Origin of the sequence: Paraburkholderia sp. BL21I4N1, assembly GCF_002973525.1 — a bacterium.
Classification (GTDB): Bacteria; Pseudomonadota; Gammaproteobacteria; order Burkholderiales; family Burkholderiaceae; genus Paraburkholderia.
The window spans coordinates 1-57,671 of the sequence record NZ_PVEN01000010.1 but is presented as its reverse complement, the minus strand read 5'-3'; the positions used below and the strand labels follow the sequence as shown (position 1 = coordinate 57,671).

At 62.7% G+C, this 57,671-nt stretch carries 47 protein-coding genes (1 of these 47 running past the window's edge); 19 read left to right on the top strand and 28 right to left on the bottom strand.

Going from position 1 to position 57,671, the window contains the following annotated elements:
- Positions 1–1,066 carry the 5' portion of an MFS transporter gene (locus B0G83_RS23675; protein WP_105509839.1) on the bottom strand. 158 nt of this gene lie to the left of the window's left edge, so the window shows 1,066 of its 1,224 coding nt (coding positions 1–1,066); the start codon lies at positions 1,064–1,066; the stop codon falls past the left edge of the window.
- A gap of 354 nt (positions 1,067–1,420) precedes the next feature.
- Between B0G83_RS23675 and B0G83_RS23670 the strand changes: the two genes are divergently transcribed.
- The 3 genes from B0G83_RS23670 (at position 1,421) to B0G83_RS23660 (ending at position 6,614) form a co-directional block, all read left to right on the top strand.
- Positions 1,421–2,719, top strand: a complete 1,299-nt coding sequence (locus B0G83_RS23670; protein WP_105509838.1) for a D-amino acid dehydrogenase — start codon at positions 1,421–1,423, stop codon at positions 2,717–2,719.
- 52 nt (positions 2,720–2,771) lie between these two features.
- The gene (locus B0G83_RS23665; protein ID WP_105509837.1) at positions 2,772–4,205 is read left to right on the top strand and encodes an amidohydrolase family protein; all 1,434 of its coding nucleotides are present in this window, start codon (positions 2,772–2,774) and stop codon (positions 4,203–4,205) included.
- A 204-nt stretch (positions 4,206–4,409) separates the two neighbouring features.
- Positions 4,410–6,614 (top strand): OsmC domain/YcaO domain-containing protein, encoded by a 2,205-nt coding sequence (locus B0G83_RS23660; protein ID WP_105509836.1) that lies wholly within the window; start codon positions 4,410–4,412, stop codon positions 6,612–6,614.
- A 237-nt stretch (positions 6,615–6,851) separates the two neighbouring features.
- Here B0G83_RS23660 and B0G83_RS23655 read toward each other — a convergent pair whose 3' ends face one another.
- From B0G83_RS23655 to B0G83_RS23635, 5 genes are all read right to left on the bottom strand, one after another.
- Positions 6,852–7,367 (bottom strand): SRPBCC family protein, encoded by a 516-nt coding sequence (locus B0G83_RS23655; protein WP_258168163.1) that lies wholly within the window; start codon positions 7,365–7,367, stop codon positions 6,852–6,854.
- Positions 7,330–8,223: a hypothetical protein gene (locus B0G83_RS23650; protein ID WP_105509834.1), complete on the bottom strand. Its 894-nt coding sequence runs from the start codon at positions 8,221–8,223 to the stop codon at positions 7,330–7,332. Before B0G83_RS23650 ends, B0G83_RS23655 begins: the two co-directional genes overlap by 38 nt.
- Positions 8,224–8,278: 55 nt before the next feature.
- On the bottom strand, positions 8,279–9,436 hold the full coding sequence (locus B0G83_RS23645) for a DUF2515 family protein (protein ID WP_105509833.1): 1,158 nt from the start codon (positions 9,434–9,436) through the stop codon (positions 8,279–8,281).
- Between the two features lie 19 nt (positions 9,437–9,455).
- Positions 9,456–12,155 carry a type VI secretion system Vgr family protein gene (locus tag B0G83_RS23640; protein WP_105509832.1) on the bottom strand — a complete coding sequence of 900 codons (2,700 nt, stop codon included), beginning with the start codon at positions 12,153–12,155 and terminating at the stop codon, positions 9,456–9,458.
- Between the two features lie 251 nt (positions 12,156–12,406).
- Entirely contained in the window at positions 12,407–13,633 is a 1,227-nt protein-coding gene (locus B0G83_RS23635; protein ID WP_374954936.1) for an alpha/beta fold hydrolase, read from the bottom strand.
- A 486-nt stretch (positions 13,634–14,119) separates the two neighbouring features.
- On the opposite strand from B0G83_RS23635, the gene glgC reads away from it, so the two are divergent.
- The 5 genes from glgC (at position 14,120) to B0G83_RS23610 (ending at position 20,244) form a co-directional block, all read left to right on the top strand.
- Positions 14,120–15,385, top strand: a complete 1,266-nt coding sequence (gene glgC / locus B0G83_RS23630) for a glucose-1-phosphate adenylyltransferase (protein WP_105509830.1) — start codon at positions 14,120–14,122, stop codon at positions 15,383–15,385.
- A 93-nt stretch (positions 15,386–15,478) separates the two neighbouring features.
- On the top strand, positions 15,479–16,939 hold the full coding sequence (gene glgA, locus B0G83_RS23625) for a glycogen synthase GlgA (RefSeq protein ID WP_105509829.1): 1,461 nt from the start codon (positions 15,479–15,481) through the stop codon (positions 16,937–16,939).
- Positions 16,940–17,236: 297 nt separating this feature from the next.
- Positions 17,237–18,103 (top strand): pyridoxal kinase PdxY, encoded by an 867-nt coding sequence (pdxY, locus tag B0G83_RS23620; RefSeq protein ID WP_035561912.1) that lies wholly within the window; start codon positions 17,237–17,239, stop codon positions 18,101–18,103.
- 124 nt (positions 18,104–18,227) lie between these two features.
- Entirely contained in the window at positions 18,228–18,689 is a 462-nt protein-coding gene (locus B0G83_RS23615; RefSeq protein WP_105509828.1) for a hypothetical protein, read from the top strand.
- 406 nt (positions 18,690–19,095) lie between these two features.
- Complete coding sequence (locus B0G83_RS23610) at positions 19,096–20,244, top strand: branched-chain amino acid ABC transporter substrate-binding protein (protein WP_105509827.1); 1,149 nt, start codon at positions 19,096–19,098, stop codon at positions 20,242–20,244.
- Between the two features lie 81 nt (positions 20,245–20,325).
- Here B0G83_RS23610 and B0G83_RS23605 read toward each other — a convergent pair whose 3' ends face one another.
- Both B0G83_RS23605 and B0G83_RS23600 read right to left on the bottom strand, forming a co-directional pair.
- Positions 20,326–22,176: a DUF3857 and transglutaminase domain-containing protein gene (locus B0G83_RS23605; RefSeq protein ID WP_105509826.1), complete on the bottom strand. Its 1,851-nt coding sequence runs from the start codon at positions 22,174–22,176 to the stop codon at positions 20,326–20,328.
- Between the two features lie 122 nt (positions 22,177–22,298).
- Positions 22,299–22,964: a hypothetical protein gene (locus B0G83_RS23600; RefSeq protein WP_105509825.1), complete on the bottom strand. Its 666-nt coding sequence runs from the start codon at positions 22,962–22,964 to the stop codon at positions 22,299–22,301.
- Between the two features lie 327 nt (positions 22,965–23,291).
- Between B0G83_RS23600 and B0G83_RS38710 the strand changes: the two genes are divergently transcribed.
- Positions 23,292–23,429 (top strand): hypothetical protein, encoded by a 138-nt coding sequence (locus B0G83_RS38710; RefSeq protein WP_176057942.1) that lies wholly within the window; start codon positions 23,292–23,294, stop codon positions 23,427–23,429.
- A gap of 303 nt (positions 23,430–23,732) precedes the next feature.
- Here B0G83_RS38710 and hutG read toward each other — a convergent pair whose 3' ends face one another.
- The 8 genes from hutG to B0G83_RS23560 form a co-directional block, all read right to left on the bottom strand.
- On the bottom strand, positions 23,733–24,545 hold the full coding sequence (gene hutG, locus B0G83_RS23595; RefSeq protein WP_105509824.1) for an N-formylglutamate deformylase: 813 nt from the start codon (positions 24,543–24,545) through the stop codon (positions 23,733–23,735).
- An 81-nt stretch (positions 24,546–24,626) separates the two neighbouring features.
- Complete coding sequence (locus B0G83_RS23590) at positions 24,627–26,012, bottom strand: formimidoylglutamate deiminase (protein ID WP_105509823.1); 1,386 nt, start codon at positions 26,010–26,012, stop codon at positions 24,627–24,629.
- Positions 26,013–26,022: 10 nt separating this feature from the next.
- On the bottom strand, positions 26,023–27,243 hold the full coding sequence (gene hutI, locus B0G83_RS23585) for an imidazolonepropionase (protein ID WP_105509822.1): 1,221 nt from the start codon (positions 27,241–27,243) through the stop codon (positions 26,023–26,025).
- Positions 27,244–27,328: 85 nt separating this feature from the next.
- Positions 27,329–27,976 carry a HutD family protein gene (locus tag B0G83_RS23580; protein ID WP_105509821.1) on the bottom strand — a complete coding sequence of 216 codons (648 nt, stop codon included), beginning with the start codon at positions 27,974–27,976 and terminating at the stop codon, positions 27,329–27,331.
- A gap of 2 nt (positions 27,977–27,978) precedes the next feature.
- Positions 27,979–29,667 carry a urocanate hydratase gene (gene hutU, locus B0G83_RS23575; RefSeq protein WP_105509820.1) on the bottom strand — a complete coding sequence of 563 codons (1,689 nt, stop codon included), beginning with the start codon at positions 29,665–29,667 and terminating at the stop codon, positions 27,979–27,981.
- 66 nt (positions 29,668–29,733) lie between these two features.
- Entirely contained in the window at positions 29,734–30,429 is a 696-nt protein-coding gene (gene hutC, locus B0G83_RS23570; RefSeq protein ID WP_105509819.1) for a histidine utilization repressor, read from the bottom strand.
- 45 nt (positions 30,430–30,474) lie between these two features.
- Positions 30,475–31,998, bottom strand: coding sequence for a histidine ammonia-lyase (hutH, locus tag B0G83_RS23565; RefSeq protein ID WP_105509818.1), 1,524 nt, complete (start codon positions 31,996–31,998; stop codon positions 30,475–30,477).
- Positions 31,999–32,323: 325 nt separating this feature from the next.
- Positions 32,324–33,220 carry a LysR family transcriptional regulator gene (locus B0G83_RS23560; RefSeq protein ID WP_105509817.1) on the bottom strand — a complete coding sequence of 299 codons (897 nt, stop codon included), beginning with the start codon at positions 33,218–33,220 and terminating at the stop codon, positions 32,324–32,326.
- Between the two features lie 105 nt (positions 33,221–33,325).
- Here B0G83_RS23560 and B0G83_RS23555 point away from each other — a divergent pair, with 105 nt between their 5' ends.
- A complete protein-coding gene (locus tag B0G83_RS23555) occupies positions 33,326–34,222 on the top strand; it encodes an NAD-dependent epimerase/dehydratase family protein (RefSeq protein ID WP_105509816.1) in 897 nt (298 codons plus the stop codon).
- Positions 34,223–34,378: 156 nt separating this feature from the next.
- Positions 34,379–34,561 carry a hypothetical protein gene (locus tag B0G83_RS23550; protein WP_035551199.1) on the top strand — a complete coding sequence of 61 codons (183 nt, stop codon included), beginning with the start codon at positions 34,379–34,381 and terminating at the stop codon, positions 34,559–34,561.
- Positions 34,562–34,659: 98 nt separating this feature from the next.
- On the opposite strand, the gene B0G83_RS23545 is transcribed toward B0G83_RS23550, so the two are convergent.
- Entirely contained in the window at positions 34,660–36,015 is a 1,356-nt protein-coding gene (locus B0G83_RS23545; RefSeq protein ID WP_105509815.1) for an APC family permease, read from the bottom strand.
- Positions 36,016–36,156: 141 nt separating this feature from the next.
- Entirely contained in the window at positions 36,157–36,993 is an 837-nt protein-coding gene (locus B0G83_RS23540) for a carbon-nitrogen hydrolase family protein (RefSeq protein ID WP_105509814.1), read from the bottom strand.
- A gap of 187 nt (positions 36,994–37,180) precedes the next feature.
- Here B0G83_RS23540 and B0G83_RS23535 point away from each other — a divergent pair, with 187 nt between their 5' ends.
- Positions 37,181–38,044 carry a helix-turn-helix transcriptional regulator gene (locus tag B0G83_RS23535; RefSeq protein ID WP_105509813.1) on the top strand — a complete coding sequence of 288 codons (864 nt, stop codon included), beginning with the start codon at positions 37,181–37,183 and terminating at the stop codon, positions 38,042–38,044.
- Positions 38,045–38,078: 34 nt separating this feature from the next.
- Here B0G83_RS23535 and B0G83_RS23530 read toward each other — a convergent pair whose 3' ends face one another.
- The 4 genes from B0G83_RS23530 to B0G83_RS23515 all read right to left on the bottom strand — a co-directional run bounded on the left by B0G83_RS23530 (position 38,079) and on the right by B0G83_RS23515 (position 41,293).
- Positions 38,079–38,819 (bottom strand): thioredoxin family protein, encoded by a 741-nt coding sequence (locus B0G83_RS23530; protein ID WP_105509812.1) that lies wholly within the window; start codon positions 38,817–38,819, stop codon positions 38,079–38,081.
- 62 nt (positions 38,820–38,881) lie between these two features.
- Entirely contained in the window at positions 38,882–39,310 is a 429-nt protein-coding gene (locus tag B0G83_RS23525; protein ID WP_105509811.1) for an SRPBCC domain-containing protein, read from the bottom strand.
- Positions 39,220–39,642, bottom strand: a complete 423-nt coding sequence (locus tag B0G83_RS23520) for a helix-turn-helix transcriptional regulator (protein ID WP_105509810.1) — start codon at positions 39,640–39,642, stop codon at positions 39,220–39,222. The genes B0G83_RS23525 and B0G83_RS23520 overlap by 91 nt, the downstream gene beginning before the upstream one ends.
- 268 nt (positions 39,643–39,910) lie before the next feature.
- A complete protein-coding gene (locus tag B0G83_RS23515) occupies positions 39,911–41,293 on the bottom strand; it encodes an NCS2 family permease (protein WP_105509809.1) in 1,383 nt (460 codons plus the stop codon).
- Between the two features lie 469 nt (positions 41,294–41,762).
- Between B0G83_RS23515 and B0G83_RS23510 the strand changes: the two genes are divergently transcribed.
- On the top strand, positions 41,763–42,719 hold the full coding sequence (locus tag B0G83_RS23510; RefSeq protein ID WP_105509989.1) for a PRC-barrel domain-containing protein: 957 nt from the start codon (positions 41,763–41,765) through the stop codon (positions 42,717–42,719).
- Positions 42,716–43,966, top strand: coding sequence for an MFS transporter (locus tag B0G83_RS23505; RefSeq protein ID WP_105509808.1), 1,251 nt, complete (start codon positions 42,716–42,718; stop codon positions 43,964–43,966). Before B0G83_RS23510 ends, B0G83_RS23505 begins: the two co-directional genes overlap by 4 nt.
- Before the next feature lie 689 nt (positions 43,967–44,655).
- Here B0G83_RS23505 and B0G83_RS23500 read toward each other — a convergent pair.
- Entirely contained in the window at positions 44,656–46,017 is a 1,362-nt protein-coding gene (locus B0G83_RS23500) for an MFS transporter (protein ID WP_105509807.1), read from the bottom strand.
- A gap of 85 nt (positions 46,018–46,102) precedes the next feature.
- Positions 46,103–47,275: a M20 aminoacylase family protein gene (locus B0G83_RS23495; RefSeq protein WP_105509806.1), complete on the bottom strand. Its 1,173-nt coding sequence runs from the start codon at positions 47,273–47,275 to the stop codon at positions 46,103–46,105.
- Between the two features lie 117 nt (positions 47,276–47,392).
- On the opposite strand from B0G83_RS23495, the gene B0G83_RS23490 reads away from it, so the two are divergent.
- Positions 47,393–48,343, top strand: a complete 951-nt coding sequence (locus tag B0G83_RS23490; protein WP_105509805.1) for a LysR family transcriptional regulator — start codon at positions 47,393–47,395, stop codon at positions 48,341–48,343.
- A 64-nt stretch (positions 48,344–48,407) separates the two neighbouring features.
- Here the strand turns inward: B0G83_RS23490 and B0G83_RS23485 are convergent, their stop codons facing one another.
- Positions 48,408–49,844, bottom strand: a complete 1,437-nt coding sequence (locus tag B0G83_RS23485) for an aldehyde dehydrogenase family protein (RefSeq protein ID WP_105509804.1) — start codon at positions 49,842–49,844, stop codon at positions 48,408–48,410.
- Between the two features lie 232 nt (positions 49,845–50,076).
- Between B0G83_RS23485 and B0G83_RS23480 the strand changes: the two genes are divergently transcribed.
- Positions 50,077–50,448, top strand: coding sequence for a cupin domain-containing protein (locus B0G83_RS23480; RefSeq protein WP_035551235.1), 372 nt, complete (start codon positions 50,077–50,079; stop codon positions 50,446–50,448).
- 120 nt (positions 50,449–50,568) lie between these two features.
- On the opposite strand, the gene B0G83_RS23475 is transcribed toward B0G83_RS23480, so the two are convergent.
- Both B0G83_RS23475 and B0G83_RS23470 read right to left on the bottom strand, forming a co-directional pair.
- On the bottom strand, positions 50,569–51,960 hold the full coding sequence (locus B0G83_RS23475; protein WP_105509803.1) for an FAD-binding oxidoreductase: 1,392 nt from the start codon (positions 51,958–51,960) through the stop codon (positions 50,569–50,571).
- Positions 51,961–52,031: 71 nt separating this feature from the next.
- Positions 52,032–53,672 carry a cytosine permease gene (locus B0G83_RS23470; RefSeq protein WP_258168158.1) on the bottom strand — a complete coding sequence of 547 codons (1,641 nt, stop codon included), beginning with the start codon at positions 53,670–53,672 and terminating at the stop codon, positions 52,032–52,034.
- Between the two features lie 359 nt (positions 53,673–54,031).
- On the opposite strand from B0G83_RS23470, the gene B0G83_RS23465 reads away from it, so the two are divergent.
- The gene (locus B0G83_RS23465) at positions 54,032–54,442 is read left to right on the top strand and encodes a hypothetical protein (RefSeq protein WP_105509802.1); all 411 of its coding nucleotides are present in this window, start codon (positions 54,032–54,034) and stop codon (positions 54,440–54,442) included.
- Between the two features lie 417 nt (positions 54,443–54,859).
- Entirely contained in the window at positions 54,860–55,555 is a 696-nt protein-coding gene (locus B0G83_RS23455) for a heavy metal response regulator transcription factor (protein WP_105509800.1), read from the top strand.
- Between the two features lie 28 nt (positions 55,556–55,583).
- Here the strand turns inward: B0G83_RS23455 and B0G83_RS23450 are convergent, their stop codons facing one another.
- Positions 55,584–56,477, bottom strand: a complete 894-nt coding sequence (locus B0G83_RS23450; protein WP_105509799.1) for a LysR family transcriptional regulator ArgP — start codon at positions 56,475–56,477, stop codon at positions 55,584–55,586.
- Between the two features lie 98 nt (positions 56,478–56,575).
- Here B0G83_RS23450 and B0G83_RS23445 point away from each other — a divergent pair, with 98 nt between their 5' ends.
- On the top strand, positions 56,576–57,193 hold the full coding sequence (locus B0G83_RS23445) for a LysE/ArgO family amino acid transporter (RefSeq protein WP_105509798.1): 618 nt from the start codon (positions 56,576–56,578) through the stop codon (positions 57,191–57,193).
- Positions 57,194–57,671: the final 478 nt, after the last annotated feature.

The following is a 57,671-nucleotide window of genomic DNA, read 5'->3' as shown; positions in this document are numbered from 1 at the left end:
GCGTTGCGCCCATCTGGCCGCCGAAATTCATCAAACCGGTCGCGCTGCCGATCAGATGCTCCGGGAAGTAGCGCAACGGCATCGCGAAGACCGAGGCATAGACGAAGTTGAACGCCAGCAGACAGACGGTGAGATAGACCATCAATAGCGTCATGCTGGTTGTGTTGATCATCAACGCGATGGAGAGCGCACTCACGAGCGCGCCCCCAATCATGAACGCACGCTCGTGTCCCCTGGCGTGCCGGTCGAGCAGATAACCCACCGCGTTGGTGCCGACGAACGCCAGCAGGTTCGGAATCGCGACGGCCATGCCGGTGTGCGAGAGATCGATGTGATACGTATGCATCAGGTACGACGGCATCCACGACGTCACGCCCACATACAGCACGCTGGCAAAGAACCAGATCGCCGCGATCTTCCACGCCGCGGGCATGCGAAGCAACGGCCCCCACAACGTGCGACGCCGATGGGCGTTGCGCTCGCGCTGCCCCTTCATGCCGCCGCGCAACGAGGCCCAAAGAATCGCCGCGACGACCAGCCCCATCGCCGCCAGCATCGTGAACGAACTACGCCAGCCGAAGCGCGCCACCGTCAAGCCGATGAGCCCGGAGCCCACCGCGTTGCCCAGGAAGGTCGTCGAGATCAGCAGCGACTTGGCGCGTGCCCGCTCTTTGCGCGGAAACACTTCGGCGATCGTTACTGAACTTGCCGGCGAAAACGCGCCTTCTCCCACGCCGAACAGCAGACGGATCGCGACCAGCGACGCAAACGACCAGGCCATCCCCGTGGTGCCCGTAAAAAACGACCACGAGGCCACGCAGGCCACCACGACGATCCGCGAACCGATCTTGTCGGACAGCCAGCCGCCGATTAATTGCGTGATCGCATAGCTGAAGTAAAAAGCGCTCAGCACGACGCCGGCTTGCCGCGCGTCGAGGTTGAATTCGGCGCGAATCGGAATGATGGCGGTGCTGATCAGGATGCGATCCGCGTAACCGGCCGCCCACGCAATGAAGAGGCTCGTCAAAGCGGCCGTCTTCTGCTTCCTTGAAAACGTCATGTCCATAGAGCGTTCCGCCTCCCGTTCGTTGTTCGTTACATGCTGTCCCAATCGATCGCGGCGCCGAAAACATCGAATGTCATGGATCGGGATGAGGACGAGGCGGATTGTTTCCCGCCCAAATTGCCCCGTCTAATGCATTTTCTTTGTCGGGCATAACCTGCCGTTAAGCCTTCGACGACGTCGGCTTTCGCGCGCTCGCAAGCCCGGACCACCACGTGTTAGCTTCGGGTTATACCGCGCATCGTTTTCTCAATTGCGACCGGCAGGGGGATTTCCCATACTGACGAGGTGCCATGCGCAACACGTGTCCGCCATTCCCGGCGCCCTCTTCGTCATTACTCTGGTGGCTAACCTCTCATGCATGTCTGTGTTTTCGGTGGTGGTGTCGTCGGTGTTACTACCGCCTACTATCTGGCGCGTGAAGGTTGGCGCGTCACGCTCGTCGAACGGCATTCGCAACCGGGTCTGGAAACGAGCTTCGCGAACGGCGGCCAGCTCAGCTATAGCTACGTCGCGCCGCTTGCCGGGCCGTCGGTGCCGGGCAACCTCGCACAGTGGCTACTGAGCCGGACCGCGCCGTTACGTTTCCAGCCGAGCCTGAGTCTCGCGCAATGGGGCTGGTGTGCGGCGTTCCTGTTCAATTGCACGACGGCACGCAACCAGCGCACGACCATCGAACTCCTGCAACTCGGCGCGTATAGCCGCGACGTCATGCACGATCTGATGCAGACGGAGCGACTGGACTTCGCCTTCCGCCCGAGCGGCAAGCTGGTGGTCTACCGTGATCGTGATGCTTTCGACCGCGCGCGCCGGCAGATGGAGTTTCAGGCGCGCTTCGGCGCGCAGCACACCGCGCTCGATGCCGCGTCATGCATCGATACCGAGCCCGCGCTGGATTCGCTGCGGCACACGCTCGCCGGCGGTATCTACACGGCGTCCGAAGAAACCGGCGACTGCCACCTGTTCACGCGCGAGCTGGCCCGCGTCGCCATCGAGAAATACGGCGTGCGGTTCGTCGGCGGGACCGCCGTGACTGGTCTTCGGCGCGAAGGCAACAAGATTGTCGCCGCGTACACCTCGCAAGGCGAGATTGCCGCCGACGCGTACGTGGTCGCGCTCGGCAACCACAGCGCCGCGCTCGTCAGGCCGCTCGGCATCCGGCTGCCGATCTATCCGCTCAAGGGCTACAGCCTGACGATGCCGGTCGGCGAGCGTCATGTCGCGCCGCGGGTCAGCGTTACCGATCTGCATCACAAGGTGGTGTACGCCCGACTCGGCCAGCATCTGCGCGTCGCCGGCATGGTGGATATGACGCCGGCGGGGTCGCGTGAGGATCAGGCGCGTATCCGACTGCTGACCGCGCAAGCCCAGGCCACCATGCCGAACGCCGGCGATTTCTCGTCGGTGCGCGCCTGGACGGGTTTCCGTCCGGCGACGCCCGACAGCAAACCCTTACTCGGCGCCACGCCGCTCGCGAATCTCTGGCTCAACACCGGCCAGGGCTCGCTCGGCTTCACGCTGGCCGGTGCCAGCGCCGCGCTGCTCACCGACGCGATTCACGGCCGTGCGGGCAAGCTCGATCTTCGGCCGTATCAGCTCACGAATCGCGACGCCGTGCGCAAGCTGCCGACGATGGCGCACTCGTCGCCGTCATAATGGCCGCAGCATCGCTGCCGCACGCTCATCCAACACAAAGGTGACTGACGACATGCTGGATCTGATCATTGAAAACGGCACCGTCGTCGACGGTACGGGCGCGCCGCGCAAGGCCTGCGACGTCGGCGTGGAAGGCGGACGCATCGCCCTGCTCGGCGACCTGCGCGAGGTGCCCGCGGCGCAACGTTTCGATGCCCGCGAGCGGATCGTCGCGCCCGGCTTCATCGACGTACATACGCACGACGACCAACTGCTGCTGGAGACTGTCGACGGTCCGCATCCGAAGCTATCGCAAGGCGTGACGACGGTCGTCACCGGGAACTGCGGTATCAGTCTCGCGCCGCTCGTGATGCGCGATCCGCCCGCGCCGCTCAGTCTGCTCGGCGACGACGTCTGGCGTTTCCCGCGCTTCGCCGATTATCTCGACGCGCTCGACGACGCCCGGCCGGCCCTCAATGCGGCCTGCCTCGTCGGCCACACGACGCTGCGCGCACGGCACATGGCCAACCTCGACCGCGGCGCGACACACGCCGAGATCGCCCGCATGTCACGCGATCTGGACGAGGCGCTGGCGGCGGGCGCGATCGGCATGTCGACCGGGCTCTACTATCCGCCCGCTCGCGCGGCGAGCGCCCAGGAGGTGATCGATATCGGCCGGCCGCTGAGCGCCGCGCGCGGCGTGCTGACCATGCATTTGCGCGACGAAAGCGATGCCATCGACGACGCGCTGCGCGAAGCGCTGCATATCGGCCGCGCCCTCGCTATCGATACGGTCGTGTCGCATCACAAGATCATCGGCCGCAATAATCATGGCCATTCCACCCAGACGCTCGCGATGCTCGACGAAGCGTCCGCGCATCAGTCCGTCTGCTTCGACTGCTACCCGTACAACGCGTCGTCGACGATGTTGTTGCCGGCCCGCGTCAAGCAGTCGGACGAAGTGCTGGTAACCTGGTCGAAAGCGGACCCCACGGCCGCGGGCCACTCGCTGTTCGCACTCGCGAAGGCCCGCAACGTCGATCCGGAAGCGCTTGCCGCCGCGTTGACGCCGGCCGGCGCCATCTACTTCGCGATGAGCGAGGACGACGTGTCGCGCATTCTCGCGCACCCTATGAGTATGATCGGATCGGATGGCCTGGCGCACGACGTGCAGCCGCATCCGCGCCTGTGGGGCACCTTCCCGCGCGTGCTCGGCCACTACACGCGCGAGCGCCGCCTGTTCACGCTCGAAACCGCGATCCACAAGATGACGGCGCTGAGCGCGCGGCGCTTCGGGCTGCAGGGCCGTGGGGCGATCGCGCTGGACCACTGCGCCGACCTCGTTATTTTCGACGAACAGCGCATTGCCGACCACGCCACCTTCGAGCAGCCGACGCGAGTGAGCAGCGGCATCGATGCGGTGATCGTGAACGGCCAGTTCGCGTGCCGGGACGGGGCGACGGTGAATGCTCACGCGGGGCGGGTGATTCGGCGGGTGGATCGCTAGATTGCAGCCCGATCACTCCGGCGAGCCGCGATCACATCCGGGTTGACGGGTCGAGACCATTCATACGGAGTCGCCGCCTGACGGCGGACAGCAGCAGCGCTTCGCCAGACGCCGCCAGCGATGTTAGCGATCTGCAACAGCAACCGGACCGGGTGACGGATAATAGCGGCATCGTCATTTGATGCCCTATTTCAGGATTCCCCCATGGAAATTAAAGTCAACTTCCTCGACAAGCTGCGTCTTGAGGCCAAGTTCGATGACTTCACGGTCATAGCCGATCAGCCTATCCGTTATAAAGGCGATGGCTCGGCACCGGGTCCGTTCGATTATTTTCTGGCTTCGTCGGCCTTGTGCGCGGCTTACTTCGTGAAGTTGTACTGCGTAAATCGCAATATTTCCACCGAAAATATCCGTCTATCGCAAAACAATATTGTCGATCCGGAAAACCGTTATCAACAGATCTTCAAGATTCAGGTTGAATTGCCGTCGGATATGTCGGAAGCCGACCGCCGGGGCATTTTGCGCTTTATCGACCGTTGCACGGTAAAGAAAGTCGTTCAAGCCGGGCCCGAGTTTGTCATTGAAGAGGTAGAAAACCTCGATGCCGACGCCCAGTCCTTGTTGACGTTGAAGCCGGCTTCGGACGTGAGCACCTATATTCCGGGCAAGGATCTGCCGCTGGAGCAAACCATCGCCAATATGTCCGGCATTCTGGCGGGCCTGGGCATGAAGATTGAAATTGCTTCGTGGCGCAATATCGTTCCGAATGTGTGGTCGCTGCATATTCGCGATGCCCATTCGCCGATGTGTTTTACCAATGGCAAGGGATCGACCAAAGAAAGCGCGTTGGCGTCGGCATTGGGTGAGTTTATCGAACGCCTGAACTGCAATCACTTCTATGGTGCTGCATTTTGGGGTGAAGACATCGCCAATGCGGCGTTTGTCCATTACCCGAATGAGCGCTGGTTCAAGCCCGGCCGAAAGGACGCGCTGCCGGCTGAAATTCTGGATGAATATTGCCGGGAAATTTATAATCCCGACGGCGAATTGCGCGGCTCGCATCTGTACGACACCAATTCCGGCAATGTGGAGCGCGGTATCTGTTCGCTGCCGTTTGTGCGGCAGTCGGACGGTGAAGTCGTGTACTTCCCGTCCAACCTGATCGAGAACCTGTACGTCAGCAATGGCATGAGTGCCGGTAATACGCTGGCCGAAGCGCAGGTGCAATGTCTGTCCGAGATTTTCGAACGGGCAGTGAAGCGTGAAATTCTGGAAGGTGAAATCGCGCTGCCGGATGTGCCGCAGGAAGTGCTGGCGAAATACCCTGGCATCGTGGCCGGGATCAAGGGCTTGGAAGAACAGGGTTTCCCTGTGCTGGTGAAGGATGCGTCGCTGGGCGGGGTCTACCCGCTGATGTGCGTCACCTTGATGAACCCGCGCACAGGCGGTGTGTTTGCGTCGTTCGGCGCGCACCCGAGCTTCGAGGTAGCGTTGGAACGGAGTCTGACGGAGTTGCTACAGGGGCGCAGTTTTGAAGGTCTGAACGATTTACCTCAGCCCACCTTTGTCAGTAACGCCGTGACTGAGCCCAATAACTTTGTCGAGCACTTCATCGATTCGAGCGGTGTGGTGTCGTGGCGGTTTTTCAGCGCCAAAGCCAATTACGAGTTCGTCGAATGGGATTTCTCTGGGCACGGTGAAAATTCGAATGTTGAGGAAGCGGCAACCCTGTTCGGCATTCTCGAAGAGATGGGCAAAGAAGTGTACACGGCGGTGTATGACCAGTTGGGCGCCGTCGCTTGCCGGATCTTGGTGCCGGGTTATTCCGAGGTTTATCCGGTAGACGATTTGATCTGGGATAACACGAACAAGTCGCTGTTGTTCCGCTCCGATATTTTGAACCTGCATCGTCTGGACGATGCCGCGCTCGCCGCCATGCTTGAGCGGATGGAAAACAGCGAACTGGATGAGTACTCCGATATCGCCACCTTGATCGGCATCGAGTTTGACGAAAATACGGACTGGGGACAACTGACCGTTATCGAGTTGAAGCTGCTGATTAATCTCGCCTTGCAGCAATTCGAGGCGGCGCAGGAACTGGTGGGGGCTTTCCTGCAGTACAACGACAATACGGTCGAGCGCGGATTGTTTTATCAGGCGTTGAACGTGGTGCTGGAGGTGATGCTCGACGACGAGCTTGAGATGGACGACTACGAGGTCAACTTCCGCCGGATGTTCGGTGACGCCCGGATGGATGCGGTAATGGGGTCGGTGGACGGCAGCGTGCGTTTCCATGGTTTGACGCCGACCAGTATGAAACTGGAGGGGCTCGACAGGCACCATCGGCTGATCGACAGTTATAAAAAGCTGCATACGGCGCGGGCTAATGCGGCGGGTGCGGGGAAGTAGGGGCGCGAGTTGGAGATGAACATGAGCGCCCGTCTGTGGCGGCGTGCATCAATATTGATGCCGCCGAGTGGGCGCCGCCCGACTGGTCACGACCAGAGCGGATAGGTTCGTGGTCGTGACCACTCGTTGCGCGTAACAGTCAATTTGCCTGGCTCGAAAAGCGGCCACTCGAGTCGAAGAAAATTTGCGTTTCCACGAGCATTTCGCGACCGATTCCGGCTCATCGGGATCGTCAGCCTATTTCCGGAGAAACGCAGCGAGAGACTCGAAACGTTGCTGTGTCTCTTTTTCGAAGATCGTCGTCACCCGATCCGCGCAAAGCCAATGGATCCATCTCGGACGTAGGCTCAATTTAAAAGTGTAGATGAGATCCGACGTGCCGTCGTCGCGCTCGCGATGGCGGATCGACGCACTCCACTCATTGAAAATGCCAGCAGGTCGGTCGATCGTGGCTGCGGCGAGATGCGGTGGATCGTAGGCAATAAAACGCGTACGCAAACAGAACACGCCCCGCCATCCACGTCCGACGTTGATCGACAAGGCGCCAACGTGCGGATAACGATTGCCACCTTCCACCGTTGCCTGCCTCAGCAGTGTGTCCCAGCGCAGGCGCGTGTCGTGATTGTGAAATGCCTCAAATACCTCTGCCGACGTCGCAGGCATGTGAAAAATCAACCGGCTTACCATCGGGGTATCTGGGGTAAAGGATCGCCGGTCATTGGTGAACAGGTACGCCAGAGATAACTGTCTCATTCCAATGATCGAGAATCGTGGCGCCCTGCGCACGCGCCACCGTTTCCGCCTTTCTGCGGGTCGCCAGCATCTCCGGCAAAGCACTACGGTAGCGAGCACGCAAGGCGTCGGGTGTGACATCGCCATTCTTGCCAAATGCGTCGAGCCACGTTTCGTCGGTCCTGATCGTTGCGCTCAGCTGGTCGCCAACCACCAGTGGCACGTCTGCACGGAAGTCTTTTGTATATTGAAGATCGATAAACATATTGTCGACGTGCCAGCTCCAGACGACCGTGCCGCCTGCCCTAAGACGTTTCCATTGCTCCAGCGTCAACGGATAGGTCGGGTCCGCATAGTCGATGCCTGACGGCGGTGAATATTTCTGGCCGCTTACGGGTGCGTCGAAAACGTACGTGTCCAGTCCGCCGAGCCGTGGCGAATCCGCTGCAATGAAGCGCTTCCAGCCGGCCCGGTTGATACGCGCAATGACATCCATGACGTAGCGATAGAGCGCGTCGTCGTATGCACTCAGCGCCGCCTGATCCTTGATGTCGTGCGGCGGTGCAGGAACCTTGAAGGTCACCTCGATATTGCGCACGCGCGCGCCTTCCTCGGAGTCCGACATGAATTCGACGTCGGTCGCCTGCGGAAAGAGCACGCCATGACGGTCATCCTTGAGCTCAAAGACCGGTTCGACGCCGGTCACGATACGGCTCGCGTCGTACATCAACGCCGTGGACACCGTTGATTTCCTGATCGGCACGGCGGCCTTGCGCATGACCTCGTCGCTGTTCTCGCCTAATCCGAAGGAGAGGTTTGCCTGCATCGCCTGTTTTCCTTGCTGAACGTTCGTTGCTTCGCTTTGTGCCGACAGCACGTGGGTTGACCCCAACGCAATCAAGGCGCATACGGCTATCGCCGCTATCCATCGCTCAAGCATCCTTCCACCCGCCGATTGCTCCAATCTGTTCGATCATGTATGGCCGATATCGCGGCGACGTCATCAGGTAATGGTATTTGTTCAGGATCTTCGTGACGTAGGCCATGCGGTCGGGCGTGTCATAAAGCTTGCCAGTGTCCATTGTCACCTTGATGTCATCCGTTTGCAGACCGTGCGGCTTCAATTCCGATTCCTCGATGCTTGGCGTGACATCTGCCGATGCGTTGAAAAACACGGTGGGGTCCTTAGCGCCCGACAACGAACGCAACACGGGCAGCCGACCGAAATCGTTCATATCGATGGCATCGCGGAATTCCTTGTGGTCATACACCATCTTCTGCAAATGAAGCGTCTGTTCGTGTAGTAGAAATTGCCACGCCGCAGAGCGGGCAAGTGGCGGCCGGCCTCTGGCGCTCGATGCTTCATACTGCTCCAGCAAGCCAAAGCCATTGTTCAGATACGGAGTCAGCTTGCATTGGTTCATTTCTGCGAGCGCCGACCCGTCCTTGATGTCGGCCGCGCCGAAAACGACGATCTTCTTGCGCAGCGCTTCGATCAATCCGTTGTTCGGGCCGCTCGCCCAAGGCAGGCCCTGAATAATCTTTTTGACAGCCGGATCATATGTGCCGACGTCGCGCTTGCCCTTACAGTGTTCGAACAGTTCCTTGCCGTGGTCCCGATAGAAGAGGTGCCACGTGGTCACTTCGAGAAAGACCCAGAGGTTGCCCTTTGCAAGATAATAGAAGGTCACACGCGCCGAATCGCGTGCCATACCAAGCGCCGCTTGGGGTTTCTGCATGGACATAAACTGCATCGCAAGATCCATCCCAGCCACGACCTCCTTCGCGGCAAACGCGGCGAGGCCGGGCCAATAGAAACGCCCAGCCTTGTCCGTGCCTTCGTCGGCAAGGAAAAGTTGCGCGTAGTTCCCGGCGGTGCGCTTCGCGCGGCGCATCGCGTCTTCGATGAATCGGCCACTCTCCGTTTCGAAGCTGATGTTTTTCATTTGCGCGACTGACCAGAGATCCTCGCACTTCATCGTGCAATCGACGCATGAGTCCGGCATCTGGTTGGTAGTGCCTTGGCCAACCTGCCTGCCCTTCAGATAGACCGTATTTTCGCCGTCGTTGACGACCGAATCGTTAGCCATGAATCCCCTCTGGCGGCGTTTAGCTGAGCGAGTCCGTGCCACTCGTAATATTGGGAAAATGCAGAAACGCGGAAATTTTCTCCGGACTGCTGGTGAACATGCGCGAAACCGCACCCTCCTGATCGGTGACGTTTTCCAACTGATCGCTGCGCATTTCGAGCAGATGGGTCATGTTGGGTATGGGACGCCCGAGTTCATCCTTGAATACAAACTTCTCGTCGTATGGGCCGTTTGATTGTTTGAACGCGCCCAGGTTGGTGCGCATCTGCGCCGGGCCCGCAAACGTGTGCTCGGCCCCCTTGATGTCGACCGAGCCGGGGGTATGAATCTCGATGTTGCCGTCTTTGATTCGAATATAGCCGCCACCGCTCGTCAACAGGATGCCGGCCGCCGACGCAATTTCGATCCGCCCGGTCGAAGACAAGACTTTCATCGTCTTCTGCGCAGTAATCTCGATGTTGTCTGTGTGCGCCTGCACTTCGACTTTGCCCTTGGCCGCAAACAGCTTCATCCCACCGTTCTGCACAAACAGGCTGAGCTTTTCCGCAATGCTTGCAACTAGCGATTTGCCGGTTGCGATGTGGGTGCTCTGTCCGCTTAGGAGGTTGATCTGTGCATTGCTCGTGATATGAGCGGATTTTTGCGTGGACAGTGCGATTCCAGACGGGCTGCCAAACAGCATGACGGGTTCCTTGAATGCATTCGCACGTCCCGTTCCGCCACCTGCCGTGTTGCCGCCTGACAATGGCCCGGAAACGCTGTTCCGCGTTGCATCCGTGAATGACTTCAGCGAGTCGTAGCCATCCTTGAGACTTTCGGCCTGGTGCGTAATGCTGGCCTCGGACATCGCTTCAAGTACGCTTTCCAAGTTCAAGAGTTGAGAGGTGGATTCCTGTCCATCCAGCGGTTGAGCGACAGCAGGATAGGTTGTGACATACATGCCTTGGCCCGCACGCACCGCACCAAAGGCGTCAGACTTCAGGTCGAAGCCACTGCCCAGATAGCTGCCTCTGCTGTTGCCGCTCTGGTCGATGAGATAACCCAGATGCAATTGTGAATTGGCGCTCGTCGAATAGAGATGAACGCGGTTCTGGCCCGTCGAGTCATCCATCACCATCTGGTTGTAGCCACTGCCCTGATATTCCTTGGACTTGTAGCCTGAGAGCAGGCCGTTGGAATGCCAGGGCGGTTTCGTCGACCCGTTGTAAATCCGCCCAGTAACGAGCGGCCTGTCGCAGTCCCCATCCACCCAACTGATCAGAACCTCTTCGCCGACTCTCGGAACATGCACGCCACCGTATCCACCGCCCGTATCGGACATCGCGACACGCACCCAGCAGGAAGCTTTCTCGTCACCGCCGTTGAGTCGGTCCCAATGAAAGCGCACCTTAAGACGGTTCAGGGGGTCCGTGTAGACTTCTTCGTTTGCAGGGCCAACGACAATCGCCGACTGCAGATACATATCCGGTTTGCGATGCTCGAGCGGGCTGCGATACGCAACGGTTTTGCGTTGCGCCTCAATCTCCACGAGGAAGAAGCCTTCGCTACCGTCAGCGTGCCGAACCTTCAATCCGGCCTCCGAGGCATAGTTCGTCCTGATCGTCGCCAACTGTTCGTTCAGGCTATGAGGGAAGTCCGCTGCCTGACTGGACACCGGCAGATTGTTTTCTATGAACCAGGCGGCCGCGATAATGGCGAACTGCCGCTTTTGCGCGCTATCCGCGGCATGCTCAGGATGATTGTCCAACTCGAACCACCGACCTGCGTCCGCGCCTCGCACGCCACCTGCGCCGAAGAAACGCTTGGCCCGCGATTCCCACTCCTCCATACGGATTTTCGACAGGTGCTCGCCTCTGTTCTGAGCGGCATAGGTGTAAGCACCCGAATATTCGTATACCTCGGCTTGCTGGGGAAGGTCGCCTTGACTGGGAAGAGTCGGGATGTTTGTACCCTTCGGATTTCCTCGCGGAGCGGGTGCTTTGTAATCGAAGGTGCGAGTTGTGAGAGTGGTACTTTGCAATGTTCGCGTACCTGCCCACTGCAGCAACGCGTCGGCTTCGCTGTTCGTGCCGGCGCGGTAGAACTCTACAGTCTGCGGTGAAAGCGGTTGCAACGCGTCGAGACTGTCCGTGACAATGAGCGTATGTGACTTCCCGTCGCTCGCCTGCTCGAAATAGCCGAACAGGCCCTCACTTTCCATCAGCCTGTTCACGCAATTCCAGTCGTCCTCGTATTGCACGCAGAACGAACGCGAGGGCAACGGCTTGCTCAGGGCGAAGCGAAACGCCCCCTGAGCCTGTAGGTGCATGTTGAACACGTCAGTCAGAATCTGGTCGACTGGTCTGTCCTGCCAGATCCGTGCATCTTTACGAAAACGCAGGAAGTGCATCCAGGACGCAAATACGATCTGATAGCTCGTAAGCCCGCCATCCGATCCCAGACGGCGGGCGGTATGCACATATCCATGGTGAGGCAGATAGGACCTGTCGGCCTGCTGAATCCACAGTGTCACTGGCTGGGCGATCAGCGTCTTGAGTTCGACGGTGCCGGATGTAGAAACAGCGTCGACGGCGAATTCGTAGTGGCGGCCGATTCGTGAATGGCCGACAACCCGTTGTGGCAACAAGGCACTGCCGCCAAGGGATGTATCCAACTTAAGCAGGCGATCACTCTGGACGAGTCCGCCAGTCATTGCTCCGATTATGTCCCGCGTGGCCATACCACCTCTTCTCGATAAACTGATAGACCTATCCACTATTTCGCAATTCTACAAATATTCAGATTAATCAGCCAGATAAAGGAAATAGAAAACGTAAAAACTGGATTCTTCGCAATCCGATTATGCATTTGGAATATCAATGCATTCTCTCGGTGATTTTTCAAAAAATGTGAAATATCGCAAATTAGGCACGGTGCCGGGTTTGTTCAGGTTGCCCTTTAATGAAGGCATCGCCTGCCGCCATGAGCGTCTTAATATGACGAACCAAACGTCTCCGGCCGCAGTTTCGCCCAACGATGAACGACGTGGCTGCCCCCCGCACCACGAAAACCCGCTTGAACGCCTACCGATTCCCCCGGCACCGCCGCCATCCCATCCAGCAACGCCTTATGAAACGCCTGCGGGTCCTGCATCTGCGGCGCGTGACCCAAGTCCGCGAACTCAACCAGCGTCGCGTGCGGAATCGCCTTCGCGGCTGCCTTACCCAGTTCCGGATAATGGCCCAGCTGCGCGCGCACGTCAGGTGGCGCGGCATCCTTACCGATCGCGGTCGTATCCTTCTGCCCGATCAGCAACAGCGTCGGCATACTCAACTGCCCCAGCTCGTACACCACCGGCTGCGTGTAAATCATGTCGTACAGCAAGGCCGAATTCCACGCGACGATCTGCTTACCCGGCCCCCGATACATACCCGCTAGCATCTGCACCCACGGCTCGTAATCGGCACGCCAATGCCCCGCGTAATAAGTGGACTGCTCGTAGCGGCGAATGCCGTCCGCGGTCGTTTTCAGCTCGCGCTCGTACCATTGATCCACCGACAGCGACGGCACGCCCTTCGCCTTCCAGTCCTCCAGACCGATCGGGTTCACCAGCACCAGTTGCTGCGTCTCGAGCGGATACATCAACGCATAGCGGATCGCCAGCATGCCGCCGGTCGAATGACCGATCACCGTCGCGTCGCTGACGCCAAGCGAGGCCAGCAGCGCATGCGTATTGCGCGCGAGTTGCTGGAAGCTGTACTGGTAACGCTCCGGCTTGCTCGATTTGCAGAAGCCAATCTGGTCCGGCGCGATCACGCGATAGCCGGCGTCGCTCAGACGCCGGATCGTCGTGTCCCACGTTGCCGCGCAGAAGTTCTTGCCGTGCAGCAAGACCGCTGTGCGGCCGTTCGGATTGGCCGGCTTGATATCCATGTACGCCATATGCAATGCCACGCCTTGCGACGTGAAGTCGAATTGCTCGACCGGCGCGGGATAGTTGAAGCCCTGAAGTTCGGGACCGTAGGCGGGACCGGCATTGTCGGCGACGCTGGCGGTCGAAGCGGTCAAAGCGCTCGAAGCACTCGAAGCACTCGACATCGTCGAAGCAGCCAACACGGCGGGCGCAACCGTCAACGCACAAACGCCCAACATCGCGAGCAAGGAACGGCGGCGATAACTCATCGGGATATTTTGCAAACTGAAAGTAACGGGAAGCATTGCGGTCGAAGCCTCGGGCAAGCCACCCACTGAACCGCGGCCGGAAGCGCACGATTCTACGACGCACCACCCAAACGCTGCTGCCGCGCGCGCAGGCTTCGGGCGGCGGCAAGCAAGGCAACACGCGACGCACACCCGCATGGCACACATATTGCGACACCCCACCTCACGCTCTATGTGTCGTGCCGCACGGAGCCGCCTCGTGCAAGGGTTGATTGTGCGCAACAGGGCCGGCTGGCGACCCTCCGCACAATTCACACTACGCGCTCGCGGCCAATCGGTGCTAGAACTAGCAGACGGGTCCGCGAAGACGGCGCCGCCTGGCAGCACGAATCATCAGCGGAGAGAACCAGCGACCAATCATCCGGGACATACTAACCAGCAACCATCTTGCATACGACCGGAGCGGGCGTAACGAGACCCGAGTGAACGCCAAAGCGTCAACCCGGGCCGCCGCGCCAGATCCGGTCGACAAAGGAGACAGACATGGACACGCCGGCACGGCTGAATGATCTGCAACGCACTACCCTCGCCATCGTCCTCGCGGGCGGACGGGGCACGCGGCTCGGGCCGCTCACCAATAAACGCGTCAAGCCGGCGGTGCACTTCGGCGGTAAATACCGCATCATCGACTTCGCGTTGTCCAACTGTCTGAACTCCGGCATCCGCCGCATCGCGGTGGTCACGCAATACAAGGCGCACTCGCTGCTGCGCCATCTGCAACGCGGCTGGAGCTTCCTGCGCGGCGAATTCGGCGAATTCATCGACCTGTGGCCGGCCCAGCAACGCGTGGAAGGCGCTCACTGGTATCGCGGCACGGCGGACGCCGTGTTCCAGAACCTCGACATCATCCGTTCGATCCGGCCGAAGTACGTGGTGGTGCTGGCCGGCGACCACATCTACAAGATGGACTACACGCGCATGATTGCCGATCACGCGGACAGCGGCGCGGATTGCACGGTCGGCTGTATCGAGGTGCCGCGCATGGACGCAGTGGCCTTCGGCGTGATGGCCGTGGACGAAAACCGCCGCGTCACCGGCTTCGTCGAAAAACCCGCCGACCCGCCCGCCATGCCCGGCCGCCCGGACGTGGCACTCGCCAGCATGGGCATTTACGTGTTCAACGCGGATTATCTGTACTCGCTGCTCGAAGAAAATATCTCCAGCATCGAAACGGATCACGACTTCGGCAAGGACATCCTGCCCCGCGTCGTCACGCAAGGCACCGCGATCGCGCACCCGTTCAGCATGTCGTGCGTGACCTCGGACCCGAAAGTCGAGCCGTACTGGCGCGACGTCGGCACCATCGACGCCTACTGGGCCGCCAACCTCGACCTCGCCTCCACGATCCCGACGCTCGACCTGTACGACCCGAGCTGGCCGATCTGGACGTATCAGGAACAGTTGCCGCCGGCCAAGTTCGTGCGCGACATGAAAGGGCTGCAAGGCACGGGCAACAATCTGATCGTGTGCGGCGGCTGCGTGATTTCGGGGTCGCAGATTTCGCGCTCGGTGTTGTCGTCGAATGTCAAAGTGAGTTCATTCTGTAACATCAATGAGGCAGTCTTGTTGCCGCAGGTAACGGTCGGCGCGAGCTGCCGGCTACAGAAGGTGGTGATCGACCGCGGTTGCGCGATTCCGGACGGCACGGTGATCGGCGAGGATCCAACGGCCGACGCCGAACGCTTCTACCGTACCGACGACGGCGTCGTGCTGGTCACGCCCGAAGCACTGCGGCAGACAGTGAAGTAAGCCCGCAGGGGTCGCCGCCGGCGGCCCCTGCGTTGCCCCAGGGAAAACAGGACCGACTGACCGCATTCCCCTATCGCAACCAGACAAAAGCCTATGACGATACGCGCCCTGCACGTCGCAAGCGAGCTGTATCCCCTCCTCAAAACGGGCGGTCTCGCCGACGTCGCGGGCGCGCTGCCGCCCGCGCTGATCGAGCGCGGCGCCGACGTGCGGGTGCTGCTGCCCGGCTTTCCGGCGGTGGTTGCCGGCCTCGTCGACCTGCAACCGGTCGCGCGCCTGGGCCGCCGCTTCGACGCGCCGGACGTGACGCTCGAACGCGGCACCCTGCCCTCGAACGGCCTGATTGTCTACGTGATCCGCGCCGGCACGCTGTACGACCGGCCCGGCAACCCCTATCTGAACGACGAACACGTGCCGTATGGCGACAACGCGCTGCGCTTCGCGCTGCTCGGCTGGGTCGCCGCGCAACTGGCGCAGCGCCTCGACCCGGCGTGGACACCGCAGATCGTCCACGCACACGACTGGCATGCCGGGCTCGCGCCCGCTTATCTGAAAGCGGCGGAGCGTCAGTCGGGCCGGCCGCTCGCGCGTTGCGTGTTTACCGTGCATAACCTCGCGTATCAGGGCGTGTTTCCGGCGCAGCAGTTCGCGCAACTCGGTTTGCCGGACGACTTCTTCACGATGCACGGCATCGAGTTTTACGGGCAGTTGTCGTTCCTCAAAGCCGGGCTTTACTACACCGACCGCATCACGACCGTCAGCCCGACCTACGCTCGCGAGATCCAGACGCTGGCTCAGGGCGGCGGTCTGGACGGACTGCTGCGGCATCGCTCGCACGATCTGAGCGGCATTCTGAACGGCGTCGACTACGCCGTGTGGAACCCCGCCAGCGACACCCTGCTCGACTCGCACTACAACGCCACGCGCCTTGCCGGCAAGCTGAGCTGCAAGGAAGCGCTGCAAAAGCGCTTCGGCCTCGCGCAGAAAAGCGACGCGCTGCTGTTCGGCGTGGTGAGCCGCCTCACCGAACAGAAAGGCCTCGATCTTCTGCTCGAAGCGGTGCCGGAAATTGTCAAACGCGGCGGTCAACTGGTGGTGTTCGGCACCGGCGACCCGGCGCTCGAAAACGGCCTGAAGCGGGCCGCGCATGCGCATCCGGAAGCGGTCGCGGTGGAACTCGGTTTCGACGAAACGCTCGCGCATACGATCGTCGCGGGCAGCGACGTGATCGCGGTGCCGTCGCGTTTCGAGCCCTGCGGATTGACCCAGCTCTATGCGCTGGCCTATGGCTCGCTGCCGCTCGTGCATTGCGTGGGTGGACTCGCGGACACGGTGGTCGACGCATCGCTCGAAAATCTCGCCGACGACCTCGCCACCGGTTTCGTGTTCGAACGCTTCGAGCCGAAAGGGATTGGCAGCGCGATCCGCCGCGCGTTCGCGCTATACGACCGCCGCACCGAATGGAAGGCCACGCAACGGCGCGCCATGCGCCAGGACTTCGGCTGGGGCGCATCCGCCGAGCGCTATCTGGCCTTGTATCGCGAACTCACCTGAGACTCGCCTGAGCGGACTTCGGCCGGTGCGCCAGCCTGGCGCGCCGGCTGCCGCCGTTGCGCGTGCTGCGATCAAGTCCCATCCGTCTGATGGTTCGACGCAACACCACAGGGCCGGATCAACTCGCGCGCGGCAAACTCATGTATTGTTGCCTGAGCCTGCAGAGCGTGCATTTTTCTTGCACTATCTGAAGCAGACCTGCCGCTTGAGGCGTCCCGCTCATACCGGATCGCGCTACCGCGGCGAAAATCTTCCCGTTTCCATTGATCGCGCATGAGCGCTTGCGCGGGCTACACCATGACGAAAAACGTTCTGAGCATCCAGTCCCATGTCGTGTTCGGGCACGCCGGCAACAGCGCGGCCGAATTCCCGATGCGCCGGCTCGGCGTCAACGTCTGGCCGCTCAATACCGTACAGTTCTCGAACCACACGCAATATGGCCATTGGACCGGCGGCGCGATCGAGGCCGCGCAAATGGAAGAGCTGGTCGAAGGCATCGGCGCGATCGGCATGCTACCGCGTTGCGACGCGGTGCTGTCCGGCTATCTCGGCACGCCGGAGCAGGCGCAGTCGGTGCTGGAAATCGTCAAGGCCGTGAAGGCCGCCAATCCGCGCGCCTGGTACTTCTGCGATCCGGTGATGGGCGCGGCGAGCGGCTGCAAGGTCGAACCGGGCATTCAGGAGTTTCTGGTGCGCACCATGCCGGAAATGGCCGACGCGATGGCGCCGAATCACACCGAACTGCAACGTCTCGCGGGCCGCGAGATCGAGACGCTCGAAGAAGCAGTGACCGCTTGCCGCGAACTGATCGCGCGTGGGCCGAAGCTGATACTGGTCAAGCATCTGCTCGACCGCAACAGTCCGGCCGACCGCTTCAACATGCTGGTCGTCACCGAACGCGAAGCATGGATGGGCCAGCGCCCGCTCTACCCGTTCGCGCGTCAGCCGGTCGGGGTCGGCGATCTGACGAGCGCGGTGTTCGTGGCGCGCACGCTGCTGGGCGATTCGATTCGCGCGGCGTTCGAACACACGCTGGCCGCGGTGAACGCGGTGGTCAAGGCGACCTGGCAAGCCGGGCGTTATGAGCTGGAACTGGTGGCCGCGCAGAACGAAATCGCGCAGCCGCGCGAATGGTTCGACGCATGGGTGGCGGACAGCGCTTGAACCGCCGCGCGGCGCCTCACCTTCCATCACGTCCTATAATGCTTGCCGCGTGAACGAGGCATCACGGCATGCCCTCGCCCACCGCTACTTTTCAGGCATCAAGCATTCAGCAGACGAGGCATCGATGGACGGCTATATCCGCAGCGAGCGGGAAGAATATTTTGAGCAGTTGTGCGTCAGCGTCGACGCCGACGAAACCCACGAACAGGAAGCGATCGAGTTCTTCGAGAACCAGTTCGATCAGGCCGACTTCGATCCCGCGCAGTGGCTCGACATTGCGCTGTACTACTCGCCGGCCGTGGCGCGCGGCATCATCGACATGGTGACGCCCGACGACCGCGCCCGCAGCAACATCGCCGAAGTAATCGCGGACAACCTCGACATCTCCTACGGCGAAGACGAATGCCAGCAATTCGCCGAGACCATCGAATTCGCGCTGAACAACGGCGTGCCGGTCGATATCGACCTCGTGCTCGACGGCTGCCAGCGCGCGATCGACGACCTCGACACGTGGGCCGATGAAGACACCAAGGCGCCGCTGCTGCGTCTGCGTGAAGAATTGCTGCGCCAGCAAGGCGAGCACTGAGCGTTAATCAGCTGGGCTGAAGCATCGGGTTAAGCCCCAGGCATCCCGCACTAAACGTTAGATATCCCGCCGGCGCGCTCGCGCCGGCCTCTTAAGCATGTGCCGCAATCCGCACCCATGCGCCCGCGCCGACAGGCCGCCAGCGTATGCGCTGCGGGCCCTGTGCCGAAATGCTCATTCAAAGCGCCTCGAACTGCCAAGACGACGGCAAATTGGCTTTCTATATTCGCGCCAGATTACCCGGCGTGTGACAGCTACTGCGCGTATTCCAGCATTGTTTATGGCGACCGATCATCCGTAGTCTTGCGATGTGCGCCATGCCTCACCCTGCTTGTGCGCCGATCCAGCGTTACTGCCTTGCCGCTTTCACACACCCTGAAACTGTCGATGGAAGGAGAGAGAGACCATGAGTCTTCGCACTACGCTGAAACCACTCGCATTGATCACCGGCGCCCTGTTCGCACTCGCGCCGCTGGCCAGTTCCGCCGATCAGACGGTGAAGATCGGCTTCGCCGCGCCGATGACGGGCGCCAACGCCGGCTACGGCAAGGACCTTGAAAACGGCGTGCGGCTCGCCATCGAGGAAGCCAACGCGCAGAAGATCAAGATCGGCGACCAGGTCACGCAATTCCAGCTCGTCTCCGAGGACGACCAGGCCGACCCGCGCATCGGCGTGCAGGCCGCGCAGAAGCTGGTGGACGCGGGCGTCTCGGCGGTGGTGGGCCACTTCAATTCGGGCACCACGATTCCGGCCTCGCAGATTTATGAGCAGGCCGGCATTCCAGTGATCGACCCGGCCGCCACCAACCCGATCATCACCGGACGCGGCTTCGCGAACACCTTCATGGTGATTTCCACCGACGCGCAGAATGCCGGCAACGCGGGCGTCTACGCGGTGGAAGTGACCAAGGCCAAACGCATCGCGATCGTCGACGACCGGACCGCGTTCGGCCAGGGCGAGGCCGACGAGTTCGAGAAGGCGGTGAAAGCGCACGGCGGCACCATCGTGACGCGCGAGTACACCGACAACAAAGCGGTCGACTTCAGCACGCAGATCACCAAGATCAAATCGACCAATGCCGACCTGGTGTTCTTCGGCGGCCTCGACACGCAGGCGGCCGGCTTCGCGAAGCGGATGAAGCAGTTGAGCCTGAACGCTCAACTGGTGGGCGGCGGCGGCGTGATGGACGAAGACTTCATCAAGCTCGCGGGCGACGCGGCGGAAGGCGCCCAGGCATGGGAATACGGCCGGCCGCTGGCGCAGTTGCCGGGCGGCAAGGACTTCTCCGCGAAGTTCAAGAAGCGCTTCGGGGTGGACATTCTCTCTTATGCACCGTTCGGTTACGACGGCGCGTGGGCCGCGATCAAGGCGATGCAACAGGCCAAATCGAGCACGCCGAATGTTTATCGTCCGGTGCTGAAGGCGATCGATTTCGACGGCGTGACCGGCAAGATTTCGTTCGATAGCACGGGCGCGTTGAAGAGCGGGTCGTCGACGCTGTATCAGGTCAAGAACGGCGCGTGGGTGCCGATCGTGACGAAGAGCGGCGGTTGAGGCTTCGGCTGGCTTGACGATGGGAAGCGGTGTCGGCGTTGCGTGGTTTCACGCCGTGCCGACACCGTGATGCGAACGCCGCTACCTGGAGTTTGCGTTTGAATTGGCCGCCTTGACCACCAGTTCGGCGTCGAGGTCCCGCTCGATCCGCACGAGATCGTCTTTCATGGCGGCGAATTCGTCGGCGGTACACATCTGATGATCGAAGGCGGCGCGCAGTTGCCGCCGGACCTGCAACACGCGCGTCGATGGATCGAAAATATAGCGCGACGTGAACGTCAAAAAGCGGTCCTGCACCGACGTATCGACCGGCACATCCGTCACGCGGACAAAGCGTGGCAGCGTCATTTCCAGCGTCTCGTCGAACGCGCCGCCCAGGCAGGCCCACGGCTGGGTTCTCACCGGCTCCGCCAGCCACGCCTGCACCTGCGAACTCATGCCGCCCGACAGACTCGTCAACGCCGGTACCGCCGTGGTCCCGTCCGACCAGACGAAGTGCGCCACGCGGCCCTGCATCGAGGTGGCGAACGGTCCGTGCGTGGCGCCGACGTCGTCCGTGCCGAGTTGCGCCGTGCCGTGCAGGCCGGTCATCAACAACCGGTTCGCGGCGATCAGTTGGGTGCGCTGCCGCGTCGCCCGCCGGAACGTGTTGCGTTCGAGTTCCGCCGAGTAACCCGTGTCCTCGACGCGATAGGCGTAGCTCGCCGTGCCTTGTTCGTCGACGTCGATCTGCAGACGCGCGTTGCGCTCGCGCGCCTGCGTGGCCGGCGTGCGCGACAGCACCCCCTCGTCGACCAGCAGCACCGGCCGGTCCATCACGCTCGGCGGCAGATAGCCAAACGCCACGCCGCCCGCTGTGGTGTCCGCGTACAACCCCAGCTCGGGGATCCACACAATCGCGTGATTGATCGCGCTGCTGCCGTAGCCGGGCACGGCCGGCAAGCTGTAGTACGGCCCGAGATTGAGCAGCACCGCCTCGCTCCGAATCCCGACCGCCGCCAGCAACGCGCTGTACAGCGCGACGTGATCCTTGCAGTCGCCGTAACGGTTATGCAGGATATCGATCGCCTTGTGCGGAATCGCCGCCGTCTCGCCGAGAAACAACGCAACGTAGCGAATATTCAAACGCATCCAGTCGTACACAATGCGAGCTTTGTCGCGCGGCTCGGCGGTGCCGGCCGTCAGTCCCTGCGCCAGCCGGACGATCGCGGGGTCTCTCATGGTGGCGTCGAGCGCGGGCCCGCGATAACGCGCCGCGAAACTCGCGAAGTCCGGCACCGTCGACACCATCAGCCGGTCGCCCCAGTTCGCGTAACCCACCGCGCCCGCTTCGAGCGGGGCATAAGGTCCGTGCCCGTAGTCGAATTCGTAGCGGGTGCGGCCGTTGGCCGTGACCGGCGGCAATGCGGTGTAGCCGCGCGCGTCGGCGTAGAGCGGCACGTCGGCGGGCAGATCGAAGATCAGGCGCTGCAGGTCGACGGGGTCGCGCGTCGGCTCGACCAGATACGCGAACGTGCCGGCCTGCAGCGGCTTCGTGCGGGTCTTGCGAAACGCCAGATGCACGCGCGAGCCGGGTTCCACGCCGGGAAAGATCACGGTGCGCAACACGCCGTCCTCGAAACTCGGCGCGCCGGCCGAGCGCGGTTCCTGCACGTCGCGAATCGCCTCGGGTCCGACCGGATGCGCGACGCCGTTCGGGTCGAGCGTTTCGGCGGCCAGCAATTGCACCTGCTCGATGTCCTTGTTGAACCACACATAGCGTTGCGCGATGTCGTCGACGCCACTCGTCGTGTTGGCGCGCAGGATCGTGTCGTCGTGCTCCTCGATGGAGCCGTCTTTCTGGATCGTGAACAGATGGACGTCGCTCTCCATCGTGGAAGGCGCGCGATCGTCGGCGGACAACGCGGTGTCGTCGGCGAAGGCGCTGACCATGCATGCACCGCTCAACGTCAACGTGGCGACGACGCGGATCAACCCGGCGCGCCGCCCGCTCAGGTGACCTGAGCGGTGACCCGAACAGCGCCCCGCAAGCCGACCTGAACGCCGACCGGCCCTCACTCGCCCTCGCCGATCTGCGCCAGCAACGCCTGCAATCGCTCCACATGCCGGAGCAGCAAATGGCGATGCTTCTCGATCTGCTCCAGCCTGCCCGCAAGGTCCGCCTGGATCGGATCGTCGAGCTCGGCGGCGGCGATCACGTCCTCCACTTTCGCGCGCAAGGCCGTCAGTTCGACCGGCGCGTGACTCAGATGCCGCTCGAAACGCCGCACGTCCTGAATCGCCAGATCGCGGACCTTGCGTAGATGCAACTGACGCCGATGCGCTTCGGCGTCGAGCGTTTCTTCCTCGACGCGTTTGGCCGCCGCCGGTTGGCCGAAAATAGGTTCCGGCGGCCGCAGCACGGTCTTTTTCCGCACCGGATGCGCGGTGCCGCGAAAGCGCGCGAGCGGCTGTTCGTTGTCGATCGCTTCGCGCGCGTTGGGCGGAATGTCGTGCTCGTCATGCGGCGCGTTCATCCAGCCGTTCGGCAAACCCGTCACCGCTTCGATCCCGCGTACGAATTCCTCGCTGAATTCGCGCTGTCCGGACAACATCAGTTTCAGATAGCTGGCGGAGAACGTCATCATGCGCGCGAGACGGGTCGCCGCGCCGACCTCGCGGGTCAAGAGCACCAGGTTCGCTCGCCAGACCGGGAGCAGCAATTCGTCGGAATCTTCCATCGCTGGGTCTTCCATCTTATGGCCCGATGTAGGGATGCCGCGCTCGCACGCGTCATCGTTTTGAAAGGGTAGTCGCTGCGCGGCGCGCTGTGCAATGTTCGCGTTACATCGCGCGGCGCGCGGTGTTGCCGAAATTACACGCTACGCGGCGTCATCGCGCTGCGACCGGCGGCAGCCATCGGATTGCGGCCGGTGCCGTTCTTCATTGACCGAAGGATTCGTCGCGCGTTCATACGCCCGTCGCGTGCGATGTGGCATGCTGACGACTCGTTGCGGCACGCGTCGTGCTGCAGCGATAGCGCCACCACTTGAATTAAGGATTTTGTAATGAAGAAATTTGTCCTCTCCGTTGCCGCCGCTGTCGCAGCTTTGAGCGCGATCGCTCCCGCACAGGCTTACGACCACCATCACCCGGTCTGCCACAAGGTACGCGTCCATCATCATTGGGAAAAACGTTGCCACTAACAGGCGTCCGGCGCCCCGGCGGCGCACGTGCATCGATGAAGCCCCGTCACGAGCGGGGCTTTTTTATGCCGAGCAATCGGTGACAGCGGGGAATCAGCACGGACACAGCCGCGACGCGCCATCGGCGACGCCCTATACGTTCTGCGCGAAAACGGCAGCATGCAATCACGGACACATGCTGTTACACCTTCGAGGTGCGAGCCGACGCGGACATGACGGCGACGCAATACGTCACGTCATGAGCCGCGTGGAAAAGGAAGAAATGTTTGAATCGTCGGCGCGACGAGCGTGTCGCGCCGGGTGTCACGCCGCCTTGACGTGGTCCAGCGCGGTCGTCACGAGTGCTTCGAGCAAGGGCTCGATCTTCGTGGCAAGCGTTTCGTCATACGCGTACGGCATTTGCTCTTCCATATACGTGATCTGCGACAGCTCGAGCTGCACGGCATGCACGCCTTGCGACGGCTGCCCGTACTGACGCGTGATGTAGCCGCCCTTGAAGCGTCCATTCGCAATCGCCGTATAGCCGCCGTGCCGCTCGACCACGGCAGCCAGTTCCTCGGCCAATCCCGCCACCGCGCTCGCGCCGTCCGACGACCCGAAATTGAAGTCCGGCAAGCGGCCTTCGAAAAAGCGCGGCACGTGCGAGCGGATCGAATGCGCTTCCCACAGCAGCACCTTGCCGTGCTCGGCTTTCAGCGCGGCCAGTTCGTGCGTGAGTGCGTCGTGATACGGCTGCCAGTACGCGTCGCGACGACGGACGATTTCGGCGTCGGTGGGTAGATGACCGTCGAGGTACAAGGGCTCCTTGTCGAACGTATCGACGGGCAGCAGGCCCGTGGTGTCCTGGCCCGGGTACAGGTTCGCGCCGTCGGGCGGACGGTTCAGGTCGATCACGTAGCGCGCGTAAGTCGGCGCAAGAATCGACGCGCCCATGCGCTTCGCGAACGCATACAGACGGTCCAGATGCCAGTCGCAATCGTCGGTGCGTTGCGCGACTGGTGTCATCGTCGCGGCGATATCGGCCGGGATTTGCGTGCCCATGTGCGGGATCGAAATCAACAAAGGCAAGTTGCCCCGATGCAGCGAGACAACCGGCGGAGTGTTCAATGCAGTCATATCAGTCCGGAATCGATGAGATTGATGAATCGCGTCGTTGCGTCGGCCGGGCGACCTGAACAGAGCGCCCGACCCGGCTGGTCATTTGAGCAGATCGGCGAGCGCCACGCGATAGCGCGCGTAAGCGCCCGCTTCGTCGCGATGCCGCCGGTTCTCGACCACCTGAACGCCGCCCGCGTAGACGTCGCGCACCGGCGTCTCGCCATGCTCGCAGAATACAACGCCCGACAGCCACGCGCCCGGCGCATGTTCGGCGACGCTCGCGTGATCCGCGTCGAGCACGAGCCAGTCCGCGCGGCGGCCGGCCTGCAACGCGCCGACAGCGCGGCCCGTGGCGTGCGCGCCACCATCGAGCGCGGCGTCGAACAGCCGGTCCGCCACATGCGTGACCTGCGCCGACGCCAGCACGTTGCGTTGCCGGCGCGTCAAACGCTGCCCGTATTCGAGCAGACGCAATTCCGCGCGCCAGTCGACGCCGATATGGCTATCCGAGCCGATGCCGATACGGCCGTGCGCGTCGAGATATTCCTGAGCGGGGAACAGGCCGTCGCCGAGATTCGCCTCGGTGGTCAGGCACAAACCGGCGACCGCCCCGCTTTTCGCGAGCGCCAGCGTTTCGTTCGCATCGACATGCGTCGCGTGCACGAGGCACCAGCGGCTGTCGACGTCAAAGCGATCCAGCAGCCATTGCACCGGACGCGCGCCTTCGGTTTCGACGCACGCGTCGACCTCGGCGGTTTGTTCGGCGATGTGAATATGAACCGGCGCATTTCGATCGATGCCGCCTAGTAGCGTACGCAACGAATCCGCCGACACCGCGCGCAACGAATGCGGCGCCACGCCATAGCGCAACGCGGCGCTTTCGGGACGCGCCGCGCGCAACGTGCCGAGCAGATCGAGCAGACTCTCCGGCGTATTGATGAAGCGCTGCTGATCGTCGCGCGGCGCACGCGAGCCGAAGCCGCTGTACTGATACAGCACCGGCAGCATCGTCATCCCGATACCGCTCGCCGATGCGGCATCCACCACGCGTTGCGCGAGTTCAGCCTGATTCGCGTAGCGGCTACCGTCTTGCGCGTGGTGCACGTAGTGGAACTCGCACACCGACGTATAGCCCGCCTTCAGCATTTCGATGTACAGCCATTGCGCGACCGCCGCGAGGCCTTCCGGTGTGATGCGCGCGGCAAAGCGGTACATCAGGTCGCGCCAGCTCCAGAAATTGTCGGTCGCGTTGGCGCGATATTCGGTGAGGCCCGCCATCGCGCGCTGAAATGCGTGCGAATGCAGGTTCGGCATGCCGGGCAGTACCGGACCGGCGGCTTTGCGCACGCCCGCGGGTACGGCAGCGGTATCCGGCGTGACCGCCGTCAGCGTGCCGTTTGCCTCCCACTCCAGCAACACGTTGCGGCGCCAACCATCCGGCAGATACGCGTGTTCGGCAAACAGCGATTGATCTAGTCGTGTCATTTCTCAGGCCCTAACTCAATTCACGCGCGAAAACCGTCTCGCCCGCGCGCACGACTCGCGCGCACAACGGACGTCCAATCCAGTAAGCCAGTTCGGCCAGCGAGTCGACCGACCACACCGCGAAATCCGCCGCGCGTCCCACCGCCAGCGAACCGTGCGTGTCCGCTTTACCCAGCGCGCGCGCCGCATGCGCGGTCACGCCTTGCAGTACTTCGGGCACGGTCATGCGGAACAGCGTGGTCGCCATGTTCATCATCAGCAGCAGCGACGTGGTGGGCGAGGTGCCCGGATTGCTGTCGGTCGAAATCGCGATGGGCACCTGATAGCGCCGCAGCAACTCCAGCGGCGGCAATTGCGTCTCGCGGATGAAGTAATACGCGCCCGGCAGTAACACGGCGACCGTGCCGGACGCTTTCATGGCGGCCACGCCCGCTTCATCGAGAAATTCGAGGTGATCCGCGGACAGCGCGCGATGACGCGCGGCCAACGCCGTGCCGCCGCCGTTCGACAACTGCTCGGCGTGCATTTTCACCGGCAGCCTGTGACGCTCCGCGGCGTTGAACACGCGCTCGCTTTGCTCCAGCGAAAACCCGATGCGCTCGCAGAACACATCGACCGCGTCGACGAGACCTTCAGCGGCGAGCGCGGGCAGCATCGTGTTGCAGACTTCGTCGATGTACGCGTCGGCGCGGCCCGCGAATTCGGGCGGCAACGCGTGCGCGCCGAGAAACGTCGTATAGACCGTGACCGGATAGCGTTCGCCCAACTGACGCGCGACGCGCAGCATCTTGCGTTCGCTGGCGAGGTCGAGGCCGTAGCCGGATTTGATTTCGATCGTCGTCACGCCTTCGGCGAGCAGCGGTTCGAGCCGTGCGGCCGACTGCGCGAATAACGACGCTTCGTCTGCGGCACGCGTGGCGCGCACCGTCGAGACGATACCGCCGCCCTGCCGCGCGATTTCTTCATAGCTGACGCCCGCAAGCCGCTGCGCGAATTCATCCGCGCGCTGACCGCCGTACACCAGATGCGTATGGCAATCGACAAGACCGGGCGTGACCCAGGCGCCGTGCAGATCTTCGCGCGGCCAGCCGGCGTAATGCGTGGGGAGTTCGGACGCCGCGCCGAGCCAGACGATCTGGCCGTCTTCGACGGCGATCGCGGCGTCGGGCAGCGTGTGATGGGGATCGCCCTGCGGGCACAGATTCAGGTGATGCCAGACGGTTTGCGTCATCGCGTGCTCGTTGCAGCTCGTTGCGTGTCCGGGGTGGTTCGCGGGCGGGCGCCTCGATATGGCGGCGCGGACCCGCGAAACGTCGTCATCGTTCGTAGTGGAGGCGGATTGCAAGCAAGGCGCCTGTGCCTTGAACCGCGCAGTGCAGCGCGTCCGGCGCGTTGATGCGCAGCGTGTCGCCGGTGGCGAGCGGCGGCGCGGCCCAGTCGCCGAGACTCACCGCGACGGCGCCGTCGGCGCAGTACAACAGCACGACGTCGGCGGATAAAACGTGTTGCGTCGCGCCGCGCCAAACGTCGACTTCGCCGCGTGCCGCACCACGTCGCACCATCAGATTGAAGTCGCGCGTTGCGCCGTCGACGAGGCGCGCGTCGATCGGCGTCTCGCCGGCAAAGCGCGCGATGTCGAGCGGCTGCGTCAACGCATGCGTCTTCACGACGCCGCCCGATGCAGCCTCGCCCGCCGCCACACGCTCCGGCCCGGCGATTTCATCGAGCAACATGCCCGCGCCGGACAACAGCACGAGCGTGCGATCGATGCCCGCGAAACGCGAGAACGGTCCCGCTTGCGCCACATCGGCAATGCTCACGCGCCACACGAAACTATCGAGTCCCGCCTGCTCGGGCACTGCCGCGACTTCGCGCGTGACGCCGCCGCCGTTCTTCCACGGCGCCGCCACGAGGTCGGCGCCGCGAATCAGCGTGACGTTGGTCAGGCTGCCGACGTCGGCCATGTTCAACGGCCCAGCATCGGAAGATGCAAACCCGCTTCGCGCGCGGTTTCCTGCGCGAGTTCATAACCCGCATCCGCGTGACGCATCACGCCGGTCGCCGGATCGTTGAACAGCACGCGGCCGAGGCGTTCCTTCGCGGCATCCGTACCGTCCGCGACGATCACGACGCCCGAGTGCTGGCTGAAGCCCATGCCGACACCGCCGCCGTGATGCAGCGAGACCCACGACGCGCCGCCTGCCGTGTTCAACAGCGCATTGAGCAACGGCCAGTCGCTGACCGCGTCGGAGCCGTCTTTCATCGATTCGGTTTCGCGATTCGGGCTCGCCACCGAACCGGTGTCGAGGTGATCGCGGCCGATCACGATCGGCGCTTTCAGTTCGCCGTTCCTGACCATTTCATTGAACGCCTGACCCAGACGATAACGATCCTTCACACCGACCCAGCAGATCCGCGCCGGCAGACCCTGGAACGCGATCCGTTCGCGCGCCATGTCGAGCCAGTTGTGCAGATGCGGATCGTCGGGGATCAGTTCCTTGACCTTCGCGTCGGTCTTGTAGATATCTTCCGGATCGCCCGACAGCGCGACCCAGCGGAACGGACCCTTGCCTTCGCAGAACAGCGGACGGATATACGCCGGCACGAAGCCCGGGAAATCGAACGCGTTCTCGACGCCCATTTCCAGCGCCATCTGGCGGATGTTGTTGCCGTAATCGAGCGTGGCCGCGCCGCGTTCCTGCAGCGTCAACATGGCCTGCACCTGCTTGGCCATGGACTGCTTGGCCGGCGTGACGATGCTGTCCGGCGCGGTCTTCATGCGTTCGCGCCAGTCTTCCACGCTCCAGCCTTGCGGCAGGTAGCCGTGAATCGGATCGTGCGCGCTGGTCTGATCGGTCACGCAATCCGGCGTGATGCCGCGCGCCACGCATTCGGCGAAGACGTCGACCGCGTTGCCCACCAGACCGATCGACACCGGCTTACCGGCCTGTTTCGCTTCGTCGAGCATGGCGAGCGCTTCGTCGAGCGTCTGCGCTTTTTTATCGACGTAGCGCGTCTTCAGACGGAAGTCGATGCGCGTCTCGTCGCATTCCACCGCGATCATCGAGAAGCCCGCCATCGTAGCCGCGAGCGGCTGCGCGCCGCCCATGCCGCCCAGACCGCCGGTCAGAATCCAGCGGCCTTTCGGGTCGCCGTTGAAATGCTGGTTCGCCACCGAGAAGAAGGTCTCGTAGGTGCCCTGCACGATCCCCTGGCTGCCGATGTAGATCCAGCTGCCCGCCGTCATCTGGCCGTACATCATCAGGCCCTTACGGTCGAGTTCGTGGAAATGTTCCCACGTCGCCCAATGCGGCACCAGATTCGAATTCGCCAGCAGCACGCGCGGCGCGTCGGCATGCGTGCGGAACACGCCGACCGGCTTGCCCGACTGGATCAGCAGTGTTTCGTTCTCTTCGAGGTCTTTGAGCGACGCGAGGATCTGATCGAAACAATCCCAGTTGCGCGCGGCCCGGCCAATACCGCCGTATACGACCAGCGCATGCGGATGCTCGGCGACTTCCGGATCCAGATTGTTCTGGATCATCCGGTACGCGGCTTCCGCGATCCAGGTCTTGCAGGTCTTTTCCGCGCCGCGCGGTGCGCGGATGGTACGGGTGGGATCGAGACGCGGGTCGATGTGCTTCGGGTTGTTCATGATGGCCCTCGGAATGCTTGAAGATGGTCGGGAGAGGTTCGGAAAAGGAGTCGGGAAAGCGGTGAATCAGAAATGTCCGGTGAAGCGGTAGCGGCTGCCCGGATGCCAGAGATTCGCGATCGACGCGACCTGGCTTTGCGACCACGTGCGCCGGTGCAGTACGAGGCACGGTTCGAGTTCGTCCATGGTCAATAGCTCGCGCGTGTCGGCGTCGGCGGCCAGCGCCTCGATGCGGTACTCGACGCGCTGCAGCGGCGCCACCCGCACGAGATACTGGTTCGGCGTGGTGTTGGTGAAGTCCTGCAGCGCGTATTCGGGCGCCACTGCCGGATTGACCCAGCGTTCTTCGAGCTGCACCGGTTCGTCGTTTTCGAAATGCAGCACGCGCGAATGAAACACCGGACTGCCAGCGCTCACCTGCATCTCTTCGGCGAGCGCGGCGTCGGCGATGCTGGCGCCAATGTGCAGCACCTTCGCCTGATAGCGATGACCGCGCGCGACGATCTCGTCGGAAATACTGCGGATCGCCACCAGCGTCGATTCGTACTTGGGCCGCGCCACGAAGGTGCCCGAACCCTGCACCCGCGTGAGCACCTGCTCCGAGGTCAACTCGCGCAGCGCACGGTTCACCGTCATACGCGCCACGCTGAACTCACGCGCGAGTTCGTTTTCCGACGGCACCTGGTCGCCTTCAGCCCACTCGCCCGCGTGAATGCGCGCGAGGATGAAGTCCTTGATGCCCTGATAGGCGGGTGCGTTCATTAACGTGCTCGGCTTGAATGCGTGAGTCGGATGCGTGTTTAAAACTTACTGTTCCGAGACGAACGAGAACGGGCTCAGCTTCGCGATCGTGCCGTTCTGCACGAGCTTCGTCACGGCCTCGATATCCGGCGCGAAGTAGTGATCGAGCTCGTAATGCGCGACGTCCTTGCGCACCACGTCCATCACCTTCTGCAGGCTCGGGCTGGTCTTGTGCGGCGCGCGCAGATCGACGCCTTGCGCGGCGGCAAGCAATTCGATCGACAGGATGTTCGCGGTGTTTTCGGCAATGTCGCCGAGCTTGCGCGCGGCGAACGTCGCCATCGACACGTGGTCTTCCTGGTTGGCCGACGTGGGCAGCGAATCCACCGACGCCGGATGCGCCAGCGTCTTGTTTTCCGACGCCAAGGCAGCGGCCGTCACGTGAGCGATCATGAAGCCCGAATTCACGCCACCGTCGCGCACCAGGAACGGCGGCAGACCCGACAGCGTCGCGTCGATCAGCAGCGCGATGCGGCGTTCGGCGAGCGCGCCGATTTCGGCGGCGGCGAGCGCGAGGTTGTCAGCGGCGAATGCGACCGGCTCGGCGTGGAAGTTACCGCCCGACAGCACTTCGCCGGTGTCCGGAAAAATCAGCGGATTGTCGGACACCGCGTTGGCTTCGAGCAGCAGCACGTTGGCCGCGTGGCGCATCTGGTCGAGACAGGCGCCCATGACTTGCGGCTGGCAGCGCAGGCTGTACGGATCCTGCACCTTGTCGCAATCGGCGTGCGACACGTTGATGGCCGAACCGTCGAGCAGCGACCGGTAAGCCGCGGCCGCGTCGATCTGACCTTGATGGCCGCGCAGTTCGTGAATGCGTGCGTCGAACGGCTTGACCGAACCGGCCGCCGCGTCCACCGACAACGAACCCGCCACCAGCGCCGTGCGGTACAGGTCTTCGATCGCGAACATGTTGTACAGCGCGAGCGCGGTCGATGCCTGCGTGCCGTTCAGCAGCGCGAGGCCTTCCTTGGCTTGCAGCGTGAGCGGCTTGAGACCGACCAGCGCGAGACCGTCGGTGGCGGCCATGCGCTCGCCCTTGGCGAACACGTCGCCGACGCCGAGCAGCACCGCCGACATATGCGCGAGCGGTGCGAGATCGCCCGATGCGCCGACCGAGCCTTTGACCGGAATCACCGGCAGCACGTCGGCGTTATACAGCGTGATCAGCGCCTCCATCACTTCGCGACGAATGCCCGAGTGGCCGCGGCCGAGGCTCGACAGCTTCAGCGCGATCAGCAGACGCACCACCGGACGCGACATCGGTTCACCCACACCGACCGCATGCGACAGCACCAGATTGCGCTGCAGCAGTTCGAGCTGGTCGTGCGGAATATGCGTGCTGGCGAGGCGCCCGAAACCCGTGTTGATGCCGTAGGCCGGCTCGCCTTTCGCGGCGATATCGGCAACGGCTTGCGCACAGGCGTCGATGGCGGCATGGCTGGCGGGATCGAGTTGCAGCGCGACGTGTTCGCGAGCGATCTGGCGCAGTTGCGGGAGGGTCAGGTAGCCGGGCTTCAGAATCATCATGGTGTGTGTTCCTGTCTATACAATTTGAGACAAGTCTAGCGGGACGGTGTTGTATATACAACTTGTTTTTAATCGCCCGGGCCTAGGGGTTTCCATTAGGGCTCAAGCTGTCCGGCATATCGCCGCGAAGGCCGGCGGTGTCGGGCGGCGGCCCGATTGGCGCAGCAGCGGTATATACCGCATGAAACTTGTATATACACGCTCAAAATGTGAGTCGCCAAGTGGACAAAAAGCCGCCATGCGGCGGCTTGACGCTCGGCCAGACCACTACGTCGATTCAAGAGTTATAGGAGAGCCGGCTGAACGCGCGACTCGAAACGCGCCGCTAAAGCTTCACGCGCGCCGCGATGAAGTCCAGAAAACACTGCACGCGCCCCGTCAGCGACGCGCTCTGGTAGTACACCGCGCTCACCGGCTGCCGCTCGTCGCGCAGAACGTTGCCGAGAATGGGTACGAGGCGGCCGTCGCGCACGTCGGCGGCGGTCATGAAGTCGGCCAGACAGGCCACACCCCAGCCCGACAACACCAGTTGCCGCAAGGTTTCGCCGCTCGACGCGGTGATCGACGGTTCGATCCTGAACGACCCGGCGCCGGCCTTGCGCCCTTCGCGCAATGGCCAGCGGTTCAGATGCTCCGGCACCGTGAAGCCGATCAATCGATGCGCGCGCAACGCTTCCACCGACTTCGGTTCGCCGAATTCGGCCAGATACGCCGGGCTCGCAAGCACCCGCAGCCTGCTGGTGCCCAACGCGCGCGCATGCAGTGTCGAGTCCTGCAGCGCACCGATCCGGATCGCGATATCCACCTTCTGTTCCAGCAGATCGACGATCCGTTCGTTGCTGGTCAACTCCAGGCGCACTTGCGGATACAGCGCCGAAAACGCCTTCATATGCGGCGCCACGCAATGGAGCATGAACGGCGACGCCGCGTCCACCCGCAAGCGTCCCGAAGGCCGCCCGCGGCCTCGCGTGACGGATTCCTCGGCCTCCTCCATCGCCGCGAGAATCGCCCGGGCGCGTTGCAGGAACGCCTCACCCTCCTCGGTCAATTGCAGACGGCGAGTCGTGCGCCGCACCAGCGCGGTGTCGAGCTTCTGTTCGAGGCGCGTAAGCGCGCGGCTCACGCCGGACACCGTCTGCTCCAGCTTCTCCGCCGCCTTGGTGATCGAGCCGCTGTCGATCACGGTGACGAACGCCAGCAGCTCATCCGTGGAAGTTTTCATTGTTGATTTCGAGTCAATATTGATTTGAGACTAACACGCTTTTTGCGAGAATCAAGACGATGGATACTGCTTGCCTGTCATCGTGTTTCCAACCAGGAGAACGTCTTGAAGATCTTCATTACGGGCGCAAGCGGTTTTATCGGCGGGTCGATTGCCGCGCATCTGGCGCGCGCCGGCCACGGCGTGCGCGGTCTGATCCGCAATCCCGACCATGCCGCCGCATTGCAACGCCTCGGCATCGAGCCGGTCGTCGGCACGCTCGACGACCGCGCGCTGCTGATCGCCGAAGCGCAAACCGCGGACGCCGTCATCAACGCCGCCAGCAGCGACCATGAAGGCGCGGTGAAAGCGTTGATCGAAGGACTCGCCGGTTCCGGTAAGGTGCTGCTGCATACCAGCGGATCGAGCATCGTCGGCGATGCGTCCGGTGGCGAAGCGGGTCAGTCGCGCATCTATCACGAGGACGCGTTGCCCACGCCGACCGCCGACAAGGCGGCCCGCGTCGCGATCGACCAGCTGGTGCTCGACGCCGCGCGCCAGAACATCCGTTCGGCGGTGCTGTGCAATACGCTGATCTATGGTCACGGCGCGGTGCCGGGCAGCGCGAGCGTGCAGTTGCCGCGCCTCGTGCGGCAGGCGCAAAAGAGCGGTGTCGTGCGTCATGTGGGCAGCGGCGGCAACATCTGGTCGAACGTGCATATCGACGACGTCGCCGAACTCTATCGGCTCGCGCTCGAGAAAACGCCGGCCGGTACGTTCTATTTCGTCGAAAGCGGCGAAGCGTCGTTCCGCGATATGAGCGCGGCAATCGCGCGCGCAATGAAACTCGGCGAGCCGCAAGACTGGCCGCTCGACGAAGCGCAAAAGGAATGGGGCTACGAAATGGCCTCGTACGGCCTCGGTTCGAACAGCCGGGTGCGCGGTGTGCGCGCACGCAAACTGCTGGGCTGGCAGCCGAAGCGCAGCTCGGTAATCGACTGGATCGAGCACGACATGATGTGATGTCTTCGGCGGGACTTTCTTCGGGACGTCCCCCCGCGAAAACGTAATCCGTGTAAGCGGCGCCGTTGCGAATTCGTAAGCTCAACTCGCTAGAATCGCGCTCAACTGATCGTGCGATTCGATTCCGCGAGTCGCCCCTGAGCCCGGATTTGATCGATGACTTTGGCGCTGAATTTCGACTGGCTGACGAACCTGCTGGCGATACTGTTCGTCGTGGCGTGTCTTTACGATGCACGTTACGACGAATACGGCACGTTGACGCTGGCGGCGGCCGCAATGGGCCTCGCCGTGATGGCCATGGAGCTGTTTCTCAAGCCCGCTTTCGACATGGCGCTTTGAGCATGACGCCGCGCGACGCGGCGTGATTCGCTTTTCGATCGGCTTGAGGCCTCCATGCTGGTGGGCACGCCGGTCACGCAAGCGCACCCACCCTTGCCTCACACCGCGACTTCCGGCGGCGCCTGACGAAACCAGCGCGTGATCCAGCCGAGATAGCACAAACCCACCACGAACCACACCGCGCCGAGCACCAGCGCGGTCTTCTCGAGACTCACCAGTAGCCACACGTCGGCGATTGCGCCGGCCAGCGGAAACAGCAGGCCGCCGACGATACCCATCGCGTTCGCCGTGCCCTTCGCGTTGAAGAACTGGCGGATCACGCACAGGTTGACCGCGGTGAACGCGAGGAACGCGCCGAAGTTGATGAACGACGTCGAGGTCGCCACGTCGAGTTTCAACGCGACGAGACCGATCGCGCCCGCAATCGCGATGTTCAGCGCCGGCGTCTTGAACTTCGGATGCACGAAACCGAAGATGCGTTTCGGCAGCACTTCGTCGCGCCCCATGGCATATAGCAGACGCCCCACGCTCGCCTGCGCAGAGATACCCGAGGCGAACTGCGCGAGAATCAGACCGGCCAGAAACACCGTCACGAAGAGGTCGCCGCCCACTTTACGCGCCACTTCGAAAGCCGCCGAATCCGGGTCCTTGAAGACCGCGCCCGGATGGGCGAGTTGCACCGTGTAGGCCGCTATCACGAAGATCGCGCCGCCGATCAGCGCGATCAGCACGATGGCGCGCGGCATGGTCTTCTCAGGCGCAACGGTTTCCTCGGTGAGCGTCGACACCGCGTCGAAGCCGAGATACGAGTATGCGGCAATCGCGGCGCCGGCCATCGTCGCGGAAAACGGCACGTGCGGCTTGAAAAACGGCTCTGCCGACAACAGGCCGCCGGGACCGGACGCCGCCGTCACGTAATGGCAGCACAGCACCACGAACAGCGCGACGATCGCCAGTTGAACGACCATCAGCACGATGTTGAAGCGGTTCGCCAGCTCGATGCCGAGAATGTTCAGCGCACTGGTCAGCACGATAAACGCAACGATCCAGATCCAGCTCGGAATGTGCGGAAACGCGGCGCTCAGGTAGGCGGCGCCGATCAGCCAGATCACCATCGGCAGGAAAAAGTAGTCGAGCAGCGTCGCCCAGCCGATCATGAAACCGAGGTGCGGGTTGAAGCTTTTACGCGTGTACGTATAGGCCGAACCGGCCACCGGGAACAACCGTGCGAGTTTGCCGTAGCTGAGCGCGGTGAACGCGATCGCGACCAGTGCGATCAGATAGGCGAGCGCGGCGGTGTCGTCGCTCGCGCTCGCCAGCACGCCGTAGGTGCCGTACACGATCAGCGGCGCCATGTAGGCGAGGCCGAACAGCAGGACCGACGGCAGGCCGAGCGTGCGTTTCAGATGCGGGCTGTGCGAGGCCGCGGGTTCGGCGGCGGACGATGAAGTCATACGGTGTCTCCTCTTGCAAATGGGCGAGCGTCGCTAGGGCGCGATTTGCGGCGCGCCCCGGTCGAGCCGGGTCGTTCAGACTTGCGGGATGCGCGGGGTTCGCGCTGGTGTTTTTTTGTTATCGACGCGCTGCGGTGTCACTCAACGCGCGCGCATCACGCGTAGACGTTGTCCGTTTTCGCCGTCTTCGGTGGCGAGATCGAGGGCGATACGCGCGTCGTGCAGATAGCGGTAATGTTCACGCGCGCCTTCGAGGCGCGTGGGGTCGAGCGTGGCCCGCAGCACGGTTTCCTGCTGGCCCGCGTCGCTCACCACGTCGCCGAACGGATCGATCAGTGCCGATTCGCCGGGGAAGGTCAGGTCGTCGTCGCCTGAACCGATACGATTGACGAGCGCCGCGAACATCTGGTTTTCCATTGCACGCGCAACGATCGCGCGACGATGCACCGGTCCGAACGGGTCCATGTTGCCGTTGGTCACGATCAGCAGATCCGCGCCCAGCGACGCGACCGCGCGCGCCGTTTCGGGAAATTCGATGTCGTAGCAGATCAGCATGCCGACGGTCAGGCCTTTGAAGCTGCACACTTCATAGCGGTCGCCCGGTTCGAACACGCCGACGTCCGACGCCCACAGATGCGTCTTGCGATAGCGCAGCGCGATTTCGCCGTGTTCGTCGACGAGTACCGTGGTGTTGAAGAAACGGCTGCCGTCGCGTTCGGCGAGACCCACGGCCACGGCCACGCGGGCTTCACGGGCCGCCTGGCGCACTGCCGTGAGAGAGGGGCCGTCGATCGGTTCGGCTACCGTGCGGATGTTGTCGCGTGTCGGGAAGCCCGACAGCGTGGTCTCCGGAAACACCATGAGATCGGTGCCGACGGCACGCTGGCCGATAGTGTGCAGCACGCGTTGCACGTTCGCGCCGCTAACGCCGGTTGCGCCGTCCACGATGGGGATTTGCGCCAGTTCGAGTTGAAGCATTGTGTCTCCTGTCGGCCGGAGTTAGCGCCTTGGCGCTTACTCCAGTCCCATGCACTTGTTGCAAGCTATTGCGTTTCTGCGTTACACGGCGCCCCTTTCCCGGCGTCCGCGATCAGGTTGGGCCTATTATTACCAGACATATTTTTGTTCGTAATTACCCGGCTGGGTTACCCTCATTGGAGCACGCATGGAACTCGAATGGCGCGATCTGGCCTTTCATCGCGAGATCGGCGCGGTTATCGAAGCACTCGATAGCGCGCAATTCTGGACACGCCTCACGCGCGCGCTCGAACGCTACGTCGCCTTCGACAACTGGGTCGCGCTACGCTTCACGCCCGGCGAAGCGCCGCTCGTATGCGCCGAATCGCCCACGCCGGACGGCGCCGTCGACGCGATGTTCCAGGACTACCTTGCCGCGCTGTATCAGCTCGATCCGTTCTATATCGCCGCCACCGACCAACCCGCGTCGGGCTTCGTCACGCTCGCCGATGTCGCGCCCGACAACTTCTCGATGACCGAGTACTACCAGCGGTACTTCAGGAAAAACATCGTCGGCGACGAGGTGCATTTCAATTACCTGATCGACGCCCGGCACACGCTCGCGTTTTCACTCGGTGCGACGCAGCGATATGGCGAGCGCGATCTGGCCGTGCTCGCGCTGTGCGCGCCATGGGTGATCGCGTTGTTGCGGCAACGCCTGCCTTATGAAAGGTTCGACGCGGCGACGGTGCAGCCGCGCTTCGGCGAGAACCTGGCCGACACCGCGGCGCAAATTCCGTTGCAGGCGGACACACCGCCGGACACCCCTGCGTACGCGGCACGCTTCGCCCAGGTCGCGTCGGCGGGCGGCCGCGCCGCGCTCACCGCACGTGAAGTCGAAGTGGCCATGCTGACCTTGAGCGGGTTTTCGACACGCGCGATAGCGGAGAAACTCGCCATCTCGTTCGAGACGGTGCGCGCACACAAGAAGCACATCTATACGAAACTCAACGTCAACTCGCAGTCGGAATTGTTCGCGTTGTTTTATGACGCGGGACGTCAGGGCGCCTGACGTCCCCGGTCGAGTTGCGTCGCGGCGTGCCGCGTCACGTACCGCACGCCGCACAACCGCTGCTGGGCTTTTTATCGTCGTAGCGGTCGTGATGCCTGAGCCAGTCGGTCATGCCTCTCGTTTCCTCGCGGCCTTTCGGCGTGACGTCGAGATGCGCGTAGGTGTTGATGAACCGCTCGCCGCCGCGTCCGTAGCAGGAATACGTGTGGTACACGTCGCCGCGTTCGTCCTTGTAGAACACGCTGTGGCCGTGCAGTTCGTCGATCCCGACATCCGTCTCAGTGAAGTTGTAGAACGCCTTCTTGCTGGCCACTTCTTCGGGTGTGAACGACACGTGATAGTCGAAATTGAAATCGCTACCGTTCGACGACACCCATGGAAACACCCATCCCATACGTTTCCTGAATACCTCGATTTTCGCGAGCGGCGCCAGCGAGACTGTCACGTACGACACATCGTGATGTTCGAGATGCGTGACGATGCCGACCATATGATCGGACACGAACGAGCAGCCAACACAGCCCTCTTCCCACTCCGGGCCCAGCATGAAGTGATAAACGATCAACTGGCTGCGTCCGTCGAACAACTCGGCCAGCGTCTTGCGCCCTTGCAGCGTGTCGAAACCATAGGTCTTATCGACCTTGACCCAAGGCAACTCGCGACGCTTGCGCGCGAGTTCGTCGCTGGCGCGCATATGCGCCTTCTCTTCAACCAGTAGCGCGCGACTCGCGGCCAGCCATTCCTCTCTCGATTCAATCCGGTGCTGCGGTTCCATTTACGTCTCCTTTCCTGCACCGTGCAGGTTGAATCCGACACGTCCAATACAGCGAAACGAACTCACGCGAAGTAGCGTTCCAGCGAATCGAGCCCACCCGACCAGCCACGGCGATGATCGTCGGCCTGCGCTTGGTCTGTGAACCGTTCGTGCGTGAGCGTCAGCCATGTGGCGTCGCCGTCCGACTCCAGCAGCACCGTGACCAGCGATTCGTGTTCCGCGTTGTGGCGCCATCGCCAGGTGAACACGAGCTTGCGATCCGGGACTATCTCCAGATATTGCCCGTTGGCCTCGAGCTCGCGACCGTCCGCCTTGCGATACACGATCGAGTAGCGACCGTCGACGCGCACATCCAGTTCGGCGCGCACCACCGGCGTATCGCCGGGGTTCATCCATTTGATCAGTTGCGCCGCTTCCGTCCAGGCGCGGAAGACTTTGGCGGGCGCGGCGTTGAGACGCCGCTGGAGGGTGAGGCTGGATTGGGCGGGCATGGGACTTCCTCCTGTTCGACGAAAGCGGCGAGCCCATCGAGCGATGCCGACCAGAAACGCTGATAACGGCTGAGCCACGTCATGGCGTCTTCCATCGGACCGGCCACCAGGCGGCACGCCACCGTCCGCCCGGTCTTGTTGCGGGTGATCAGACCGGCTTCGGACAGCACATCGAGATGTTTCATCACAGCCGGCAAGGACATCGCGAACGGCTCGGCGAGTTCGCTGATCGACAGTTCGCGCCCGGACAGGCGCGAGAGCAACGCACGCCGCGTGGGATCGGAGAGCGCCGCGAACGTGCGGTCGAGTAGGGTTTCATTAAACTTAACCATAAGGTTAAGTATAGAAATGCACGTCAGGAAGTCAAGGACAGGTGGGCGCTTTCTCAACGGACCTGATTGAGGCCGGAAGCAACGAGGGGAACGACAGCAACGCGGAAAAAAAGATACGCGGCACATCGCGGATAAAGCCGTGCGACGTACCGCGTCAAGGTGGAGAACAACCGACTACACGGTCGAGCAAAGCGGCCTGCAAAGACCCGCCCTGCTCTTGCGCTACTGCAAAATCAATTCAAACGTGGAACGAGGCCCACGCGCACGATCAGATCGCCCAGCCGCCGAGATAGAACCCGACCAGCACCACGGCGATCGCCACCGTGCCCACGTTCAGCTTGCGATATTCGCCGCTGATCACGCGGCCGATCACCAGCGTCGCGAAACCGAGCATGATGCCCGTCACGATGTTGGCGGTCAGCACGATGAACACCGCGCACATCAGGCCCGACATTGCGTCGACCATATCGTCCATATGCAGCTTGCTGACGTTCGACAGCATCAGCAGACCCACATACATCAGCGCCGGCGCCGTTGCATACGAAGGCACGAGACCCGCCAGCGGCGAGAAGAACATCACCACGAGGAACAGCAAACCGACTACCGCCGCCGCCATACCGGTCTTCGCGCCGGCTGCCACGCCGACCGTCGATTCGATGTACGCCGCTGCCGGTGCGCCGCCGAGCAGGCCCGAGAAAATCGAGCTCAGCGAATCGGCCGTCAATGCGCGGCCGCCGTTGATGATGCGGCCGTTTTCGTCGAGTTGACCGGCTTGCCCTGCGACGGCGCGAATCGTGCCGGTCGCGTCGAACACCGCGGTCATGACGAGTGCCAGCACGCTAGGCAGAACCGTCATCGACAGCGCGCCCTTGATGTCCATCGCGCCGATCAGCGAAGCGTGGCCCGGCGCGCTCAGCGATGGCACCGCGAACACGCCGTGGAACGACATGGCCGGATCGATGAAGAAGGCAATTGCGGAGATCGCGACGATCACGATCAGGATCGAACCCGGCACGCGACGGCGCACCAGACCGAAGATCGCGGCAAGTCCCGCCACCGACATGATCGCCGGCAAGGCCCTGATATTGCCCAGCGCGACCGGCAAACCGGCGCCCGGATTCTTTACGACCAGACCCACGTCGTTCGCGGCGATCAGCAGCAGGAACAGGCCGATACCAATCCCCGTGCCGTGCGCGATGCCGGTCGGCAGATTGCGCAGAATCCACGAACGCACGCCCGTCACCGAGATCGCGGTGAACACGACGCCCATCAGGAACACCGCGCCGAGCGCGACATTCGGATGCAAGCCTTTACCGAGTACGAGGCCGAACGCCGTGAAGGCCGTCAGCGAAATCGCGCAGCCGATGGCGATCGGCAGGCGCGCCCAGATGCCCATCAGCAGCGAGCCGAACGCAGTGGTCAGACACACCGCGACGAATACGGCGCTGGTATCGAAACCCGCGCGGCCGAGCATGCCCGGCACGACGAAGACGGAATAGACCATCGCGAGGAAGGTCGTAATGCCCGCGATGATTTCCTGGCGCTGCGAACTGCCGCGCGCGGAGATTCCAAAATAGCGGTCGAGAAAGCCCTTTCCGTCGAATGATTCGACGGCGACTTCGGAAATCGGTTGGGCGTGGGGTTCCATCATGATGAGTGCCTCCTTTATCAGCGTACTGAAGCGGCCGTCACTGCGGGCGCCATCAGGGTCTCGTCTCGTTGAGTTGGTTTATTGGGGAATGTCGTCGTTTTTTGCTGTCTCGAAATGTAGGGCAACACAAATATGTCTCCCATCGCATGAATGGCATGCCGGACATGTCGAGACGCTTATATCTTTTACCCAGCGGCAAACTGGGCGGGCGAGCCAAGCGTTTACACCTACGCTTTGTCATGAAGATGTGAGCGGGTTTTGCGGCGTCCGGCGCATGAAAAACGCGCGCAATCCGCAGATGAAACTTCGCGCGCGGCATGAACCCTGCTAATGCCGTACCTGTCAGATGGCCTGCAAAAGCGGGGCGCCCGACGTCGCGGGTTACACTCTGGCCCATTCCTGTCTTAACCGCGGCGGCCTTTTTTCGACCTTTGGCCGTCATTCGCACTGGCCCATGGAGTCCTTCTTGATGAGTGGCGGTTTCTCGCGTCCTGCCTGGCGTTTGCCGATTCTTGCTCTGTTCGCGCTGTTTGCGCTGTCCGGTTGCAGCCTGCTGTGGGGCCCGCAGCAGGCGCCGATCGTCGATGCCACGGTAATGCCTGTCGAGCCCGCCAGCGCGCCCGTAGCGGCCTCCGAACCCGAGCCGGTCGAGACCGAGGCGGCCAAACCCGAGCAGCCGAAAAAACCGCCGAAGCCGGTCGTCAAGCCGCGCAAGGTCGAGCCGCCGCCGCCCGTCGTCGTCACGCCGCCGCCTCCGCCGACGCCCGCCCCGCTGATCGTGCTGCGCACGATCGAGCGCAGCGAAGCGCGCACGCTGCTCGATAGCGAGGTACAGAAGCCCGACGGCAAGGTGGTCGGCCGCGCGGTCGATTTGATCGCGGACGCGGGCGGCAAGCCGCGCGAGATGGTCGTGAATCTGCAGGGCTTCCTGGGGGTGGGCGACCGCAAGGTGAACTTCCCGTGGAGCGCGTTCCGTTTCACGCCGAGCGCGAAGACCGCGCCGATCACGCTCAACGCGGCCGCCGTGCCGGCCAATGCCGCCAAACCGGCCGGTGTGCAATTGCCGCTGATCGACGCCACGGTGGAACGCGCGAACGGCGCCAAGGTGGGTCGCGTGATCGATGTGCTGATCGACGGCAATGCGCAGCCGCAGGCGGTCGTGCTCGACGTCAACGGCATGGTCAGCACCGAACGTCGCACGATTGCCGCGAACTGGTCGGCGCTGCACTTCGTCACGAAAGACAAGGAGCTGCATCCGCAGATCGATCTGAGCGACGCGCAGATCAACGCGACGCCGCCGTACGTGAGCGACAAACCGGTGCGCGCCGTCTCGCCGGCCCCGCCGTCCACGCCTGCCGCCGCGACCGCGCCGCCGGCGACGACGGCCTCAGCCGCGGCAGGTTCCAACGCACGGGCGGCCCGATGAACGGCCGTACTTTGGTAACCACGCGCAGTCTTCGCGCGCTCGACTGGATGAATTTTTTCGTCGCCAATGTGCAGACGGGGTTCGGGCCGTTCATCGCGTCGTATCTGGCGTCGCACAAGTGGACCCAGGGCGAGATCGGTATGGCGCTCTCCGTGGGCACGATCAGCGCGATGGTGAGCCAGGTGCCGGGCGGCGCCGCTGTCGACGCATTGCGCAACAAGAAAGGCGCGGCCGCATGGGCAATCTTCGCGATCATTCTGAGCGCGGTGCTGTTGGCCGTGAGTCCGACCGTGCTGCCGGTGATTGCCGCCGAAGTGTTCCACGGCTTTGCCAGTTGCATGTTGACGCCGGCGTTGGCGGCGATTTCGTTCGCGCTGGTCGGGCGGGCGAATCTCGGCGACCGGCTGGGGCGCAATGCGCGTTGGGCGTCGATCGGCAGCGCGGTGGCCGCGGGGCTGATGGGCGTATTCGGCGAATACTATTCGCCGCGCGCGGTGTTCTGGTTGACGGCGGCGCTGGCCGTGCCCGCATTGTTCGCTTTGGCGATGATCCAGCGCACCGACACGATCGAGTTGCCGAAGGCCGGTCCGACGCCGCAGCAGATCGCGCGACGCGAGAGTCTGCGCGAGTTGTTGCGTGACAAGCGGATGTTGTTGTTCGCGGCTTGTATCGTGCTGTTTCATTTGTCGAATGCGGCGATGTTGAATCTTGCCGCGGGCGAAGTGACGGCCGGCATGGGCGATAACGTGCAGCTCGTGATTGCCGCGTGCATTATCGTGCCGCAGGCGATCGTGGCGATGATGTCGCCGTGGGTTGGGCGCTCTGCCGAGCGGTGGGGACGCAGGCCGATTCTGTTGTTGGGGTTTTCGGCGTTGCCGATCCGGGCATTGCTGTTTGCCGGGATTAGCAGCCCGTATTTGCTGGTGCCGGTGCAGATGCTCGACGGGTTGAGTGCGGCTGTTTTCGGTGTGATGTTGCCGCTGATCGCGGCGGATGTTGCCGGTGATAAGGGGCGCTATAACCTTTGTATCGGGTTGTTTGGGTTGGCTGCGGGGATTGGGGCTACGTTGAGTACGACCGCGGCGGGGTTTGTGGCTGATCACTTTGGAAATGCGGTTAGCTTTTTTGGGCTTGCGGCTGCGGGGGCGTTGGCGGTTTTGCTGGTTTGGGCGGCTATGCCGGAGACTCGGGATGCGGCCAGGGCCGAAGATTCGGGTGGGGTGGCCGATGGAGAGGCTGCTCGGTGATTAGGGCTGAAAGCGGGTTTTTGACTTTTGTGGCTTCTTTTCTGTGCTCTTTTGGGGTTGGCCTTTCCTTGCTTTCTTAGTGGTCTATTAGCGTTGCCCCTGTGCGGGGCGGCACCTACTTTTCTTTGCCTGCCGCAAAGAAAAGTAGGCAAAAGAAAGCGGCTCACACCGCTAACCATGAAGCGGGTCCCTCGCGCAGTCACGGTAGTGGCGCATCTGGAATCCGTGCTCTCGCACATTCCGCGTTCGTGACACAGCAGTCATTCTTCCGGCGGCGCTGCGCGCGCCCCCGGGTCGTTCAGCAAACCCGTGGTGAATTTTGGGGTATTTCGGCGCCCCGCCGAGGCGAAGCCGACGGCTCCCACAACACAAAAGCGAAGCCACTGGTGTCCACGCCGACCCCTCCGGCGAGCGCATCGCGCGAGACGGGATGAATGACGCCTTTGTCACTGAAGCGGAATGTGCGAGGGCACGGATTCCAGATGCACCACTACCGTGGCTGCGCGGGGGACCCGCTTCATGGTTAGCGGTGTGAGCCGCTTTCTTTTGCCTACTTTTCTTTGCGGCAGGCAAAGAAAAGTAGGTGCCCCCCCGCACAGGGGGAACGCTAATAGACCACTAAGAAATCAAGGAAAGGCCAACCCAAAAAGAGCACAGAAAACACGCCGCAAAAAAGGCAAAAAAAACCATCACCCAATATCCCGCCCAGCCGTCTCAGGCATAAACGGCAACGCCAACAAAGAAACCACCCCACACCCAATCAGATACCAGGCCGGCGCAAGATTACTCCCAGAAACCTGAATCAACCACGTAGCGAAGAACTGCGCAAACCCACCAAAGATAGAAACCCCGAGACAATAAACAATCGACATCCCGGTAGCCCGAATCTCGCGGGGAAACACCTCCGGCAGCATGACGATATTAGGCACGGCGGTAAACGCGACCAGCACAGCCAACCCCGCGACAACCGACAACAAAACCGCCACGGAAGGCATAGCATTAATCACCATAAACGCCGGATACACAGCCAGAATCAGCAAGACCCGCGACACACCCAACACCCACTTGCGCCCCACCCGATCCGACAACGCGCCGGCAAGCGGCGAACAGACCACCGTGACAACGGCCGCGGTCCACGCGGCCCACAACGCCGACGACATCGGCAGATGCAAAATCCGGATCGCGTAAGTCGACAGATAGAACAGCACGATGTAGTTCGCCGCCGTCCCGCCAATGGTTGTCACCACACCCATCGTAATCACCCGCGAATGCTCGCGAAACAGCTCACGCACCGGCTGCGAAGCGGGCACCGTCGAAGCCGACCGCACACCCGCACCGTCCTCGACACCCGGCAACGTCTCATCCAGATGGCGCCGGATATAAATCCCGATCGGTCCCATCGCCATGCCGATTACAAACGGCACGCGCCAGCCCCAGCTCTCCAGCGCGGCAGTCGACAACGCGGCCGCCAACGCAACGCCAAGCAACGACCCGCACACCGTATTCAACCCCTGACTCACGAACTGCCAGCTGCCGTAAAATCCGCGTGTCTTATCGCTGCCATACTCCAGCAATAGCGACGTCGAGGCGCCAATCTCACCACCCAACGCAAACCCCTGCACCAGCCGCGCGAGAATCACCAGCAACGGCGCGGCAATGCCGATCGCCGCATACGTCGGTGCGAACGCAATGATTGCCGAGCCGAGCGTCATCAGCCATAACGTCAGGCTCATCGCCGCCTTGCGGCCGGCACGATCGGCGTACGCGCCAAGCACGATGCCGCCCACCGGACGCATGATGAACCCCACGCCGAACGTCCCGACCGCCAGCATCAATTGCGCAAGCTGCCCCTCCACCGGGAAATACAGCTTGCCGATAATGGTCGCGAAGAAGCTGTAAATCGTGAAGTCGAAAAACTCGAGACCGTTGCCCAGCGTGATCGCGGCAATCGCCTTCGCGTGGCGCTTGCGTTCGGCGGGCTGCGCGGCCGGCATGCCCTGCAGGGCAAGCGCGTCGGTGCCGGCGGGTTGCGGTGTGGCGGAATAGTCCATCTGTGTCTCCGTGATGTCCTTGCTGCTGAGTCAAAGCACACGTCATAGCGCACGCGCGGGCTCGAGCCGGCCCGTCACATCCGCCTCAGACGAGAAACGTCTGCGCGAGTCTCACCCAGTAAGCGGCGCCGGTCGCGAGGCAGTCGTCGTTGAAGTCGTAGCCAGGGTTGTGCACCATGCAGCCGCCCTCCCCATCGCCATTGCCGATAATCAGGTAGCTGCCGGGGCAACGCTCCAGCAGGAACGCGAAATCCTCACTGCCGGTCAGCGGTTGCATGTCGGCGATCAGGCCGTCTTCTCCGAGCCAGTCGAGCGCCACTTGCCGCGCGAGGTCGGTCATTTCCGCATCGTTGACGAGCACGGGATAGCGGCGCTGGTAATCCACCTGCGCGCTGGCGCCGAATACCGCGGCCGTTCCGCTCGCCACGGCGGTGATCCGTTCCTGCAAATAATCGCGCACCTCGGGTTTCAAGGCGCGCACCGACAGACGCATCTCGGCGGTCTCAGGAATCACGTTGGGCGCTTCGCCCGCGTGAATCGCGCCGACGGTGATGATGGCCATGTCGAGCGGCGCGACGTTGCGCGACACGATCGACTGCAACGCCAACACCATTTGCGCACACACCACCACCGGATCGACTGCCTTATGCGGCACCGCGCCATGACCGCCGCGCCCCGTCACGGTGATGATGACGGTGTCCGACGAGGCCATGAACGAGCCCGGCAGAAAGCCGAATTTGCCCGTAGGGAAGCCCGGCATGTTGTGCATCGCGAACACGGCGTCGCACGGAAACTTCTCGAACAGGCCATCTTCCAGCATCTTTTTCGCGCCGGCCTGCCCCTCTTCGGCCGGCTGGAAAATCACATTCACCGTACCGTCGAAATCCTTCTCCCGCGCCAGATGTCTGGCCGCGGCGAGCAGCATTGCCGTATGGCCGTCGTGGCCACATGCGTGCATCTTGCCGGGCACCTTGCTCGCGTACGGCAAGCCGGTCGTTTCCTGAATCGGCAACGCGTCCATGTCGGCGCGCAGACCCAGCTTGCGTGTGCCGCCGCCTACTTTCAGTTGCCCTACGACACCCGTTTGACCCAGCCCGCGATGCACCGTGTAGCCCCATTCCTGCAGACGTTCGGCGACGAGGTCGCCGGTGGCGAACTCTTCGTACGCCAACTCCGGCTGCGCATGAATGCGGCGGCGCAGCGCGATCATTTCGTCTTCGAGTTCGGCGATGCCCGCCGGAATGGCCATGGTGTTCATGTGTCGTCTCCGTCAATGAAAAGCGTGACCCAGCATAGCGACGCCGATTTTCCAGCGGCAGGCGTAAAATCGTTGCGCCAGCAACTTCTGGTTGCCACTCTTGCCCCAATTCGACAGATGAAACTGCATCAACTCAGCACGTTAGCGGCGATTGCGGATACCGGCAGTATCCGGGCCGCGGCTCGGTCGTTAGGCCTTTCGCCCGCCGCCGTCACCAAGGCGGTACGCGAACTGGAAGCGGATATGCAGGCACCGCTGGTGATCCGCAGCGCGAGCGGCGTCGCGTTTACCGAGTTCGGCCGTACGCTGGTTGTGCATGCAAGAGTGGTATTAGGGCAGCTGCAACGCGCGCAAGCGGAGATCGACGCCTTGCGCGGCGCGGCGGCCGGCAAACTGTCGATCGGCGTCACGCCATGGGTCGCGTTGACGTTTCTGCCGCCCACGGTGCGGCGCTTCCGGCAACGCATGCCGGAAGTGCAGCTGGAGTTTTTCGAAGGGTTGCTCGCGGTCGTGCAACCGCGCCTGCGCGACGGCAGCCTGGATTTTTCGATCGGCCGGCCGCCGCCCGCGTCGCCGCAATCGGAGTTTCACAACGTACCGCTGTTTTCGACGCATTCGGCCGTGGTGGCGCGGCGCGATCACCCGAAAGCCGGTTGCCGCACGCTGCTCGAACTGGAAGACGCGGAGTGGGTGCTGAACTGGGACCCGGCCAGCCGCGAGTCGATTTCGGACAACCTGTTCCGCAAGCGCGGCATGCGGGTGCCGCACACCATTCATCTGGCGCACTCGCTGGCTGTGGTATTGGGGCTGCTCGCGCACACGGACATGCTCAGCATTTTTCCGTGGCCGCTCGCGGAAGTGACACTCGCGAAAGAAAATCTGTGGGCGCTGCCGCTGCGCGAAACCGTGGATGAAACCATCGTCAGCATCACGTCACGCCGTGGCGCGCCAACGAGTCCGGCGGCCACGTGTTTTCTCGACTGTCTGCGTGAAGTGATCGACGAAGCGGCGCGCTCGCAGGAACCCGAGCAACGCCGCCTGTTTCATTCGATCGAGTTACTGCTTTAGCGATGCCTGAATCGCGTCAGCGTGAGCGTGATTGTCGACGCAAACGCAGTCGCAAGTTGTGGGCTCAACCTTCGTAGCCCACCACACCCTTGATCTCCAGAAAGTCTTCCAGTCCGAACTCGCCGTACTCGCGGCCGTTGCCCGATTGCTTGAAGCCGCCGAACGGCGCATCGGGATTGTAGTCCGCGTAGTTCAGATAGATCGTGCCGGTACGCAAGCGCCGGGCCACCGCACGCGCATGCTCGATCGAACCGGACTGGATATAGCCGGCAAGACCGTAGAGGCTGTCGTTGGCCATGGCGATCGCTTCGTCTTCGGAGTCGTAGGCGAGGATCGACAGCACCGGTCCGAAGATTTCTTCGCGCGCGATCGTCATGTCCGGCGTGACCTTGCCGAATACCGTCGGGCGCACGAAATAGCCGTCTTTCAGGCCTTCGGGACGGCCGGCGCCACCCGCCACCAGCGTGGCGCCCTCTTCCATGCCCACGCCGATCAAACGCTGGATCTTGTCGAACTGCGCTTCGCTGATGACCGGACCGAGATCGGTGCCTTCCGCATTGGCCGGCCCGACCTTCAGCGCTTCGGCCGCTTCTTTCGCGTATGTCAGCGCTTCGGCCTCACGCGCACGCGGCACGAACATGCGCGTGGGCGCGTCGCACGACTGGCCGCTGTTGTCGAAACAGGCCCGCGCGCCGCGCATCACCGCCTGCTTCAAATCGGCGTCTTCGAGAATCAGGTTGGCCGATTTGCCGCCCAGTTCCTGATGCACACGCTTGACCGACTCCGCCGCCGCTTTCGCGACCTGCACGCCGGCGCGCGTCGAACCGGTGAACGACATCATGTCGATGTCCGGATGACACGACATCGCCTCGCCCACCGTGCGGCCTTCGCCGTTCACGAGGTTGAACACGCCGGCCGGCACACCCGCCTCGTCGAGAATCTCCGCGAAGATCAGGCCCGACAGCGGCGCCAGTTCCGACGGCTTGAGCACCATCGTGCAGCCCGCCGCGAGCGCCGGCGCAACCTTGGTGGTGATCTGCAAGGCCGGCCAGTTCCACGGCGTAATCAGCCCGCACACGCCGACCGCTTCCTTGCGGATCAGAATGCCGTTCTTCAGCGACTCGAACTCGAACGTATCGAGCGTGCGGATCATCGTTTCCAGATGCGCGACGCCGGTCCATGCCTGCGCGTCGTTCGCGTACTGCAGCGGCGCGCCCATTTCGCGGCTGATCGCGTGCACCATGTCGTCGTAACGCTTGCGGTAGACGTCGAGAATCGCCTGCAGCAGATCGATACGCTGCGCGATCGTGGTCTCGCTGTAAGCGGGAAACGCGCGCTTCGCGGCGGCGACCGCGCGATCGACGTCCGCCGCGCTGCCGAGCGCGATCTGCTCGAATGCCGCGGCGGTGGACGGATCGATCACGTCGAGCGTGTTCGCGTGGCTCGGCTCGAGCGGATCGACCCATTGACCGTCGATGTAAAACTGTCTGGTGTGTTGCATGGGCTTGTCCTTTACATGAAATGTTATGGGCCAGATCCCGGACGCGTGGATCGCGCCCGGGGCGGCGTCACCCGCTTTACATCGACGCCGCTCAATCTGAATGTCTTCAAATCGAAATTCACCGCTACGCTGCTTTGGCTCAGACTCCGGTTCAGCTTCGATCCCTGCATCGAATCGTCGAATTCAAGAACTTCGCAACCCGATTTTCAAGTCTGTTAACCAGGAGAGCCTCATGAGCAACATCACCTTCACCCGCATCGACGCCAAAGGCCCCGGCGCTACCGGCCTGAACCCGGCCCTGCACGATCCGGCCGACGTCATTCTCGACGGCGCCAAAGCCCCGCATGCGCTCAATGCCTATTCCGACGCGACCAACATGCTCTCGGCGGGCGTCTGGCAATGCGACGCGGGCACGCTGAAACTGGCCGACCTGCCGATTCACGAAGTGTGCGTGCTGATCGAAGGCGAAGTCGTGATCACCAGCGACGACGGCCGCAGCGAACACTATGCCGCCGGCGACGCCTTCATCCTGCACAAGGGCTTCTCGGGCACGTGGCACATGCCGGTCGCGACCAAGAAATACAGCATCGTGTACTGCGGCTGATTCACCCGCTAAGTCGCGGCGTTGCTTCACTGAAACGCTTCACCGAATACCGCACCCGCCAAGGTGCGGTTTTTTTATTCCGGCGGCAAGCACAAAACGACAAAACGCCCCGTTCAACCGTTACATCGGAAAACCCAGCGCCTTGATCGAATTGATCCACAGACGCCGCCAGCCGCCGCGATCGTCGGCGCCGTCAAACGCATTGAAGGTGATCTTCGCGGCAATCCAGCGCAGCGGCTCCGGCGGAATATACGAGGGCCCCTTGCGCGAAATATCGAGCGACGTGATGACCGTCTCGCGATTCCACGGCATGTCGAGGCCCATCTTCGCACCAAAGCGACTGCCCGCCACGCCGAAGCCCGTATAACCGGCCACGAACACGCTCTTGCCGCCGTGATAGCGCCGCGCGAACACCGCGCCGCGCGAGCAGTAATCGATCGGACCGCCCCACGCATGCGTGAAGCGCACGTCGTCGAGTTGCGGGAAGGTGCGATAAAACGCTTCGGCGAGTTTGTAATAGGTGCTTTCGTCGCGATCCGCGGCAGGGTTCGGATCGCCGCCGAAGTGATAGCTCACCCGGCCGCCGAAGATGATGCGGTTGTCTTTCGTGAGGCGGAAATAGTTGAGTTGTGTGCGCGTGTCGTAAATGCCCTGGCGGTTTTTCCAGCCGATGCGCGCCATCTGCTCGTCGCTCAACGGCGCGGTCGCGATGATGTGATCGCGCACCTGCATCACGCGGCGCTTGATGTCGGTCACGCCGACATCCGCGGTGCCGGTGCCGAGCAGCACGCGCGGCGTGTCGATGCTGCCCGCCTGCGTGTGCACGACCATCGTCGCGCCGCGATCTTCGAGGCGTGTGATCGGCGAATGTTCGTGCAGGCGCACGCCGAGCTTCAGCGCGGCGGCCTTCAGCCCCCACGCGAGCTTCGCCGGATGAATCGTGCCGCTGCGATTGCGCGACCACATCGCACCGGCGAACAGCGGCGAATCGAGTTGCTCGCGGGCACGCTCGCTGTCGAGCAGCACCACGTCGTGACCATGCGCCACATGCAGCTCGTAGTCGCCCTTCAGATGATCGAGGTGGCCCGGATCGACCGCCACCGTCATCTCGCCGTTCCATTCGGCGTCGGCTTCAATGCCGTAACGCGTCAACGAAGCCTTGAAACCGTCGAGGTTCTCCTGGCCCAGCTTTTCGAGTACGTCGAGGTCTTGCGGAAAAACCCGCGTGGCGTTCGGCAAGCCATGCATGACGGACGTCGAAATGATCCCGCCCGGTCGGCCCGATGCGCCGTATGCGACCTTGCCAGCTTCGACCAGCACGACGTCGAGCGACGGGTCGGCTTCTTTCGCCTGAATCGCGGCCCACAGTCCGGTGAAGCCGCCGCCCACCACGACCAGATCCGCCGAAGTCGGACCGATCAATTCCCGTTCGACAGCCGGTGCGCGCGGATTGTCCAGCCAGAACGGAAACAGCTTTACTCCATCAAACGCGCGCTTTACTGACTCGCTCATCTTGTTTGCCTGCTCTACTTGAATGCTTGTTGCCGGGTACTTCATCGATCCAGTTGCGCGGAAAATGCGTGTCAACCGGCGTCCTGCGTGTCCAATGCCTTTTCGGGTTCGCGGTATTCACCGCCCGCTCGCCCCGCGCGACGCGGCTGCGTGGGCGTTGACGTGCGCGTTTGCGATTCCGCCCGCGCCGTTGCTACGTTCAGCTTAGTCGCCGGCACCACCGGATGCACGCCGCGATTGCCCACCGAGCCGCCTCGCAACCAGCGTCGGCCGAGCGGACCATACACGCCGTCCGGCTCGGGAAAGCACTGCAACAACGCGATATACAACGTGCAGGCGAGCGTCAGCGAAACCGGCATGCTGATATCGAGGCCGCCCGCAAGCTGGCCGAGCGGACCGACAAACTGATCCGTCAGATTGACGAAGCACAGTCCGACCGCCGCGCTAGGAAGCCACGCGCCCATCGCGCGCCAGTTCCAGCCGTGCGTGAACCAGTAGTGACCGCCGCGGCCGCCGCGATTGAACACCTGCAAATCGTCCGACAGATAGAAACCACGCCGCGTGACGAAACCGATGATCATGATCATCATCCACGGGCAACTACAGGTATTGATCAGCACCGAGAACGTCGACACGCTTTCGACGAGGTTGAACGCGAAGCGGCCGAGAAAGATGAAGCCGATCGCGAGGCTCCCGATCAACAGCGTGGCGCGCACGCGGTTCAACAGTTTCGGGAACATGCTCGACATGTCGAGCCCCGTGCCGTAAAGCGCGGTAGTGCCGGTGGACATGCCGCCGATGATTGCGATCAGACACACCGGCAGAAAGAACCAGTTCGGCGAGATCGCCAGCAAACCGCCCACGTAGTTATTCGACGCAATGAAATCCGGCGCCTTGCTGGCGATGATGGTCGCCGTCGCGAGGCCGAAGAAGAACGGCACGAAGGTGGCGAGTTGCGCGAGCATCACCGCGAGGATCGTGCGCTTTCTCGGCGTGTTCTGCGGAATATAGCGGGCCCAGTCGCCGAGTGTCGACGCGAACGACACGGGGTTGCTCATCGCGACCAGCACGGCGCTGACGAAGGCCGGCCAGAACCCGGCCGAACCGAGCGCGACCTTGCCGGCGTACGCGCTGTCGAACGGCCCGGCGAAGGCGGCGATACCGACCACGAACAGCAGGCTCGCGGCCCACACGGCGATCTTGTTGACCCACAGCATGAAGCGGAAGCCGTAGATGCACACCGTCAGCACCAGCACCGCGAACAGGCCGTACGCGAAGCTCAGCGTCATCCAGTTGACCGGCAGACCGAGCAGATGATTCGCGCCGCCCACCAGCGCGTCGCCGGAACTCCACACGGCCAGCGAAAAGAACGCGACCGAGGTCAGCAGCGCGAGAAACGAGCCGACGATCCGGCCGTGAATACCGAAATGCGCGCCCGACGAAACCGGATCGCTGGTGCCGTTACGCGGACCGAACAGACTCATCGGCGCAAGAATGCACGAGCCGATCAGCACGCCGAGCACGATCGAATAGACGCCGGCCTTGAACGATAGACCGAGCAGCACGGGAAAGCTGCCCAGCACCGAGGTCGAAAAAGTATTGCAACCGCCGAACAGCAAGCGGAAGAGGTCGATCGGCCGCGCGTAACGCGAGCGATCCGGGATGCGTTCGAAACCGAATGTTTCGACTTGGGTGATGCCGTTGCTGCTCATTGTCTCCGACTCCTGTCACGGCCAGGTCATTCACGATGGCTTGCCGCGAGGATGCGGCGTCCACTTTTTGAGATGTCTGGACGCCACTGTAAAGACAATCGGCGCGGGCAAAAATATCGACCGCCCAACCTTTACTTCGATCGCGGGCGATGTAACCACACAAGCCCGCTACATAAAGCTTTCCGCGTAGCCACCGAGGCTACGTGGTGGCTCTCCAAAGGCTCTGGCGACAGCAAACGTCGATGCAAATCGCGAGAATCCGCGGCACGCGCGAACATGACGAAATCGTCATGTGCCGCTCATCCTGCTATGGGCGGCGCCCTCCTACGATGACGATTCCTGACTCCGGGACGTAACTCATGCGACGTACTCGACCCACGCGCGACAGGGCGACGCGCATTCCGAATCGCAGGGCGGCCATTTCGATTGCGTCGATACGCCGCTTCTTCCGACGCCAGAGCGAGACGCTGTCGCTCGCCGGCGGTGTGGTCTCGATCGTTGTCGGTTCGCTGGCGTTCTGGCTCAACCAGCCCGCGCATCTGTTCGACGGCGCGGCGGCGCAACGCGAGGCCAGCGCCATCCCGTCGCGGCAGGCGTGTGACGAGCCGACATTCGTCCACGGTGTGCTATCGCTCGAACTGGCAACGCGCCTTCGACGCGACGTTCCGACGCTGACCCAGCCGTATGGTGTCGATGCCGCCCGGCGCTGCGCACCGCAGAATCTCGTGGCTGCCACCGCGCCGCCCGAAGCCTGCCGAACTGGCGCCTGAGCGCTCGTACACCGACGCTTTCAATGGGCGGACCACGCCACCCTCCCGGTCGCCGCGCCGATCACCGCCGCCCGTCTCCGGCCGTCTTCATCATGCCTAACGCGGCAGCCCATTCAGATCCTGTCGTGGTATAACCCGATAACATACTCAGGATACCGTTATAAATTTCTCCACCTGTCACAGGTAGCCAATCGTCTCAAAAAAATCTGTTTCTATAATCGTTTCATACCCATGCCTAACCACATGAAAGGGCCCTGAATCGACCCGCCTTCGCCAGCCGTGCTATCCGCAGCCCCATCCCTCAGGCGCTCGCACCCGGCACCGCTCAAGACGCCGAGCTCAACCTCAACCGCCCTGCACCGCCACGCCGCCCGATTCGCACGGCGCTGCGCAGCGGGCGTCAACAGGAGAAAGACCATGCGAATTCTGATCGTCGACAACGAAGCGAAAAACGGCACGTATCTTCGGAAAGGTCTGACCGAAGCGGGCTTTGTCGTCGACTGGGTACAAGACGGCGTGACCGGCCAGCATCTCGCGCTGACCGAAGACTACGACATGATCATTCTCGACGTCGTCTTGCCCGGTCTGGACGGCTGGACCTTGCTGCGCAACCTGCGCCTGACGCATTCCACGCCAGTACTGCTGCTCACCGCCTGCGACGACCTGAACGACAAGGTGCGCGGGCTCGAAATGGGCGGCGACGACTATCTGGTCAAACCGCTCGATTTCGCCGAATTGCTGGCGCGCGTGCGCTCGATTTTCCGGCGCGGCGCCACGCGCGACCCGGCGCGGGACGCCGCGTCGCTCCACGTGGCGGATCTCGCGCTCGATCTGACGCGCCGCAAAGCCACGCGCCAGGGCGACAAGATCCTGCTGACCGCGAAGGAATTCTCGCTGCTGTGGCTGCTCATGCGCCGGCGCGGCGAAATCCTTGCACGCTCAACGATCGCATCGCAGGTCTGGGACATGAATTTCGACAGCGATACCAACGTGGTCGACGCCGCGATCCGCCGCGTGCGCGCGAAGGTGGACGATAACTACGAGCCGAAGCTGATCCACACCGTGCGCGGCATGGGCTACGTGCTCGAAGAGCGCAACCCGCCAGCGGGTTGATGCGACACGGGCAGCGGCGCCGCGCGCTTCAGTCGAGAAACTCAGCGGCACGCCGCCGCAGCACCGCGCCGAAATCATCCAGCCAGCCGATCGACAAGCGCCAGCTCTGCCAGTACAGATCCACATCGATATGCTTGCCGGGCGCGATCTCCACCAGTTCGCCGTTGGCCAGGTGCGTGGCGATCATCCGTTCCGGGCACATGCCCCAGCCCAGCCCCGTCACGCACGCGCGCAAAAAACCGGCTACATGCGGAATCCAGTGCAACGGCGGGTCGAGTTCCGCGCGTGTGATCCGGCGCATGAAGCGCTTCTGCAACTGATCCTTCGGATTGAAATCGACGCAGGGCGTGTGCCGCAAGCTCTCGCGCGTCACGCCATCGGCAAAATGGCGCGCCTGAAACGCTGGCGAGCACACCGCCAGATAGCGCATGCGCCCAAGGCGCGTGGAGCGGCAGCCCTGCACCGGCTCGGCCTGAGTAGTGACCGCGCCTTGCACGCTGCCGTCGCGAATCCGCTGCGCGGTGTGGTCCTGATCGTCGACCACCAGATCGAGCAGCATCTCCCGTTCGACGCAGAACGGCGCCACCGCGTCGATGAACCAGGTGCCGACGCTATCGTCGTTGACCGCCACGCGCAGCGCGGGCCACGGCTCGACCAGCGCGCCGGGCAGCGCCGGCAGGCGGCCGGTCAGCTCCGCCTCCAGCAATTGCACGCGTTCGGTATGGCGGCACAGCAGCGCACCCGATGTCGTCGCCACGCACGGCTGGCCGCGTTTGACCAGCACGCTGCCCACCCGCTCCTCCAGCAGCTTGACCCGCTGCGAGACCGCGGACGGTGTCACGTTCAGTTCGCTGGCCGCACGGTCGAACGAGCCGTGCCGGACCACGGCGGCGAGCGCATCGAGCAAAGCGTAGTCGAGCATTAGCGTTCCTTAATCCGCATTAAGTAAATTAGCTTCTCTTACGAGCCGCGAGACCGCAGACTAGCCCTGTTCGCTTCTCCCGTCTACTGGATCGATCCATGAACTGGCTGTCCTTTTCCCACGGCGCCGCCTTGTGCGCCTCGCTAATCGTGACGATCGGCGCCCAGAACGCCTTCGTGCTGCGTCAGGGCATCATGCGCTCGCACGTCGGCAAGATCGTCGCGCTATGCGCGCTGTCGGATTTCATTCTGATCGGCGCGGGCGTCGGCGGCGCTTCGGTGCTGGTGGAACGCTTTCCGGTGTTCGTCCACGCCATGCTGTATGTCGGGCTCGCGTATCTGGCGTGCTTTGGCTTCAACGCGCTGCGCCGCGCGGTACGGCCCGACCATGCCGCGCTGCAGGCCGAGGCGAGCGGCACGGCGCCCGTGCAGCGCGCGCTGCCGATCGTGCTGATGACGCTCGCCTTCACCTGGTTGAATCCGCATGTGTATCTCGACACGTTTCTGCTGATCGGCACCGCCGGTGCGCGTGAACCGGAGGGCGCGCGCGTCGCGTTCGCGCTCGGCGCGATGGCGGTGAGCGGGATCTGGTTCGTCGGTCTGGGTTACGGTGCGCGGGCAATGGCGCCGCTGTTTCGTCGCGCTACGGCCTGGCGTGTGCTGGACGGTGCGATTGGCAGCATGGTGTTGCTAATTGCGGTGACGCAGTTGCGGTAGCCTCGTTCAGTTCTTATCACAGCGCTGCGAACTCGCGCATTTACACGGCTGGCGGAATCCGCGAGTGCGGTGAGATTCAGATGAGCGGGCCGTCAGGACGCCCGTGAGTCTCGCCGTAATTCGTAGGCATGGGTGCCAGACATAAGAAGAGCAAAGCTTGAACTGAATGTTCGAGGTGTGGACCTGAACATTTCGTTGTTGCATAGATCGGGGAACGGCAAGCCGATCGTCTTGCTTCACGGCTTCGGCTCCACGCAAAAAGACTATGGGCTCCGTACCGCACTCGGGTTATTTTCCGATGTACGGTAAAGGCGTGTTGCTTGGAGCCCTCGCGTTTCGCGATGAACCAGGTCGGCTTGCTTACCGAATGGACGTATCGCAACCGTAAGCGACATTTGACGGCCGTCTTGACGATCAGAATTTGATCTCGAAGAGGCGTTCGTTGACGCTCTGGAGGTCAAAGGCAGCAGGATCGAAA

Coding starts and splice junctions, on each gene's coding strand:
- B0G83_RS23670 (WP_105509838.1), top strand. CDS start 1,421: ATGCATGTCTGTGTTTTCGGTGGTGGTGTCGTCGGTGTTACTACCGCC.
- B0G83_RS23665 (WP_105509837.1), top strand. CDS start 2,772: ATGCTGGATCTGATCATTGAAAACGGCACCGTCGTCGACGGTACGGGC.
- B0G83_RS23660 (WP_105509836.1), top strand. CDS start 4,410: ATGGAAATTAAAGTCAACTTCCTCGACAAGCTGCGTCTTGAGGCCAAG.
- B0G83_RS23655 (WP_258168163.1), bottom strand. CDS start 7,367: ATGAGACAGTTATCTCTGGCGTACCTGTTCACCAATGACCGGCGATCC.
- B0G83_RS23645 (WP_105509833.1), bottom strand. CDS start 9,436: ATGGCTAACGATTCGGTCGTCAACGACGGCGAAAATACGGTCTATCTG.
- B0G83_RS23640 (WP_105509832.1), bottom strand. CDS start 12,155: ATGGCCACGCGGGACATAATCGGAGCAATGACTGGCGGACTCGTCCAG.
- B0G83_RS23635 (WP_374954936.1), bottom strand. CDS start 13,633: ATGCTTCCCGTTACTTTCAGTTTGCAAAATATCCCGATGAGTTATCGC.
- glgC (WP_105509830.1), top strand. CDS start 14,120: ATGGACACGCCGGCACGGCTGAATGATCTGCAACGCACTACCCTCGCC.
- glgA (WP_105509829.1), top strand. CDS start 15,479: ATGACGATACGCGCCCTGCACGTCGCAAGCGAGCTGTATCCCCTCCTC.
- pdxY (WP_035561912.1), top strand. CDS start 17,237: ATGACGAAAAACGTTCTGAGCATCCAGTCCCATGTCGTGTTCGGGCAC.
- B0G83_RS23615 (WP_105509828.1), top strand. CDS start 18,228: ATGGACGGCTATATCCGCAGCGAGCGGGAAGAATATTTTGAGCAGTTG.
- B0G83_RS23610 (WP_105509827.1), top strand. CDS start 19,096: ATGAGTCTTCGCACTACGCTGAAACCACTCGCATTGATCACCGGCGCC.
- B0G83_RS23605 (WP_105509826.1), bottom strand. CDS start 22,176: ATGGTCAGCGCCTTCGCCGACGACACCGCGTTGTCCGCCGACGATCGC.
- B0G83_RS23600 (WP_105509825.1), bottom strand. CDS start 22,964: ATGGAAGATTCCGACGAATTGCTGCTCCCGGTCTGGCGAGCGAACCTG.
- B0G83_RS38710 (WP_176057942.1), top strand. CDS start 23,292: ATGAAGAAATTTGTCCTCTCCGTTGCCGCCGCTGTCGCAGCTTTGAGC.
- hutG (WP_105509824.1), bottom strand. CDS start 24,545: ATGACTGCATTGAACACTCCGCCGGTTGTCTCGCTGCATCGGGGCAAC.
- B0G83_RS23590 (WP_105509823.1), bottom strand. CDS start 26,012: ATGACACGACTAGATCAATCGCTGTTTGCCGAACACGCGTATCTGCCG.
- hutI (WP_105509822.1), bottom strand. CDS start 27,243: ATGACGCAAACCGTCTGGCATCACCTGAATCTGTGCCCGCAGGGCGAT.
- B0G83_RS23580 (WP_105509821.1), bottom strand. CDS start 27,976: ATGGCCGACGTCGGCAGCCTGACCAACGTCACGCTGATTCGCGGCGCC.
- hutU (WP_105509820.1), bottom strand. CDS start 29,667: ATGAACAACCCGAAGCACATCGACCCGCGTCTCGATCCCACCCGTACC.
- hutC (WP_105509819.1), bottom strand. CDS start 30,429: ATGAACGCACCCGCCTATCAGGGCATCAAGGACTTCATCCTCGCGCGC.
- hutH (WP_105509818.1), bottom strand. CDS start 31,998: ATGATGATTCTGAAGCCCGGCTACCTGACCCTCCCGCAACTGCGCCAG.
- B0G83_RS23560 (WP_105509817.1), bottom strand. CDS start 33,220: ATGAAAACTTCCACGGATGAGCTGCTGGCGTTCGTCACCGTGATCGAC.
- B0G83_RS23550 (WP_035551199.1), top strand. CDS start 34,379: ATGACTTTGGCGCTGAATTTCGACTGGCTGACGAACCTGCTGGCGATA.
- B0G83_RS23545 (WP_105509815.1), bottom strand. CDS start 36,015: ATGACTTCATCGTCCGCCGCCGAACCCGCGGCCTCGCACAGCCCGCAT.
- B0G83_RS23540 (WP_105509814.1), bottom strand. CDS start 36,993: ATGCTTCAACTCGAACTGGCGCAAATCCCCATCGTGGACGGCGCAACC.
- B0G83_RS23535 (WP_105509813.1), top strand. CDS start 37,181: ATGGAACTCGAATGGCGCGATCTGGCCTTTCATCGCGAGATCGGCGCG.
- B0G83_RS23530 (WP_105509812.1), bottom strand. CDS start 38,819: ATGGAACCGCAGCACCGGATTGAATCGAGAGAGGAATGGCTGGCCGCG.
- B0G83_RS23525 (WP_105509811.1), bottom strand. CDS start 39,310: ATGCCCGCCCAATCCAGCCTCACCCTCCAGCGGCGTCTCAACGCCGCG.
- B0G83_RS23520 (WP_105509810.1), bottom strand. CDS start 39,642: ATGGTTAAGTTTAATGAAACCCTACTCGACCGCACGTTCGCGGCGCTC.
- B0G83_RS23515 (WP_105509809.1), bottom strand. CDS start 41,293: ATGATGGAACCCCACGCCCAACCGATTTCCGAAGTCGCCGTCGAATCA.
- B0G83_RS23510 (WP_105509989.1), top strand. CDS start 41,763: ATGAGTGGCGGTTTCTCGCGTCCTGCCTGGCGTTTGCCGATTCTTGCT.
- B0G83_RS23505 (WP_105509808.1), top strand. CDS start 42,716: ATGAACGGCCGTACTTTGGTAACCACGCGCAGTCTTCGCGCGCTCGAC.
- B0G83_RS23500 (WP_105509807.1), bottom strand. CDS start 46,017: ATGGACTATTCCGCCACACCGCAACCCGCCGGCACCGACGCGCTTGCC.
- B0G83_RS23495 (WP_105509806.1), bottom strand. CDS start 47,275: ATGAACACCATGGCCATTCCGGCGGGCATCGCCGAACTCGAAGACGAA.
- B0G83_RS23490 (WP_105509805.1), top strand. CDS start 47,393: ATGAAACTGCATCAACTCAGCACGTTAGCGGCGATTGCGGATACCGGC.
- B0G83_RS23485 (WP_105509804.1), bottom strand. CDS start 49,844: ATGCAACACACCAGACAGTTTTACATCGACGGTCAATGGGTCGATCCG.
- B0G83_RS23480 (WP_035551235.1), top strand. CDS start 50,077: ATGAGCAACATCACCTTCACCCGCATCGACGCCAAAGGCCCCGGCGCT.
- B0G83_RS23475 (WP_105509803.1), bottom strand. CDS start 51,960: ATGAGCGAGTCAGTAAAGCGCGCGTTTGATGGAGTAAAGCTGTTTCCG.
- B0G83_RS23470 (WP_258168158.1), bottom strand. CDS start 53,672: ATGAGCAGCAACGGCATCACCCAAGTCGAAACATTCGGTTTCGAACGC.
- B0G83_RS23465 (WP_105509802.1), top strand. CDS start 54,032: ATGCGACGTACTCGACCCACGCGCGACAGGGCGACGCGCATTCCGAAT.
- B0G83_RS23455 (WP_105509800.1), top strand. CDS start 54,860: ATGCGAATTCTGATCGTCGACAACGAAGCGAAAAACGGCACGTATCTT.
- B0G83_RS23450 (WP_105509799.1), bottom strand. CDS start 56,477: ATGCTCGACTACGCTTTGCTCGATGCGCTCGCCGCCGTGGTCCGGCAC.
- B0G83_RS23445 (WP_105509798.1), top strand. CDS start 56,576: ATGAACTGGCTGTCCTTTTCCCACGGCGCCGCCTTGTGCGCCTCGCTA.